Here is a 56,643-nt window from a genome sequence, read left to right as displayed (position 1 = left end):
CACTGCACCATCTGCCACAAATGCCTGGCGCCCTGTCCGGTCGATATTGATTTCGGTGAAGTGTCTGTGCGCATGCGCAGCATTCTTCGCGAGCAGGGCAAGAAACGTTTCAACGCGGCCAGTTGGGCCGCCATGGCGTTCCTCAATATTACCGATCCGACCACCATCAAGCTGATGCGCAAGGGTATGATCGAGTGGGGTTACAAGGGGCAGCGGCTGGCGCGCCGCGCGCTGCAAACCCTGACCGGGAAGCATCGTTCCGCGTTACCGCCGGCTACCACCGGCAAGCCGAAAATGGTCGAGCAGGTCGTACATTTTATGAACAAGCCCATGCCGGGCGGTTTGCCGACCCGGACCACGCGCGCCATGCTGGGCATCGAGGATGGCAGTGTTGTGCCTATCCTGCGCGACCCCGGAAAGGTCGATGATCGCTCGGATGCGGTGTTCTATTTTCCGGGTTGCGGTTCGGAGCGGTTGTTCAGTGAAGTGGGTCTCGCCACACTGGCCATGCTGTATGAAACAGGTGCGCAGACCGTTTTGCCGCCGGGTTACCTGTGTTGCGGTTACCCGCAAACCTCGTCCGGTGATCTCGATAAAGGCAAGCAGATTTCCACTGACAACCGTGTGCTGTTCCATCGCCTCGCCAATACACTCAACTACATGGACATCAAAACTGTCATCCTGTCCTGTGGCACCTGCATGGACCAGTTGCAGCAATACCAGTTCGAGCAGATCTTCCCGGGATGTCGTTTGCTCGACATCCACGAGTACCTGATGGAGAAGGGCGTCTCACTGGAGGGTGTGGAAGGGCAGCAATACCTGTATCACGAGCCCTGTCATACGCCAATGAAAACGCACAACTCACTGAAAGTGGCGGGCCAGTTACTGGGTGCAGACGTCAAGCTGTCGGATCGTTGTTGTGGTGAGGCAGGAACACTGGCCGTATCGCGCCCGGATATTGCCACCCAGATACGCTTCCGCAAACAGGAAGAACTTGAAAACGATTTGCGCGGTCTGACCGGCAAGGACAGGGTGACAGATGGCTCGGTCAAGTTGCTGACATCCTGCCCGGCCTGCCAGCAGGGGTTGTCGCGTTACGCGGAAGACACCGGCCTGGAAACCCGCTATATCGTCAGTGAGCTGGCGGATCGTCACCTGGGTAAAGACTGGCAGAAACGCTTTATCGAACAGGCGCGGGACGGTGGTATCGAGCGCGTGCTGCTTTAGGAAAGTGCAGGCTGGCAGCCAGTAGTTAAGGAAGTTCTGATTAATCAGAGGTTCCTTAATCTTCCGCCAGCGCGACAGTCGCTTCACCACTCTTTTTGTTTATATCAAACATCACTTCACAATATTCAGTTTGTGCCTCGACCGGCGTTGGGTCATCCGCACAGCTGCAACCGGCAATAATTCCCGAGTAAAAGATACCGGCGCGTACCTGAATATGGCTTTCTGTTTCCGTGGTGCCGATAACCATAACCCGGAATGGCTCATCGCTGACGTAGCTGCTTTGTGACAGTCCTGCCTGGAGAGGCAGTTGCGAAGCATCCACCTGTTCAATTTCTTTTTTTAGCTGCTCATCAAAGCAGGCGCTTCCCCAGCCCATGTGTGCTTTTTTTAAACGGATCATTTGCAAATCTTCAAGCCTATGCCTTCCTGTTTCTTGAGATACGCAATTATTTCAAAGAGGTTTCTGGCCTGGGGGTTTCCTTTTGGACTGAACATGCGCATCAGGCTTTTCGGCTGTTTATGGGTTTTCTCCCCAAGCTTCTTAAAGCCAATGGTTGCATTGATATAATCGCGCATAATGGCTTTTCCCGTATCCATATCGCCATCCAGCATACACTGGACAGATTCACGCAAAAGTGCCCGTCTGAAATCGGGATCTGTGTTCACCCGTTCCAGAATCGTTTCCTTGAAGTCACGTGTCAATGCCATTGCTAGTTCTTAAGCCTCTTGCGGCGTTTATAGTCTTTCCAACGTTCCTGTGCGGCGTGTATGTCGCGTTGTTGTTTTTTCTTCGTGCCACCGCCAAGCAGGATGATGATTTTCTCGCCATCCTTGCCGAAATAGATACGGTAACCGGGCCCAATATTGATGCGAAGTTCCTGCACACCGGCGCCGACGCTTTTATGATCGCCCGAATATCCTTGCTCAAGTTTTGATAGTGCGACAGTGACTCTCGCGGCTGCCTGGGCATTCAGGCGCCTGAACCACTTTTCAACGGGGCATACTCCCCGTGCGTCGATGTATTCCCTTACTTCGACCATAACTAAAGGTAACTTAAGTGTTACTTAATAGCAAGGGGTTTATTCCTGAATTTATGCCTGATGTCCGTGTACAGGCATCCTTGGCATTGCGGGGTTTCCTGGCTCAACTCACCAGCTGCGGCCAGTTGTCATTATTAGCCTTCAGGTAATCGCGCAGATTTTTGGGCCGGTATTTTGGATCCAGGTCCCAGCGTATTTTCACAGACTTGTGTATCAGTATTTCACCCTTGCCATGATCGATGGGGCGATAGTAGGGCCGTTTTGAACGGTAGATAAACTTGCGGGACTTGTGCAGTGTGGCATCCGGTTCGGGCTTCAGGCTTCTGCCCAGGTGGCGCTCCAGGGTCAGGTTGAGCTTCCTGGCTTCACGCATCATCCAGTCCATGGCGTAGTCTGATGCCAGGCCGCCATCCTTGTCGGGCGCGTAGCTGCCGCCGACATCACTGTGTACGCCGGCGAACCAGGCCTGTTTGAGGTCGATGCCCGGGCGCGGTTCCCAGATAGTCGGCTCGAAATCACTGCGCAATTCATCGATGGCCATGGCGTGTCGCGCAACCTTGATAATGGGCCCCATCTTGTTATCGTAAAACTCGTCCTTGCGGTCCAGCAGGCCAAGAAAAGAGAACGGGATGCCGAGTGCGCCAACCGTGTCCCAGACGCCGACAAAGGCGATATCGCGGCCCCGGTGTGAGTGCTTGCGGCGAAATGCGACAGATTTTTCACCCCTCGGGTGCCAGGCCTTGCCAGGTTTTTTATAGTGATTGAAAGCCTGCTGGATGAGCCGGGCATCGGGGCGTTTGAGTATACCGATGTTGTTGATCATCCCGCACAGGGAGCGAACGGTGTAGGCGCCGCGGCTGAAGCCGAAAAAGAATAACTCATCGCCGGGTGCATAGTTCTGGACGATATACCGGTAGTCGTCCATGATATTTTTATTGATGCCCTTGCCGGTAATGCCGCCGCTGAGTTTTGCATAGTACGATCCTATGCCCCAGTCATAAAATACCTGTTGCGGGACTTTATCGCTGCCGATCGGTTTAATCGCACGTGCGAGTTTCAGGACATTAGTGGGGAAATCCTTGTCGAGATCTTTCTCGGGACGGTTCCAGGTGCCGTCGGCACAGATGATAATCCGTTTTTTCACTATCAGCTTCCCTCTGATTTGCCCGTCATTGCGAGCGTAGCGTGGCAATCTCTTTGGGCGGGTGCCAGGCTGTGGGAGATTGCTTCGCTGTGCCCATAGAATCCCTACGGGCTTCATTACGGGTACCTTACCCTTGCGGGTCAAGGCATCGCAATGACGGTGGTGACTGAGCTCTTCAGGCCGTAAGCGTTTTTACCCCGTTGGCCGTGCCAAGTAACAGCACATCAGCAGGCCGGTTGGCAAATATGCCCACGGTGACGATACCCGGGATATTATTCAGCGCAGACTCCAGCGTACAAGGTTCCATAATTTCCATGCCCTTGACGTCGAGGATGATATTGCCATTGTCCGTCGTAAAACCCTGGCGTAGCTCCGGCATGCCGCCGTGTTTGACCAGCTCACGTGCAACAAAGCTCTGCGCCATGGGGATAACCTCGATGGGCAGCGGGAAGGCGCCGAGCATTTTCACCAGCTTGCTCTCGTCGCAGATACAAACGAATTTGCGGCTGGCACCGGCGACGATTTTTTCACGTGTCAACGCGCCACCACCGCCCTTGATCAGGTGCAGCTGCTCGTTGGTCTCATCGGCACCGTCTACATATACCGACAGTTCACCGACCTCGTTCAGGTCCAGTACCGGGATGCCGTGTCCCTTCAGCCGTTCGGCGCTGGCAATCGAACTGGCGACGGTGCCGTCGATCTTGCCCTTTATTTTTGCCAGTGCGTCGATGAAAAAGTTGGCTGTCGAGCCGGTGCCGACGCCGATGACGGTGCCTGCTTCAACATACTCGATGGCCGCTTCGGCGACCTGTTTCTTGAGTTCGTCCTGGTCCATAGTGCGCTCCTGAAAATCAATTCTCCCGATAATACCGGACAATCAAATTGACTCCTACCCTGTTCCGTTTATTATCCGTCTATGCCAGACAAATACCTGAAAATGATCCTCAATTCGCGGGTCTACGACGTTGCCACTGAAACCCGCCTGGATTTTGCGCAAGGCCTGTCCGTGCGGCTGGGCAATGATGTGTGGTTGAAGCGCGAGGACCTGCAGCCAGTATTTTCCTTCAAGCTGCGTGGCGCCTATAACAAGATTGCCAGCCTCGATGCGGCGAGTTGCGAAAAAGGCATTATTACCGCATCAGCGGGTAATCATGCGCAGGGCGTAGCACTGGCGGCGAAACATCGCGGCATAAAATCCCTGATTGTAATGCCGCGCACCACACCGGGGATCAAGGTCAGCTCGGTGCGTGCGCTGGGCGGCAAACCGTTGCTGCACGGTGATACCTACGATGAAGCCTGCGAGCATGCGCACAAGCTGGCGAAAGAACGCGGCATGATATTTATCCACCCCTATGATGACCCCGAAGTGATTGCCGGGCAGGGCACGGTGGCGATGGAAGTGCTGCAACAGCAGCGTGACCCGATACATGCCGTGTTTGTTCCGGTTGGCGGTGGTGGGTTGATTGCCGGCATGGCGGCCTACATCAAGGCCTTGCGCCCGGATATCCGCGTCATTGGTGTAGAGCCCGAAGATGCGCCGTGCATGTACGAGGCGCTGAAACGCAAACGGCGCGTGGTGCTCGACCAGGTCGGTATTTTTGCTGACGGTGTTGCGGTGCGACAGGCCGGCAAGGAACCTTACCGGTTGGCGCGCAAGTTTGTGGATGAGATTATGCTGGTCAGCACGGATGAAATCTGTGCTGCCACCAAGGATATCTTCGATGATACCCGTGCCATGGTGGAACCGGCCGGAGCGTTGGCCGTGGCCGGCATAAAAAAATATGTCGAGCGCGAGGGTTGCACTGATGAATCCCTGATTGCGATTAACAGTGGTGCCAATATCAATTTTGATCGCCTGCGCCACGTGGCCGAGCGCGCTGAAATTGGCGAACGCCGCGAAGCCCTGCTGGCTGTCACCATCCCCGAGCAACCCGGCAGCTTCCTGAAATTCTGTCGCACACTGGGCAAGCGGGGGATTACCGAGTTTAATTATCGTTATGCCGATGCGCACGATGCACAGGTTTTCGCCGGTGTGCAGTTGAGCGGTGGTGACGAAGAACGTGAGGAGCTGCTCGATACACTGCGCAAGCAGGGTTATGCTGTGGTCGACATGACCGACAACGAAATGGCCAAGACCCACATCCGTTTCATGGTGGGGGGGCACGCCTCGGGCATCGACGATGAAGTACTGTACCGCTTCGAGTTTCCCGAACGCCCCGGCGCACTGCTGAAGTTCCTTGCCAGCATGGGCAAGCGCTGGAATATCAGCCTGTTTCATTACCGTAATCACGGTGCGGCCTACGGCCGGGTGCTGGTCGGGGTGCAGGTGCCGCCAGCGGAGCGAAAAGGCTTCCGCGCCTCGCTGGATGATCTGGGTTATACCTGGTTCGAGGAACTGGATAACCCGGCTTACACACTGTTTCTTGGCTGACCGGCTTTACTGTTTGCCGGGTTGCGTTTTCTTCACCGGGCCAGCCCCTGAAAGTGCCGCAGTCCCGTCAGGTGCCAGGTAAGGCAGCAGTGCGGGAACCAGCAATGATGCACCGAATCTCGACAGGTGGTCGCCATCGGCATAGACCAGTTTCCCGTCGATCAGCAGCGGGCAGGACGTGTCGCTGCACAGCCAGGGTCTTATTTTCAGCAGTTCTGTGTTGCCCGGGAGTTCGGAGAGCACTTCGGAAAAGATCTTTTCGTATTTGTCGGTAGTCAGTTTGTATTCAAATTGTGCCGTGTGTTCAGTCCCGAGCCAGGCCTGGCGAATAAAATGGTTGGCCACGGATTTCCCGAACTGCGAACCAACCTCCGGGATGTCTTCGACAATAACAACCTTGCGGTTTTTCAGTCTCTCCAGTGTGCGGTGCAGGCCACGCTCGAATACCAGGCGGTTTTCAGCCGGCGAGGTGGTACCTGTTTTCTCGTCCATGATGAGAAAGTTGCTGTTGTCATACCCCTGGCTGGTCAGCGGAATGCGCCAGTAACCGGCAAGGAATACTTGCCGGATAGAGGGTGTTTCTTCAATCAGCTTCAATGCGGCGTCGTTGAACTTCAGGCACTTTTCCTTGTGTTTCCGGTACACGCCGAGTAGTGGACGACAGCCCCCCAGTGTGACTGAGTAGCCGCTTTTGCCGGTTTGCAGGGCAGCCAGATGCAGTGCGTGGGAAAGCGACTGTGCGTGTGAGTCACCCCAGATGATAAAGTCGGGTACTCCACCCTGTTTTCCCAATTGGCAGAGTTTCCCTTTTTCGTCTTCTTCTCCCAACCTGTTTTCAGTGAAGGTTCGGCACTTTTCCGGTTCGGCGTCACCATGAGTTGTCAAGGCAACGTGCATTACTGCGTCCGGTATTCTCTGTGCGAGGCCTTGTCCGGAAATAATAAACACAGCACCGGCGGCGGAGAGTGCGCCGATCGTTCCGAGTTCGCCGGTGATGCGACGGGCGGGCAGGCGCTCACTGGGTTTGCGGTAACGGCTTTCGACATAGCGGTAGGAAAGTGCGGAAAGTGCGATAGACAGCGCGACGATAAACAGCCGGCTGTTGCTGGAATCGGTCAGCATGCCGGTATAGACCGTTACCGGCCAGTGCCACAGGTATAGCGAGTAGGAAATCAGTCCGATCCAGACCAGTGGCTGGCGGCTGAGCAGCCAGCTGACAGCGGTGGAAACATGTGTGTTGCCATGCAGCACCATTACCGTACCCAGCACGGGATAAACGGCATTGATTCCCGGGAATACCGCGTTTTCACCCAGCAGCAGCATGGTGCCGATGATGAGTGCCAGCCCGATGCTGGAGACAATATTGGCGGCCAGTTGTCCGCGCACCTGGGGAATAAGGCCAATAGCCAGCATGACACCGGCCAGCAGCTCCCAGGCGCGGGTCGGGATCATATAAAAGGTAAACGTGGTGAAATCCGCTGCCAGCAGAATGTTGGCGGCGAGCGATACCGCCAGTATGGCCACCAGGGCCAGTTTCATTATTTTTTTGTCGAAGTACTTGTATAGCAACAGCAGAAGGCCGGGGAACAGGATATAGAACTGTTCCTCGATACCCAGTGACCAGGTGTGCAGCAGCGGCTGGGTTGCGATGTCCAGGCCAAAGTAGGTGCTGGCGGTATTTTCAAAATAAATGTTGGGCACGAACGCCAGGGCGGCCAGGGTGGCTTCCGACAGGATGGCGTATTCATCCGGAAGCAGAAAGAAGTAACCGGCAAGCAGGGTGGTGAACAGCACGACCAGCAGGGCGGGGAGAATGCGCCGTGCCCGGCGTTCATAAAAGCGCAGGAAAGAAAAGCGCTGCTGTTTCATTTCCCTGAGGATGATGGAGCAGATCAGGTAGCCGGAGATGACGAAAAAGACATCGACCCCGACAAAACCACCGGGCAGCCAGGAGTAGCCGGCGTGAAAGAGAATAACCGGCAGTACGGCAATCGCACGTAACCCGTCGATGTCAGTACGGTGCTTCATCTGTCAGCCGGGTTTTTTATCCTCAAGCTTCAGAATAAAATCCCACTGTTTTTTTGTAAGCGGCATAATCGACAGGCGGTTGCCCTTGCGCACCAGCGGGCAGTCTTCCAGCGCCTTGTAGCCTTTCAGCTCCTGCAGGCTGATCAGGCGTTTCGTCATACGTTTGTAGCGCACATCGACCATATACCAGCATGGTTTGTCGGGGTCGCTTTTAGGGTCGTAGTATTTTTGTTCCGGATCAAAGGCGGTAAAGTCCGGGTAGCCTTCGCGGACCACTTCCATAATGCCGACAATGCCAGGCTCGGTGCAGTTGGAGTGGTAGAAAAATACCATGTCTCCTTTTTTCATTTCATCGCGCATCATGTTGCGGGCCTGGTAGTTGCGCACGCCATCCCAGTGCTCGGTTTTCTTCGGCATTTTCTTCAGGTGTTCGATGCCGAAGACATCGGGTTCGGATTTCATCAGCCAGTAGTTCAAGGTCTGCTCCAGTAGTGCTCTCGTTAACGGAATTCGGTAATCTGGGTGTCGGTGGCGACAGCGGTCAGTGGTACATCCCAGGGTTGTGCGGGCAGGTGTTCAACCTGCTGGAAGCCGTATGCCAGACCCACAAGGCGCGGTTTCAGCCAGTGCCGGCGACGTAGCAGGTGGGCAAAGCTGCGGTCATAGAACCCGCCACCCATGCCCAGCCGGTTGCCTTTCAGGTCAAAGCCGACCAGCGGCGCCAGCACCAGGTCCAGCGCAAAGGCTTCAACGCGTTTGTTATGGTCAATTTCCGGCTCGGCAATACCATAGCGATTCTTCACCAGTGGTGTACCCGGTTCATAGCGGGCAAACCAGAGTCGGTTATCACCGAAAGGGCGCAACACGGGCAGGTAAACCTGCTTGTTCATGGCCCAGGCGCGTTCAATCAGGGGGTGGGGATCGACTTCGCCATCTGCCGACAGGTAGGCGGCGATACGCTGACTGTTGCGAAACAGGTGGTGTTTCGCCAGTTGCCGGCACAGCAGGCGTGAACGCTGCAGGCGTTCCGCCGGTTCGAGTGCGCAACGCCGGTCGCGCAGTTGTTTACGCTGGTTGGAACGGTTGGGCATGGTGTCCAGACAATAAAAGGCATCTTCCGCGAATACCGTTGCAGCTATTGCCCTTGAACCAGAGGTTCAGGTGGGGATGAGTGCAGAACCTAAGGCTTTCCACCGCAGTGGACATGCTCACTGGCCCGGCAAGCCGATCCCCTGGACAATTATTAGGCTCAAGGAGATCTTAGCCGCTAACGTGTACCGCAGAAGATGCGGAGTATCAGTATAACGCAAATGCCGATATGGCGAACCATGGGCAATCCCTGTCACTGCGAGGGGCAATCCCCGTCATTGCGAGCGCAGCGAAGCAATCTCTTTGGCCTGGTGCTGGGGGGTGAGAGATTGCTTCGCTGCGCTCGCAATGACGGGGGATTCGGGTCGGGCAGGTGTCATTCAGCTCAGAGTTCGAGCTGCCTGCCCTGGTTGAGCGCAACATCTATCTTGTCCTGCAGGGCACGAATGCGCTTGCTGACGTCAAACTGGTAATCATCCTTGCTGCTGCGGTGTCCCAGCAGCTCGTGGGCCATATTGAGGGCGGCCATCACGGCGATCCGGTCGGCGCCGACAACCTTGCCGTTATCGCGGATTTCTTTCATTTTTTCGGTCAGGAACTCGGCAGAGGCGAACAGCGCCTCGCGTTCTTCATCCGGACACGCCACAAGGTATTCCTTACCGAGGATCTGGATGCGCATGGGCTCGGCCTTGCTCATGCCCCCTGCTCCATGGCTTTCAGGCGGTTGATCATGGCTTCGACCCGGGTGCGGGCCATTTCGCTTTTTTCGATCAGGCTGGCGCGTTCGGTGACCATGGACTCCTGCTGGTTACGCAGGGAGCGGTTTTCCTCTTTGAGGCGGGTAATGGTGTCGACCAGTTCTTCAAGACGGACTTCCAGTTTCTGGAGTTCTTGTTCGGTGACGGACTGCGGGCTTGTCTGTGTCATGCGCACACTATAGAGAAGGGTCAAAAATGCGTCAATGTCGGCGCTGTGCAATAATCAGGCAATGTCAGAAAATCAAGGTCTTGAGTACTACGATGTACAGGATGTGCTGGATCTCGCCAACCCCGGCGCAGACCCGGCGGACAGCCACGGGCTGTTGTGCGGGTTAATTTGCGCAGCGGGCTTTGCCGACCCCCAGCGCTGGTTGCCGGAGGTGTTCGACGACTTTGATCCACGCAACAGCGCCCAGGCCAGGGCCTACCAGTGCCTGCAGGAGGTCTACGAGCAAACGCTGGCCAGCCTGCACAGCGAGGAACTGGATTTTGAATTATTGTTGCCGGATGACGATGCGCCACTGGCCGAGCGCACCGAATCACTGGGTGCCTGGTGCAGCGGTTTTCTGTCGGGACTGGGGCTTGGCGGGCTACCGGAACGGGACAAATTATCGGAGGAGCTCGCCGAACTGCTTGATGATGTGGCGCAGATCGCAAAGGTCGACTTTGACCTGGAAAGCCCTGATGAGAACGAAAACGTTGCGTTTGAGGAGGTCGTGGAGTACTTGCGTATTGGCGTCCTGTTCGTCCACGATGAACTGCAACCGGCCGCCGCGCCGCAACAGATCCAGTAACTGTTATGGAACAGAAAGAATTTGCCCGCCGCCGCAAGCAGCTGATGCGCATGATGGGGTCGGACAGTATTGCTATCCTGCCCACCAACCCGGAGCAGTCACGAAACCGCGATGTGGATTTCCCGTTTCGTCCGGACAGTGATTTCTACTATTTGACCGGTTTTGCCGAACCCGAAGCCGTAGCGGTGCTGATGCCCGGACGCAAGCACGGCGAGTTCCTGCTGTTCTGCCGTGATCGTGACCCGGAGATGGAAACCTGGCACGGGCGTCGCGCCGGTCCGGAGGGTGCGGTCGAACGTTTTGGTGCTGACGACGCGTTCCCGATCGGTGACATCGACGATATTCTGCCCGGCCTGCTGGAAGGTCGTGACCGCGTGTTTTACACCATGGGCACGGCACCCGAATTCGACCAGCGCGTCATTGGTTGGGTGAACCGCATTCGCAGCCAGTCGCGTGCCGGCAAACATACGCCCGAGGAATTTGTGTCCCTGGAGCATTTTGTTCATGACATGCGCCTGTACAAGAGTCGTGCCGAGATCAAGACCATGCGCCAGGCTGCCAATATTGCCGCGCGTGCGCACAAGCGTGCCATGCAGGTGTGTGAGCCTGGCATGATGGAGTATGAGCTGGAGGCCGAGTTTCTCTACGCGTTTCGCAAAGCGGGTGGCGAACCCGCCTACCCGTCGATTGTCGGTGGGGGTGAAAACGCCTGTATCCTGCATTACACCGAAAACAACGCGCCGCTTAACAAGGGTGAGGTGGTGCTGATCGACGCCGGTGTGGAACACGATTACTACGCGTCCGACATCACGCGCTGCTTTCCGGTCAGTGGCCGCTTCAACCCGTCGCAACGCGCAATTTACGAGCTGGTGCTCGATGCGCAACTGGCGGCTATCGAGGAAGTCTACCCGGGTAATCACTGGAATGCGCCGCATGCGGCGGCGGTCAAGGTGCTGACGCGCGGGCTGGTCAAGCTCGGTCTGCTCAAGGGGAGAACGGCTACCCTGATCAAGGAGCAGGCCTACCGGCGTTTTTACATGCATCGAACCGGGCATTGGCTGGGTATGGATGTGCATGATGTGGGTGACTACAAGGTCGGTGAAGCCTGGCGTGAACTGGAGCCGGGTATGGTGTTGACCGTTGAGCCGGGTCTGTATATCCCTGCGCACAGCAAAGGCGTGGCACGCAAATGGTGGAATATCGGTATCCGTATCGAGGATGACGTGCTGGTCACGCGTGATGGTTACGATGTGCTGAGTAAGGCTGCGCCGAAGACTGTCGATGAAATCGAAGGCCTGATGGGCTGATCGTGATGAGCCATGAGCCCCGTCAGTCAGATGTGCTTGTTGTCGGTGGCGGCCTGGTTGGCGCCAGCCTGGCGCTCGCGCTGGGACGCGCGGGGCTTGACGTCGCTATTGTCGAAGCACATCCCTTTCGTATTAATGAGCAGCCCAATTATGACGAACGCAGCATTGCACTGGCGCAGGGCTCGCAGCGTATTTTTACCGGCATGGGAATTTGGGATGCGCTGCAGAAAGAGGTGTGCCCTATTCATACGATACACGTATCCGATCGGGGTCATTTTGGTTTCACGCGACTGAAACGTGAACAGGAGGGTGTGGAGGCGCTGGGTTATGTCGCCAGTGCGCGCTTGCTCGGCAATACGCTGATACGTGCCCTTGAACAGACGTCTGTGCAACTGCTTGCACCTGCCCGACTCGAGTCTTTCCAGACTGACGGGGACCGTGTGCAAGCTGTGCTGAACCATGAAGGGAAGTCTGTAGAACATACGGCACGTCTGCTGGTTGCAGCCGATGGCGTGCAATCCCGGGTGCGCGAACAACTGGCTATCGATACGCATCAATGGGACTACGGGCAGACAGCCGTGATTGCCAACGTTACACCCGATCAACCCCATAAACAGGTTGCCTACGAGCGTTTTACGGATACCGGGCCGATGGCCCTGTTACCGCTTAATGACAACCATTGTTCACTGGTCTGGACACTCCGGGCTGACCAGGTCGATGAAGTGATGGGGCTCGAAGACACAGAATTTCTGTCGCGTCTGCAGGCGCGCTTTGGTTATCGGCTGGGCCGGTTCACCAGGGTCGGTACGCGTCACGCCTATCCACTTCAGTTACTGCGCGCCAAACAGTCAACGGCGCAGCGGCTGGCATTGATCGGCAATGCGGTGCATACACTGCATCCGATTGCCGGTCAGGGTTTCAATCTTGGCTTGCGGGATGTTGCGGCACTGGCGGAAGTTGTCATCGATGCGCAGCGCAGGGGGGGCGATATCGGTGATGTTGATGTATTACGGCGCTATGCAGATTGGCGACAGACCGATCAGCGCCGCGTGGTCGCCTTTACCGACACGATGGTGCGCCTGTTCGGGCAGTCACTGACACCGGTTGTCGGCCTGCGCGATGCCGGCATGCTGGCGCTGGACCTGTGCCCGCCCGCCAAGCACTGGTTTGGCCGCCTGACCATGGGGCGTGCCGGGCGGCTGCCAAGACTTGCGCGAGGGCTGGCGTTGTAGCTATGGATCACCAGCCGACAGATTTCGATAGTGTTATCAGCGGTGCCGGTCTCGTGGGCCTGGCGCTGGCGGCAGCACTCGGGCGCGAGGGTTTCAGCGTTGCCATACTTGAAGCCCGCGAACCCGTGCACGACTGGCCGGCGGACAGTATCGACCTGCGTGTCTACGCCATTTCCCGCGCTTCACAGCGGTTGCTCGAGTCTCTCGGTGCCTGGCCAGCCATCGCACCGCTGGCACAGCCCTACCGCGAAATGCAGGTGTGGGACGCCGGCAGTGAAGGCGAGATTCACTTTGACAGCGCTGAACTCGGTGAGCCTGATCTTGGGCACATTATCGAGTCACGTGTCATCGAGCGTGCCTTGCTCGATGTGGTGGAGGGTACGGGCACTGTCACGCGTTTCTGTCCGGCCCGTCTGCAGACCCTTGAATATAGCGGTAACCGGCAACACATCGGGCTGGATGACGGCAAGTCACTTACCGCACGGTTACTGGTCGGCGCCGACGGTAAACATTCCCGCGTGCGCGACCTGGCCGGTATTCACGTCCAGGTATCCGATTACGGTCAACAGGCGTTGGTGGCCGTGGTGGAGACTGAAAAGCCTCACCAGGAAACGGCATGGCAGCGCTTCCTGCCCAGCGGTCCGCTGGCTTTTCTGCCACTGCACGACGGGCGCTGTTCGATTGTCTGGTCTGCCACCAGCAGCAAGGCACAGGCATTGCTGGCGCTGGATGACCAGGCATTCTGCCGTGCCCTTGGTGAAGCCTTCGAGTACCGGCTTGGTGAGATCCGGGCCGTTGGTGACAGGGTGCTGTTCCCTTTACAGGCACAGTCGGCCGAGGCTTATGTCAAACCCGGACTTGCACTGGTTGGCGATGCCGCCCATGTCGTTCACCCGCTTGCCGGGCAGGGCGTCAACCTTGGCCTGAAGGATGTGCAGGCGTTGGCCGACGAGCTGCATGCTGCCCGTGCATCGGGTCGCAACCCCGGCGCCTTTACCGTGCTGCGCCGCTACGAACGTGCCCGGCGTGGCGATAACCAGCTGACCCTGGCGGCGATGAGCGCCTTCAAGCAGTTATTCGGCAGCACGCTGACGCCGGTGCGCCTTGCGCGCGGCCTGGGCCTGAAGCTGTTTGATCGTGCAACACCGGTCAAGGCGCAGATCATTCGTTCGGCCATGGGGCTATGAAACTCACCGAAATCAATATCTATCCCGTCAAGTCCACGCGTCGTATCGCGCTGAACGAGAGCGAAGTGTTGCCGCGTGGTCTGCCGTGGGACCGGCGCTGGATGCTGGTCGATGCACAGGGCAAGTTTATTACCGCGCGACAGCACCCGGCACTGGCCGTGGTGGATACGCGCCTGGATGATACAAGTTTGCATGTCAGTGTTGCCGGCCGGCCGGAACTTGTCCTGCCCTTGAAGGCAGACAACACCGATCTCACGAAAGTCACGATCTGGCGTGACCAGTGCGATGCAATTTCTGCAGGGCCTGAAGCCGATGCCTGGTTTTCCGAATACCTCGGGATCGAGTGCCGCCTGGTACGGATGACCGATGACCTGGTGCGTGGCGTTGACCCGGACTATGGCCGGCCTGGTGACCAGGTCAGTTTTGCTGACGGTTTCCCGCTGCTGCTGATTACCGAAGCATCCCTGAATGATCTCAATACCCGGCTCGAACAGCCCGTATCCATGCGCCGTTTCCGGCCCAACCTGGTGGTGGATGGCGAGTTGCCCTATGCAGAGGATAACTGGCACCGGATCCGCATTGGTGAAGTCGAGTTTGAAGGGGTGAAGAACTGTTCACGCTGTATCTTTACCACCATTGATCCAGATACAGGGATTAAAAGTACCAAAACGGAACCATTGCGCACACTCAGCCAGTACCGGAAACGGCCGGAGGGTGGTGTGTATTTCGGGCAGAACCTGATACCTCGTAGTGGCGGGGTGGTGCATGTAGGCGATGTTGTTGAGGTTGTTTCCGAAAGCAGGCTGGTGTGATCCGTGCTCTTTGAATAAAGCGAGTATTTTAACCTTGTCCAGGTGCGCTGTGTTTGCACCTGCTTGTAAAGTCAATACCGTAAATCTTCATTCTTATGAACGCACAAATTCTTGTAACGGTACGTAATCATGATTATCGGCCGCCCGGAGCGCGGCAATGTAGGCTTTCCGTGTCTCACTGGCATCGACAAGATTGACCTGGCCCCAGGTGAATGGATGGCATCCCACTGCTGCTAGCAGAAGGTCGGTTGTCAGACGGGCATGGCGACCATTGCCATTCGGGAAGGGATGGATCAATACCAGTCGGTGATGGAACCGTGTCGCGATTTCATCCGGTTCATAGGTTCCATTTTCTATCCAGTAATGACAATCATCGATAAGTTGTCGAAGCTCGGTTGGGATGCGATAGGCCTCTACGCCGATATTGCGTTCGGACTGACGAAACTTGCCAGCCCACCGCCAGACCCGGCCAAACATTCTCTTGTGAAGGTCTTTAAGGAACTTCTCATTGAGCACATCGCGGTTGCGCGTGACTGCCCATTCCTCTGCTTCCAGAATATTAGCCTGCTCAGCCTCGTTCAGTTCCGGGCGAAGCGTGATGTAGGAGGGGATCAATGCTGCTTTCTCTTCTTCCGTCAAGGGTGTGGCGGCATCGTCCTGTTCATCCAGGGGATCGGTCATAGATCCTCATCCCAAAGCTCGGAACCTGCCTTATCGAGCAGACTCTGGATCATGCGTTTGAGTTGCTCCTGCTCATCCGCTGTATCAACTTCCTGGTCTTCGAGGGCCATGCTGTGACTCGTTGATTTCAGTCGTTTCTTCGCAAGGCGTTCAGCCCGTTCGGTGACCTGTTCATCGAGTGGTTTTCGTGGCACCAATGCATAGACAAGGCGGCAATCCAGGGCATTTGCAGCCCGCTCAAGACTATCAAGGGTGATTGAACCTTTGGTTTCGGCATGCTCGATTTTAACGACGCGCGGTTGGCTGACGCCAAGGCGCTTGCCAAGCTGGGCTGTTGTCATGCCCAGTGCTTCTCGGATGGCTTTAATCCAGCCGCGTGGAGGGCGTGCAAAAGCGTCTGAATATCGCAATGAGTTCAGTCGCTTATCGAGTTGTTGGCGCGCTACTGCGCGATCTTTTGCTCTCATAAAAATAACCAAAAAGTTATTTATAATTCAGTATAAAATAATATATAAGTTATAATAATTAGTCAATAATAATATAAAGATTATTTAATGGTCTATAAATAATAACATATAGATTATTATCAAGTGTTGGTTGTCACTGTCGCTGAAGCCTGCACGGTCTTGGTGAGAGGGGGTAGGGGCGATTGATCGTCGTCCAGCTCGCCGTTTCGGAGCCGGGTGGCGGTATGTAACAGGGTTATCCCTGACTCCAGGGAGCAGTCCTCCGGGCGCATGTTTTTTCTTTCAAGAAGAAAGTCGAGCACGCTGCGATTGTTTTGCTGGATCGCGGCCATCATTGCCCAGTCGGCTGTCTCGCTGTGCGGGTTGTCGATAGCCTTGTCCAGGGCGGTAAGATTGCCGTGTTTTACCAGGTCGATAATGACGCGCTGTTGTCTGGATAGTCAGAAGACTAAATCATCGTTTTGCAGGGTTAAAGCTGTTTTCCCGATCGTGTAACGATTGCACGCTTGGCTGGCCTGCGCGGGCAGGGTATAGTCCGCCTTCGATCTCGCGCTGCTGCGGGAGAGAGCCGGCCCAGCCGGCCGCCGAAGGCGCAACCCGCCCGGAATCGCTCAGGCAAAAGGACCGCGGCAGCAGGCATTATTCAGCCGGATTGACTCTGGAGAGCGGCCATATCGGCCCACCGAAGGGGAAGGCGGCCAAATGGTCGCTCACACTCTCAGGTTACCGGACAGAGGGGCGACGGATATTCAGCCGTCGTTCCGGATGTTTTCGGGCGGCATGACAGCCAACGCTTTCAGAATGACAGAGTCAGTTATGGGAAACAGAACCCCCCTGTACGAATCACACAAGGCCATGGGCGCCAAGCTGGTGGATTTTGCCGGCTGGGACATGCCGATCCACTATGGCTCGCAGCTCGAAGAGCATCACGCAGTACGCCGCGATGCCGGAATGTTCGACGTGTCGCACATGACGGTCGTCGACCTGCACGGTGACAAGACGCGCGACTTCCTGCGCTATCTGCTGGCCAACAATATCGACAAGTTGCAGAATCCCGGCAAGGCATTGTACAGCTGCATGCTTAACGAGCAGGGGCGTGTGCTGGATGATCTCATCGTTTATTTCCTGACCGAGAACAATTTCCGCCTGGTGGTGAATTCCGCTACGCGGGAGAAAGACCTGGCGTGGATTATCAAACAGGCCGCTGCTTTCGATGTGCAGGTGATCGAGCAGCCACAACTGGCCATGATTGCGATCCAGGGGCCGAACGCACGCGAAAAAACCCTGTCACTTTTCAATGCGGAACAGCGCAAGGTCGTCGAGGGGCTGGATCTTTTCTTTGGCGCGGAAGTCGATGACTGGTTTGTCGCGCGCACCGGTTACACCGGCGAAGATGGCTTTGAAATCATGTTGCCGGATGTCGAGGCGCCGGCCTTCTGGCAGGCACTGGCCGACGCCGGTGTACAGCCTTGTGGTCTGGGTTGCCGCGATACGCTGCGTCTGGAAGCCGGGATGAACCTGTACGGTGCCGATATGGATGAAAGCGTCAGTCCACTGGTGTCCGGTCTGGGCTGGACGATTGGCTGGAAGCCGGAAGCGCGTGATTTTATCGGCCGCAAGGCGCTGGAAGCCGAACGTGAAGCCGGCCCCGAACAGAAGTTTGTCGGTTTGCTGCTGGAAGGCCGGGGTGTGTTGCGCGGGCACCAGAAAGTCGTGGTCGGTGACCAGACCGGCGAAACCACCAGTGGCGGCTTTTCGCCAACACTGCAGCGTTCCATTGCACTGGCGCGGGTACCGGCTAGTATCGGTGCCAGGTGCCAGGTCGAAATTCGCGGCAAGTTGCTGGACTGCAAGGTCGTCAAGCCACCGTTTGTGCGTAACGGCAAGGCGCAAATTGAACTGTGAAAACGATACGTCATTGCGAGCGCAGCGCGGCAATCTCTTTCAGTCTGGCACCAGGACAAAGAGATTGCCGCGCTGCGCTCGCAATGACGGGGGTCTGCCACCAGTTGATCTCTGGAGAGTTGAAACAATTGAAAAAGAGGAACATACAATGAGTGAAGTGCCGGGTGATCTGAGATACAGCACGAGTCACGAGTGGGTGCGGGTGAACGAGGATGGCACGGTTACAACCGGCATCAGCGACCATGCACAGGAGCAGCTGGGCGACCTGGTGTTTGTCGAGCTGCCGGAGATTGATCACGAGATGGAGGCTGAAGAAGCCTGTGCCGTGGTCGAATCGGTCAAGGCGGCCTCGGATTTTTATGCGCCTATTGCCGGAACCGTGGTCGAGGTCAACGAGGATCTGGCCGGTGCGCCGGAGGCCGTCAACCAGGATCCCTATGGCGCCGGCTGGTTGATGCGCATTCAGCCATCCAGTGTGGATGACGTGGATCGCCTCATGAGCCCCGAAGAGTACCGGGAATTTATAGAGTCAGAGTAAAACCAGATGCCGTTTGTCCCCCATACTGAAGACGATATCCGTGACATGTTGAAAACCATCGGCGTGCAGGATATCGAAGACCTGTTCGATGAAATTCCGCAGCAATTGCGTTGTGGCACGCTGGAAGGCATTCCGCAGGGCATGACCGAACAGGACGTCAGCCGGCTGATGCACGAGCGTGCTTCAAAAGACGGGCAGCCGCTGTGTTTTATCGGTGCCGGCGCCTACGAGCACCATATTCCTGCAGCGGTGTGGGAACTGGTTACGCGCGGCGAGTTTTACAGTGCCTATACGCCTTACCAGGCAGAAGCCAGCCAGGGCACACTGCAACTGGTCTATGAGTTCCAGAGCATGATGACGGAGCTGATGGCGATGGATGTGTCCAATGCATCGCTTTACGATGGCGCTTCGGCGCTGGCCGAAGCCGTGCTGATGGCGATTCGTGCCAACCGGAAGTCAAAGTCGCGACGCATTCTTATGCCGACCAATGTACACCCGGCCTACCGGGCCACCACGCGTACCATTGTCACCAACCAGGGTATCGAGCTGGTCGAGGTGCCGTTTGATAACGAAGGTGGTCACCTCAATCTGGACAGCCTGGAGGCATACAGCGGCGAAGACATCGCCGCGCTGGTTATCGCGCAGCCCAACTTCTTCGGCGTGCTGGAAGACGTCGATGCACTGACCGACTGGGCGCACGCCAACGGTGCCATGGTTATTGCCGTTGCCAACCCGGTGGCTGCTGCACTGCTCAAACCGCCGGGCCAATGGGGTGAGACCGGTGCGGACATTGCGATCGGTGAAGGACAGCCGCTGGGTGTGCCCCTGTCATCGGGTGGCCCCTACTTCGGTTTTATGTGTGCGCGCCAGAACTTCGTGCGGCAGATGCCGGGGCGTATTGTCGGGCGCACGGTCGACCGCGACGGACGGGAAGGCTTTACGCTGACCCTGCAGGCGCGTGAGCAGCATATTCGTCGTTCCAGGGCGACCTCGAATATCTGCACGAATCAGGGTCTGCTGGTAACGGCAGCCACGATTCACATGAGCCTGCTGGGCGCCGAAGGTCTGCGACGTGTGGCGTTGGCGAGTCATGCCAATACCCGCAAGCTGGTGGACAAGCTTGCCAACGACCACATCAGGTTGCGTTTCAACCGCCCGTACTTCCATGAGGCGGTTTTGACCACTGAGCTATCCCTGGATGGCCTGGTCCGCCCGCTGTATGCGCACAATCTGCAGCCCGGATATATGCTGAACGACGACTACCCGGAGCTGGGTGAGTCGCTGCTGGTGTGCGCCACCGAGACAAAAAGCGACGCAGACCTGGATCGCTTTGCCGACCACATGGCCCGCGCCATTGAAAAACAAACTACCGCCGGACATCCGGTGCAGCCAAAAATGGCTTGACTGACGAGGAGAGGAAATATGGCGACGATTACGCTGCAAGGAAACGAAATACACACCAATGGAGAACTCCCTGCTGTTGGCAGTGATGCCCCGGATTTTCACCTGGTCGACGCAGAGCTGAATGACAAGCGGCTCGCTGATTATGCGGGCAAGAAGATTCTTATGAATATCGTGCCGAGTCTTGATACCCCGGTATGCGCAACTTCGACAAAGAAATTTAACGAAGTGGCGGCCGGCAAGGACAATGTAGTGATGCTGGTGATAGCCGCAGATCTGCCGTTTGCCATGAGCCGCTTCTGTGGTGTGGAGAATGTCGACAAGGTGGTTCCATTATCGATGATGCGTTCACGCAATTTCGCCAAGGACTATGGCGTGCTGATCGAGGATGGTCCGCTGGCGGGTATTACCGCGCGCGCCATTGTCGTCATCGACGAGAACGGCAAGGTGGTATATACCGAGCTGGTACCGGAAATTGCCCAGGAACCGGATTACGACAAGGCGCTGGCTGCGCTTTGATACACCGGCAAATACCGGTTAAACCGTCATTCCGGCATTTGCCGGAATGACGTCGAGACATCTGGATCAGAGTATCCACCAGGTATAACGAGTAACCACATGCTGATTTTCGAACACTCCCGCCCCGGCCGTCGTGCTGCGGTACAGGCCCCCGATCTCGATGGCGTGGAAAATGACCTGCCCGCCGAACTGTTGCGCGAGGACCCGCCAGCCCTGCCGGAAGTGTCCGAGATGCAGGTGGTGCGGCACTACACAAAACTGTCGCAGAAAAACTTTTCCATCGATACACAGTTCTACCCGCTGGGTTCCTGCACCATGAAATATAACCCGCGCGCCTGCAATACGCTGGCGATGTTGCCGGGCATACTGGCAAGGCATCCGCTGGCGCCGGCCAGTGAAGGGCAGGGCGCACTGGCCTGCCTGTACGAGTTACAGGAAATGCTCAAGGAAGTGACCGGCATGAAAACCGTGTCGCTGACACCGGCGGCCGGTGCGCAGGGTGAGTTTGCCGGTGTGGCGATGATTCGTGCCTATCACGATTCACGTAACGACACGGCACGCGATGAAATCCTGGTGCCGGATGCGGCGCATGGCACCAACCCGGCCACAGCGACCATGTGCGGATACAAGGTGCGTGAGATTCCTACGCTGGATAATGGTGACGTCGATGTGGATGCATTGCGTGGAGCCGTTGGAGAACATACTGCCGGCATCATGTTGACCAATCCCTCCACGCTGGGTGTATTCGAGCGGCGCATCAAGGATATTGCCGATATTGTGCACCAGGCCGGTGGTCTGCTGTACTACGACGGTGCCAACCTCAACGCCATTCTCGGCAAGGTGCGGCCGGGCGACATGGGTTTCGATGTGATCCACATGAACCTGCACAAAACGTTCTCAACGCCGCACGGCGGTGGCGGCCCGGGGGCGGGTCCGGTGGGCGTCGGCGAGCGGCTGGAGCCTTTCCTGCCGGTACCGATGGTTGGCTACGATGGTGACGAGTACTTCTGGCTTACCGAAAAGGAAGTGCCGCAAACCATCGGTCGACTTTCAACTTTCATGGGTAACGCCGGTGTCTTGTTCCGTGCCTATATTTATGCCCGGCTGCTGGGACGCGAAGGTATGCACCGCGTGGCCGAGTTTGCCACGCTCAATGCCAACTACCTGATGAAGCGTCTGGAGGCAGCAGGTTTCGACCTGGCCTTCCCGGAGCGTCGTGCGACCCACGAATTTATCGTGACGCTGAAAAGGCAGATGAAAGAACAGCACGCCAGCGCCATGGACTTTGCCAAGCGACTGCTCGACTACGGCTACCATGCGCCAACAACCTATTTTCCCCTGCTGGTACCCGAGTGCCTGCTCATCGAGCCAACCGAAACGGAGAGCCGTGAGGAAATCGATGGTTTTGTCGATGCGATGGCGAAGATACTTGAAGAGGCGGCTGAAGATGTTGAGTTACTGCACGAAGCACCGCATACCTTGCCGGTGCGACGTCTGGACGAAGTGCGCGCGGCGCGCGAACTCGACCTGCGCTGGAAGGCGCAGGGCTGATGGGCAAGGCGGGTAATACGGGTTTAAGCCGTATTATCCGTGCCGCCGGCTTTTCCCGGAAGGGCTTTGTTTCCGTGTTTAAAAACGAAGCGGCCTTCCGCCAGGAACTGGCGCTGACCCTGCTGCTGATTCCGCTGGCGTTCTGGCTCACACAAGACGCTGTCGAACGGGCGCTGATGGTGGGGTTCTGGTTGCTGGTACTGCTGACGGAGATGTTCAACTCGGCCATAGAAGCCGTTGTCGACCGCATCAGTGACGAATACCACCCGCTGGCCGGTGTGGCAAAAGATGTGGGCTCTGCCGCGGTGGTGTACGCCATGCTGGTGGCAGCTGCCGTGTGGGGTATCCTGCTGTTTACCTGATGCCGTTTCCCGGTATGCATTATGTCGGGTTATGATGCCGGCCTATAAATTTACGTTTTCGGAGAAGAAATACATGTCGGCACTGATTTGCGGTTCCTTTGCGTTTGACACCATCATGGTGTTCCAGGACAAGTTCAAGAATCACATCCTCCCGGACAAGGTGCATATTCTGAACGTTGCTTTCCATGTGCCGGAGATGCGCCGTGAGTTCGGCGGTTGTGCGGCGAATATTGCATTTAACCTGAAACTGCTGGGTGGTAATCCACTCCCGATGGGGACGGTAGGCAAGGACTTTGCTCCTTACGCCTCGTGGATGAAGCAGCACGAAATCCCGGTGACACATATCAGGGAAATCGGTGAGGCCTACACCGCGCAGGCATTTATCACTACAGACCAGGATGATAACCAGATCACTGCTTTTCACCCCGGTGCAATGGATTATGCCCATGAGGTTAAAGTCGCTGACGCGAAGGGGGTAAAGCTCGGTATCGTGTCGCCGGATGGCCGCCAGGGGATGATCGATCATGCCTGCCAGTTTGTCGAAGCCGGTATACCTTTTATATTCGATCCCGGACAGGCCATGCCGTTGTTCGACGGCGATGATTTCAGGAAGTTCATCGAGCAGGCAACCTGGATTTGCGTCAATGACTATGAGTCGCAGCTGTTGCAGGATCGTACTGGCTGGTCACTGGAAGAAATTGCGTCGCATGTCGATGCGCTTGTGGTGACCCGTGGCGGAGAAGGTTCGCAGATCTTTACCGATGGCGGCTGCATCGAAGTCCCGACAGCGAAGGTGAGTGGTGTGACAGATCCGACGGGTTGCGGTGATGCTTACCGCGGCGGTCTGCTATATGGCTTGATGAACGGGCTTGACTGGGAAGTTACCGGTCGTATTGCTGCCCTGATGGGCGCAATAAAGATCGAGCAGCATGGCACCCAGAATCATGCTTTTACGCTGGACGATTTCCGTGCTCGTTACAAGGACAGTTTTGCAGCTGACCTGACGGTTCTTCAAGAGGGCTGACAGGTGTTCCGTTCGGCGAAATCACAGGATATTGATGTTATTCACCAGCTGATTATCAGCGAAGCTGCACAGGGTCGCTTTGATCCGCGGTTGGCGGAAGAGACACACCAGGCAGGTTTACGAAAGAACCTGAACACCATTCGTAAACGGGGGCGCCGGCTTGATGAGGATGTCGAGGCGCAGTTGCTGGTATGGGAAACCGTGAGTGGTGAAATGGCCGGTTGCCTGATCAACAGCGCCATTCTTCCGGGTATGGGTAATGAACTCTGGATGGTTGCTGTTTTGCCCGACCTCCGTGGTACGGGTGAAGGTTCGCGTATGCAGGACAAGGCACTGGCCTTCCTGCATCCCCGCGTCGATGTATTCTCGCGTTGTGCGGCAGAAGCCCAGGTTCTGTACCAGATGAATTTACGGCGCGGGTTTTTACCGCTGGATGTCACGGAAAATGGCGTGCGTGTCATGAAGCTTCCGAAGATGGGGGCATCGCTGGCCGGGCAGGATGCTGCTCAACAGGAGCTTGGACCTTTCATCGAGATGCCGCTGGATTAACGACAGTGTTTTTCGAGGTACGCCCTGGCGTCGTTTTTCCTGGAGTCTATTTCCTGGTCTGATAAAAACCGGCGTTGCCCGTTTTCGTCCAGGCGATAGCGGCGCCCGCCTCTTTCCAGGTCGGTCAGCCTGTTTCTTTTCCGGTGGCATTTCTCCTCTTGCTTGACCCGTTTGGCGTCCTGTTCAGCTTTCCTGCGTTTTTCAGTCTCACGTTCTTTTTGTCGGGCATCAGTCCATTTGCGTATGTTTTCAAGACGCTGCTTTGCACTCGGGGCGGGCGTTGCAGGCGCTTTGTTTTGCCGTGGAACGATGACGCTGCCAGAGGAGCCCTCGCCGGGATTTTCATCGTAATGGACCTGGCCTTCTTCGTCGGTCCATTTATAGATTTCCGCAGATGCCGGTCCCGTGACGAACAGAAAGAGTATCAAGGTTAATATTTTCATGGCCGGTGTGAATTCATCAATGCTGTTTTCTCAGTGTGACCAGGTTTCCCTTCCGCTCAAGTTCAAGCTGTGACAGAAAAGACATACCCAGCAGGACCTCTTGCGGGAAAGCGCCTTCCAGTACTGTCGCCTGGATATTTTTGAGTTCAATATCACCGACCCTGACAGCATCGAGTTTCACATGGTAGGCAGGCGAAAGGCCCGACGCGGTAGAGACGGTACCGGGCGTACCGGTGTAGCGGAAGTCGATGCCCAGCTTGTCGGCCACGAGCTCGTTCATGGCCACTGTGGTTGCACCGGTATCAACCAGAAAATTGACAAGGTGACCATTGATGCTTCCCGGTGTCTGGAAGCTTCCTGATGCATCAGCCCAGATTCTGACCTCGGTGCTGGACCTGGCCTTGTAGGTTTTACCTGCCGCGGCAAAGCGCAACGATTGCTTTTTCCCGTGGTAGAGAACAACAGCATGGTTTGCGTTAACAGAAAGCAGTTTGACACCTTCACGGCTCGTTTCGCCCACCTTGAGCGTGCGCTGATTTCCGTCTATATGAATGACAGCTTTATCACCGAACTGGCCGATGAAATACAATGCGGTGTCCGCATGTAGTGAAGACGTCAGAAATACCAGTGCCAGTGCGCAGTATGTAACGATTCCCGGGCTGGCAGTTAGTGGGGCTGCTGTCCGAAAGTTGACCGGTTTTCCGGAGTAGTGCATGCGGCTGGAAACTCTTTATCGCAAGTAATGCGTTGATTGTGTCAGTTGTCCCCGGTAGTGTCGAGTTGTTCCCCCAGCTGCGCGGGGTCGTTGATGGGGGGCAGGCACTGTGTGCCCTGGCACAGCCAGGCCACACCTTTGTCCTGTGGCTTGCGCTCTGCGAGCAGGCCGGGAAGCCCGGTTGCCTCATCAGGAATAATAAAGCACATGCGCCGCGGTGCGTAGTTATTGCCGACAGCCTGCTGCCATATGATCTTGTCGTTGCCGGGTCGTATCACCAGTGTCTCCGGCGGGTTCAGGTATTCTTCGACTGCAACCAGTAGACCGGTGTGTCCGTACGGTCCTTGCTGGATGTGATTCCATGCGGCTTTCAGCGTGCCTTGTGCAGCATCTGTGTAGCGCGTATCACCAAGCAGGTGGCCGAGTCGGCCGAAGACTTTTGCGGCGATCGCATTTCCTGATGGCATGGCATCGTCGCCCAGTGGTTTAGGGCGCTGGATCAGCGCTTCGTGATCGTCGGCGGTAAACCAGAAGCCGCCTTCCGGGTCGGCGAAGTGTTCCAGTACGACATCGGCGAGCTGCAGGGCAAAGGCCATTTCGTCGCTGTCCCAGTGCACCTGCAGGCGCTCCAGAATGGCGTCGATAAGAAAAACATAATCGTCCAGGTAGGCTGAAAGGTGGGCGCGGCCATCCATGCACGTGGCGAGTAGTCTGCCCTCTGACCACAGGGTGGTGCGAATAAAGTCCAGTGCGCGTTGTGATGATGCGAAGTAACCGGGTTCATCGAAAACCCGCGCCGCCTGCGCCATACCTTTTATCATCAGCGCATTCCAGGATACCAGGACCTTGTCATCGCGGCCGGGTCGAATACGCTGCTCGCGTGCGTTAAACAGTTTGTTGCGTGCGCTTGAAAGAAGCGCCTGCACACGCGCCGTATCGTTACCGGTTTTTTGTGCCACAGATTCAAGGGATTCATAGACGTGCGGGTTCCAGTGACCCTCGAAGTTGGGCTTACGGTCAAAACCATAACGCGCGGCGGCCACGGCATACTCATCCTCTTCGAGCAGTGCGTGCAACTCATCCTGCGACCAGACATAAAACTTGCCTTCCTCTCCTTCGCTGTCGGCATCCAGGCTGGAGTAATAACCGCCTTCCGGTGCCTGCATTTCGCGCTGTACCCAGCCGGCGGTCTCTGCAACGATGCGTTGGTAAAGCGGGTTGCCGGTTGCTGCCCAGGCTTCGCTGTATAACGACAGCAGCGGGCCGTTGTCGTAGAGCATTTTTTCAAAATGCGGAATCATCCACTGGTCATCGACCGAGTAGCGACAAAAACCGCCGCCTGCCTGGTCATACATGCCACCCAGTGCCATGCGATCCAGGGTGAACAGCGTCATGTCCAGTGCTTCTGTATCCTTGCCGCCGGTTGCAGACCAGTGGCGCAGCAGGCGTTCCAGACTGGTCGGGTGGGGGAATTTGGGTGCTTTGCCAAATCCGCCAAAGGTTTTGTCGAACTGGCCACCGAGTTGCTGGCGTGCAACATCCAGCGGCATACTGTCGATTGCATCCGCTGAGGGGGATTCGCTGCGATGCATATTGCGCATGAACTCGATCAGTGACTGGTTCTGTTGTTCCAGGTCACTGCGCTTGTCGCGGTAGAAGGCGGTGATCTGTTCACACAGGTCAGTAAAAGCGGGCAGGCCGTGGCGGGGTTGTGGCGGGAAGTAGGTGCCGCCAAAAAACGGGATCCGGTTTTCCGGGTCGAGGAACATGGTCAGCGGCCAGCCACCGTTGCGCTGCGTGAGCAGTGAGTGTGCCGTCTGGTAGATTTTATCCAGGTCCGGCCGCTCCTCGCGATCGACCTTGATATTAACGAACAGCCGGTTCATAACCTCGGCAGTGGCCGGATCCTCGAAGGATTCATGCGCCATGACGTGGCACCAGTGGCAGGCGGAGTAGCCTATGGACAGCAGAATGGGCTTGTTCTCGCGGCGCGCCCTGTCCAGCGCTTCTTCCCCCCAGGGGTACCAGTCGACCGGGTTGTTGACGTGCTGCAGCAGGTAGGGGCTGGTTTCGTTTGCAAGATGGTTGGTATATTGCGTGTCACGGGTCATGGTTGGGATCCGGTATAATTCCTGACTGGAACAGTCAACTATACAGAGGCGGTCTTGCCGCGCACAAGCGAGCGGAAAACCTTTTCAAGCTTATGGATCTTTCCCTCGTAATTCCCGTGTTTAATGAACAGGACAATGTGCAGCCGTTGCTCGATGAAGTGTGCTCGGTACTGGACGGCCGCTTCGACTACGAGGTGATCTTTGTCGATGACGGCAGCGTCGATGCCACGGCCGGGCGGTTGGCGGCGCTGCGAGCAGCGTGCCCCCGCTTGCGGGTGCTTCGCCATGCCAGGAACGCTGGCCAGAGTGCGGCATTGATGACGGGACTGCTGGCCGCACGCGCGCCCTGGGTTGCCACACTGGATGGTGATGGCCAGAATGATCCCTCGGATATTTCCGTCCTGTACGAGGCAGCACAGGCCGATGACACCTTGTGGCTGGTGACAGGCTGGCGTCAACAGCGTCGTGACAGCTGGATAAAACGCCTGTCGTCACGCGTCGCCAATACGGTGCGCGCGGCCTTGCTTGGGGATGCAACGCCGGATACCGGTTGTGGCCTCAAGCTGGTGCGCCGCGAAGCCTGTCTGCAATTACCGCGCTTTGACCACATGCACCGTTTCCTGCCTGCACTGGTTTTGCGTGCCGGCGGCGGGGTGTGTTCAGTACCCGTCAATCACCGTCCGCGCCAGCGTGGTGTCAGCAAGTACGGTCTGCATAACCGTCTCTGGGCCGGCATAGTCGACCTGTTGGGTGTGATGTGGCTGCGCCGCCGACCGCTACGGCCGGATGCCCGCGAGGACGACTGAGTTTTGCACCCGTATCGTCGCCTGTGGAAAGGTCTGTTACTGGCTGCCGTGCTGGTCGCAGTCGGCTGGCTGTTGCAGTCCGGAGCTTTTGGTGTGTTGCCGGACAAGAGCTGGATAGATAGTGAAATCCGCAACGAGGGCCTCGCCGGCAGATTGTGGTTTGTCGGTGTGGCTGCACTGTTTGCTTCGCTGGGGCTACCGCGACAGGTGGTGGCGTTTCTCTCGGGCTACGCCTTCGGGTTCGCGGAAGGCACCGTGCTGGCCATGTTGGCGGTGCTGGCCGCCTGTGTAATGACCTTTACCTATGGACGTGTGGCCCGGCGCTTCCTCGGTGTGTCCGGGGTACCGGAACGGTTCAGGCGTATGGCCGCGTTTGTGCATGAGCACACCTTCACTACTACCCTGGTGATTCGTCTTTTGCCGGCCGGCAGTAACCTGTTGTTGAACCTTGCTGCCGGACTTGGCGGGATACGGGCGATACCCTTTTTCTCCGGCTCGGCGCTGGGCTATATGCCGCAGATGTTGATATTTTCCCTTCTCGGCAGCGGTGTTCATGTTGACCCTGTCATGCGTATCGGTATCGGCGTTGTGCTGTTCCTGATCTCCGGCGTGCTGGGTGTGCAGCTTTACCAGCGCTACCGGCGCCGTTTGCCGGTCGTGCCGGGAGAAGTGCTGTGAAGGGTCGGGAGGTAGTGCATTGGCTGGAGTTGTTGCTGGCAGCGGCTGCACTGTCTGCTATCCAGCTATGGTTGCGCCCGTTGCTACCCGTCGACGAGACGCGCTACCTGAGCGTGGCATGGGAGATGTGGCTGCGCGATGATTTTCTGGTGCCCTACCTGAATGGCGAGCCATACAGCCACAAACCCCCCTTGCTGTTCTGGTTGATTCATGCGTTGTGGTCACTGACGGGTGTGTCGGCCCTGTCCGCGCGTTTGCTGATGGCAGGTCTGGGTCTGCTGGCGTTAGGACTGTCCACGCTGCTGGCGCGTCGCCTGTGGCCGCAGCGGGCAGATAGTGTTGCTGGCCTGGTGCCCTGGTTGCTACTGGGGAGTCTGTTCTGGCAGAACTTCTATACCCTGGTGCAGTTCGACATGCTGCTGGTGATTGCGGCGCTGGTGGCCTGGCTGGGGCTGCTCGATGTGCCACAGCGGCCACTGCGCGGCTGGTTTCTGGTCGCTGTGGCGCTGGGTTTCGGCGTACTGGCGAAGGGACCGGTGATATTCCTGCCGGTATTGCCTGTCGCACTCCTGGCGCCCTGGTGGCTTGCCGATCGGCCACAACACTGGTGGCGATGGTATTCAGGGCTGGCGGGCGCCGTGCTGCTGGCGGCGGTGATTGCACTGGCGTGGGCCATACCGGCCGGACTGGCGGGTGGAGAAGATTATCGCGAGGCGATTTTCTGGGGACAATCGGCCGGGCGGGTGGTGGACTCCTTTGCGCATCGCAGCCCATGGTGGACTTACCTGTGGTTGCTGCCGGTCATGTGGTTGCCGTGGCTGCTCTGGCCGGTTTTGTGGAAGGCCGTTCGGTTACTCGGCAAGCCGGAGAAGTGGGATTCGGGGGTGCGCTTTTGTCTGGCGGTACTGGTGCCGGCATTACTGCTGTTCAGCCTGGTGAGCGGCAAGCAGGGCAAGTACCTGCTGCCGCTGTTCCCGCTGGTGGCTGCATTGCTGGCGCGGGCGTTGATCGAGTGGCAGCAGGTCCGCCCGGAGCAGCGATTCAGCCTGTTGTTTGTGGCGGTGCTGCTGGCGGGAGCGGGACTGCTTTTACTGGTATTGCCCTGGTGGCCGCAGGGCCCGGCGTGGCTCGCCTATATTCAGTTGATGTGGGGCCCGGCACTGCTGCTATGGTCTTTTGTGCTGATGCGATTGAGCCTTCCCCTGCCGGCAGCCGTGCGCGTGGCGGCGCTGACGACTATGTTTATGACAGCGGTGGTGTATGCCGGGGTTTTGTCACTGGCGACCACGCCGTTTGACCTGCGGCCGGCAAGTCACCGGATTGCGCAATTACAGGAACAGGGTCGACCGGTCGCCTGGCTGGGCAAGTACCACGGTCAGTTCAATTTTATCGGGCGCCTGCGACAGCGCATCGAGCCGTTGCGGGACAGGGTTGCGCTGCAACACTGGCAGAAGGCCCACCCGGACGGTTACCTGCTGGTCAATCACAAGGTGTTGCCGGCGCATTTGCCTGTCGATGTGGAGGTCTGGCCTTACCGTGGCGGCAGCCTGGTTTTGTGGCCGGTATCGCGCCTGCCGTCAGCCCCGGATTGGCTCGACGCGATGGCGGCGAGCGCGTAAGCTTGCCGGCTTTGAATGAATCGGTATCAAGGACTGCGTTGTGAGTGAAACCCTGCCCCCGTTACGGTTGAAGAAGAATGAGGAGCGCCGCATTCGCGCCGGACATGTGTGGGTGTACAGCAACGAGGTAGACAATACCGCCACACCGCTCAAGGCGTTCACCCCGGGTCAGGCAGTCCAGGTCCAGGCCCATAACGGTAAATCGCTTGGCAATGGCTATGTGAATCCCGCTTCGTTGATCTGTGCGCGGCTGGTGAGTCGCGATCCGAACTATGTGCTGGATCGATCGCTGATTGTGCACCGCCTCAAGGTGGCCTTGTCGCTGCGCGAATTTTTGTTCGACCGGCCTTTCTACCGGCTGGTGTACGGTGAATCCGATCAACTGCCGGGACTGGTCATCGACCGCTACGACGATATCTGTGTGGTTCAGTTGACCACGGCGGGTATGGAAGCCGTACGCGAGCAGGTGCTGGAGGCGCTGGACAAGGTGATACACCCGAAAGGTGTGGTGTTGCGTTGTGACAGTTCAATTCGTAAATTCGAGGGGCTGGACAGTTATACCGAAACACTGGGAGACGTCCCGGAGCACATCAAGGTAGAAGAGGCCGGGCTGGGGTTTGATGTCTCGTTGCAGCAGGGGCAAAAGACCGGCTGGTTCTATGACCAGCGCATGAACCGGATTCGCCTGCGCGCCTATGCAAAAGAAAAACGCGTGCTGGATGTATTCAGTTATGTTGGCGGCTGGGGCTTGCAGGCCGCCGCGGGTGGCGCCAGCGAGGTATTTTGCGTTGATGCCTCGGAGCAGGCGCTGGATCGCGTCCATGCCAATGCACAAGCCAACGGTTTTGGAGACAAGGTTGCCAGTATCCAGGGAGATGCTTTTGAAGTGTTGTCACAATTGCGTGTCGACCAGGAGCGCTTCGACGTTGTGGTGCTTGACCCGCCAGCCTTTATAAAACGCCGCAAGGACAACAAGGCCGGTGAACAGGCCTACCATCGCATCAATCAACTGGGCATGCAGGTGCTGAAAAAAGACGGGATACTGGTTTCGGCGTCCTGTTCGCATCACCTGGGCGAGGAGCAGTTCCAGAAGATTTTGCTGCAGTCCTCTCGTCACCTGGATCGCAGCCTGCAGATCCTGGAGCGTGGCCACCAGGCGCCGGACCATCCATTACACCCGGCCATCCCTGAAACCGCTTACCTGAAAGCACTGTTCTGCCGCGTATTGCCGAGCTGATTATGTTGACCTATCCGAATATTGATCCGGTGGTTGTTTCGTTCGGGCCGTTTGCCATTCACTGGTACGGACTGATGTATCTGATCGGTTTTATCGCGGTCTGGTGGCTGGGTACTATCCGTGCACGCAAACCCGGCTCCGGGTGGACGCCGGAAGAGATCAGTGACCTGCTGTTTTACGGTGCCCTTGGCGTTATTCTTGGCGGGCGCATCGGTTATATCCTGTTTTATAACTTCGGTCTGTTTCTCGACGATCCCCTGGTGCTGTTTCGCATCTGGCAGGGCGGGATGTCATTTCACGGTGGCATGCTCGGCGTATTCTTTGCCATGTGGCTCTATGGGCGCAAGACCGGGCGTACCTTTTACGAAGTGACCGATGTGATCGCGCCCTATGTGCCTGTCGGTCTGGGCGCCGGGCGGATCGGCAATTTTATTAACGGCGAGCTTTGGGGGAAACCGACAGACCTGCCCTGGGGTATGGTGTTCCCGTTCGTCGACAATCAGCCGCGTCACCCGTCCATGCTCTACGAGGCCTTTCTTGAAGGGTTGGTGCTGTTCATTATTCTGTGGTTTTATTCGGCGAAGCCGCGACCACGCCGTGCAGTGTCCGGCATGTTTATGCTGTGTTATGGCATTTTCCGTTTTGCAGTGGAGTTTGTGCGTACGCCCGATGCACACATTGGTTACCTGGTATTTGGCTGGGTGACCATGGGGCATGTGCTGTCTGCGCCGATGATCCTGTTTGGACTTTATTTGTTGTGGTGGGCCTACTCGGGGAGAGGGAAGCGTGAAGCAGTATCGTGACCTGATGCAGCACGTGCTGGATAACGGCGTGCGCAAGGAGGACCGTACCGGGACCGGAACGCTGAGTGTTTTCGGTCACCAGATGCGTTTCGACCTGGGGGAAGGGTTTCCCGCCGTCACCACCAAGAAGCTGCACCTGCGTTCGATTATTCACGAGTTGTTATGGTTCCTGCAGGGCGATACCAATATCCGCTACCTGAAAGACAACGGTGTCAGCATCTGGGACGAATGGGCCGATGAGAACGGTGAACTCGGTCCGGTATACGGCTCCCAGTGGCGTAGCTGGCCGGCTGCGGACGGCCGCAAGATCGACCAGATCAGCCAGGTCATCGACCAGATCAAAAACAACCCGGACTCCCGGCGCATTATCGTCAGTGCCTGGAATGTCGGTGAAATCGACAACATGGCGTTACCGCCCTGTCATGCCTTCTTCCAGTTCTATGTGGCCGAGGGCAAGTTGTCCTGCCAGTTATACCAGCGCAGTGCGGACATCTTCCTGGGTGTCCCGTTCAATATCGCCTCCTATGCCCTGCTGACCATGATGATGGCGCAGGTGACCGGCCTGCAGCCGGGCGATTTCGTACACACGCTGGGTGATGCCCACCTGTATTCCAACCATCTCGAACAGGCCCGTACCCAGTTACAGCGCGAACCGCGCAAACTGCCGACCATGCAGATCAACCCGGATGTAAAAGACCTGTTCAGTTTCACCTTTGAAGACTTCGAACTGGTCGACTACGACCCGCACCCGCACATCAAGGCACCGGTTGCCGTGTGATGAAAATCTCCCTCATTGTCGCCATGGCGCAGAACCATGTGATCGGCCGTGACAACCAGCTGCCCTGGCGCCTGCCTGCTGACCTGCAGCATTTCAAGGCGCTGACGATGGGCAAACCCGTCATCATGGGTCGCAAGACCTGGGAATCACTCGGGCGCCCGTTACCGGGACGAACCAACATTGTGATTACCCGCGATGTTGGATATCAGGCCGAGGGCTGTGTCGTTGTGCATTCTGTCGAACAGGCACTGGAAGTGGCCGCCGGCAGCGACGAAGCCATGGTCATCGGCGGCGCAAATCTCTACCGGCAACTGCTCGACCGGGCTGACCGTCTGTATCTCACGCTGGTCAAGGCAGATGTCGAGGGCGACACCTGGTTTCCCGAATTCAATCTGACGCAGTGGCATGAAGTTGAACGCGAAGCACATACACGCGATGACAAAAATGAATTCGATTTCGAGTTTGTCACACTGGAGCGCATTACCTGAACGCTGCCACTAAATCTACCCATACCAGCCGCTATTTTTCCTCACGCGGCGACATCGCCCCCGGACAGGCATACTCCACACGCTCCGGCTCTGCCGTGTCCACCCGCAGCGCCGTCAACGTCCCGCCCCACAGGCAACCCGTATCCAGCGAATGAACGCCATTACCGTCATAAGCCCCCAGCGTCGACCAGTGCCCGAACAGGATATTCATATCGGCACTTTTTCTTGGCCATTCGAACCACGGCCTGAGGTGCCTGGGCTGGGTGCCGGGTGCGCCCTTGTGTTCCAGCGCCAGTCGTCCATTGGCATCACAGTAGCGCAGCCGTGTTAAACAGTTGGTGATGAAGCGCAGGCGATCGTGACCGCGCAGCGACTCGGACCACAGGTTAGGGTGGTTTCCATACATGGTCTCGAGAAAGTCTTTGTAGTCCGGGCCTCGTAACACCTGTTCCACTTCAGCGGCACACTGTTGTGCAATTTGCAGGTTCCATTGTGGGGGCAGCCCGGCATGGATCATGGTGTAACCGGTGTGGCCATCATGGTGAAGCAGAGGCTGGTGACGCAGCCAGTCGAGCAATTGTGGTCCGTCATCGGCATCTATGATCTGATGCAGGGTGTCCCTGTGCTTGCGGTATTTCGGGATGTGCGCCGAGGCAAGCAGGTGAAGATCGTGGTTACCGAGTACCGTGACGGCATTCAGGTGGTGGAGAAAGCGAAGGGTCTCCAGTGACTTTGGTCCGCGGTTGACGAGGTCGCCTGCAAACCACAGCGTATCCTTGTGCGTATCGAAGTTTATCTGTTCCAGTAGTGCCTGAAGTTCGTCGTAGCAGCCCTGGATGTCGCCGATCGCCCAGATTGCCACCGGTCAGTGCAGGATGCGCGGAATCGACAGGCTGAAGGGCGGTATATCGGCATCGAATTCGACACCATCATCGGCGACCATCTGGTAGCTGCCTTTCATGCTGCCGACAGGCGTTTCCAGCATGGTGCCACTGGTGTAACGAAAATTTTCACCGGGCTTGAGGTGTGGTTGTTCTCCAATGACACCTTCGCCCTTGACTTCCTGCACGCGGTTGTTGGAATCGGTAATCACCCAGTGGCGACGTAGCAACTGGGCAGGTACATTACCGCAGTTCTCGATCGTGATGGTATAGGCAAACACATAGCGGCCCTGTTCGGGAAGTGATTGCTCTTCGATGTAGTGGGTTTCCACATCGATTTTGATATCGTAACTGTCTGTTGTCATGAATAACGACTCCTGAATACCACGAAAGGATACGTGCTTTACGACAGTGCGTACAGATTACCCCTTCTCATTCCGTGGGAGGCGCAAAGCCGTAAACGGGTCTATATTTATATCGAATACTTTGATGCGCAGGAGAGCGTTATGTTCCTGAAAGACAAGAGTACGGGTGACCTGGTGGAAGTTCTGGATATGGCTGCGATGATAGATCCTTGCAGTGTCGAACTTGAGGGGCGCTACCACGCCGGAGAGGAGTTGCAGGATCCGGCACGTTTTGTAAAAAAACAGCTGGCATTTCCTTCCGGGGAAGAATTGCCACGCTGCTGGATAGACGTTGGTTATCGGAGCGTCCGGCATTAGGGGTGCGCAGCCTACTGAAGGTTCAGTGTTTTTTAAGCGGGAGGGATGGCCCTGCTGTATGCGTTTTCCGTCATTTCGGCATATACTGAAACGACAAATTCGTGAGGGAGTTTCTGGATAATCCCTCATACCGGCTTAATCCATCATACCCGCGCAGGCCGGTATCCCTCTCATTGAAACCGCTGGATTCTGGCATACACCAGAATGACGGAATATGAATTGATCAGAGTTTCTCTGGATTTGTATAGCTATATCAATAACCTGAATATTCAATGGGTTTCTGATCTTGCCCTGTCATAGTCCAGTGCCCGATCTTTTATGCTGCCCTGTGCAAGTGCCAGAAATGTGAACGGGTTCACAGAAAGTTGCCTTGATATCATAAATGATGTCAGCGTCCCCCCGGAATATTGGGAAACGCACTGGCGGTGTTGCTATGAACACAATAAAATCAAGGCGTTATCGAAAGCCGGATCTGATGGTTGTCTTGACCTGCAGTGTTGCACTCGGAGTCGTTTTGAGTAGCGTTGCGCAAGCAGGTGAGGTGTCCGAAGGTAAAGGAAATCCGACGGGCCCGCTGCAGCAAATAAGGGCGGAAATAGTATCCGCAGAGTGGTTACAGTCTTTTTCGAATTTCGATCTGTCTGCCCGGCTGAAAAACTGGCGACCGAAAATTGAAGTGGATAATGGCGGGGATGGCTTGCGAATTGTGCACCCTTTCGGAGGTCATGGGCCGGCGCTCAAATTTTCCACCAGCGTTCCAGGCCATGTGAAACGTTGCCTGCGCGCCGGTGGCGATACCCAGATAGGCAGTCTGAACGACAATCCCGACGGATATCTTTTTTTACAGCGCCGCTGGTAGCGCCGGTGCTGGTCTCAGTGTTCCCGGGTTTTCATTCGCGAAAGCTGGTTGGCCAGTTTGATATATTGCTCCAGGCTGATGGTTTCCGGTCGTACTCCGGGGTCCACGTCCGCCGCTTCGATTTGCTCAGCAGGCAGCAGTTTTTTTAGCGTATTGCGCAGGGTTTTACGACGCTGGGAGAAAGCCGTGCGTACCAGCAGCGACAGGCTGGCAAGGTCATCAAGCCGGGCGGGAGGTTGTTGCCACGGCGTCAGCCTTACGATCGCAGACTCAACTTTGGGCGCAGGGTTAAAGGCACCGGGTTTGACCCGGAACAGCGGGTCGACCTTGCAGTGGTACTGGATCATCACCGACAGCCTGCCATAGTCACTGTTGCCCGGTGCAGCCGCCATTCTGTCCACAACCTCTTTTTGCAGCATGAAATGCATGTCTTGTATGGCCGGTGACTGGTCAATCAGGTGGAACAGCAGGGGTGTGGAAATATTGTAGGGCAGGTTTCCCACGACGCGCAGGCGGTCATCCCCGGCCAGTGTTCCGAAATCGAATTTCAGGACGTCCTGCTGGTGGATAATCAGCTCTCCGATTCCGGCGGCCCTGTCGGCAAGGGGCTGTATCAGGTCACGGTCCAGCTCCACAACCTCGAGTTTCCCGCAAGCTTCCAGTAATGGCAGCGTAATCGCACCCTGGCCAGGCCCGATTTCCACAATTCTCTGGCCGGGTTGCGGACTGACTGCCTGCACGATGCGCTGGATTATGCCGGCATCATGGAGGAAGTTTTGTCCAAAGCGTTTCCTTGGACGGTGACTCAAGGAGCTACCCATATCTTTATCAAGATTTACAGTCCGTTAGTAAACTAGACATTAAAACGTTTTCAACTCTGAAAACGCACTGGTACGAATAAGATGAATGGTTTTTTCTGCCTGTTCTGGTTCTACGCCACACATAACCAGTAATTCATAGGCGTACATCAGGCTGCTTTCCAGTCGGTCATCAAAGACCTGTACATTCAGACCCAGCTCGTCAGCCGTTTTCCAGCCGTGGCGGCTGCGTACCAGCACCGGGAGGTCGGGGTTAAGGCGATGCACATGTGCCAGTACCAATCGTGCTTTCTCTTCATCATCAAAAGCTATTGCCAGTGCCCGTGCCTGGTGGATTTTTGCCAGCTCCAGAATAATGGCATTTGCAGCATCACCAAACAGCAGTGATGGCTCCTGTTTGCGCAGTAACCGAACCCTTTCCGGGTCATTATCAATCGCCACCACATCAAAATCCTGCTCGTTCAGTATGTGCGCAATACCCTGTCCCAACCTGCCATAGCCACAAATAATGACATGGCCATGTAGGTCAGCGGTTTCCTCTGCCACATTTTCCAGTGTGTCGCTTTTCAGGCGCAAGGGATGGCGGCCATGCAATAACTGGGATATTGGGTAATTGAATCGTACAATTACCGGCGCCAGCAACATACTGATGATAAGGCCCGCCAGTACGGGCTGTAAAAAGGCTGCCTCCGCAAGCCCAAGTGAAAGTGCCTGTGCGACCAGTAGCAGGCCGAATTCTCCTCCTTGAGAAAGCGACACCGCACCACGTGCCGCATCCATGGCGTTGTAGGAAAACAGTCGAATCAACGCATACATCATCAGACCTTTTATCAGTGTAAGGCCAAGCAACACAGCCAGAACCATCAACGGTGCTGTAATCAAAACCTGGGGGTTAAGCTGCATGCCGATGCTGATAAAAAAGATGCCCAGCATCAAATCCCTAAACGGTCGAATATCAGCTTCGACCTGATGCCGGAAATGGGTTTCACCCAGTAGCATACCTGCCATGAAAGCGCCCAGCGTGGAAGACAGGCCTGCTAGCAGGGTTAATGCGGCTGCACTTAAAGCCGTCGCCAGCACTGTCAGCATAAATAATTCCAGTGAATGAGTGCGTGCAACAGTGTGCAATATTTGCGGCAACAGGTTGCGCCCGAACGCCACCAGCGCAATGAATACAGCCACTGCTTTGATAAAAGTTACCCATATTTCCCCTGATGTCGCGGTATTGTCCGGGGCAAGAAAAGGCAGCAGGACCAGAAAAGGAATGGCGGCGATATCCTGAAACAGCAATATAGCGGTCGTAATTTTCCCATGCACCATGCCCAGTTCACCCTGCTCGGCAAGCTGTTTCAGTGCTATCGCGGTAGAAGACATGGCAAATGCACCACCCAGCACGAATGCCAGCCCGGGCTGCATGCCTGCCCACATTAAAAACAGTGTAAATACCAGCGTGATCAGTAATACCTGGGCCCCACCCAAGCCCAGTACCAGACGGCGTGAGGCCAGCAGCCTCGGCAGAGAGAATTCGAGTCCGATAGTAAACATCAGCAGCACTACGCCGGTTTCTGCCAGCATATGAATCCATTCTGACTCATGCAAAATACCACTGACATACGGGCCGAACAGTAAGCCCGCAGTCAGATAGCCAATGATCGGCGACAGGCCAATGCGATAGCACAGTGCAACCAGCGAGGTCGTTCCTGCCATCAGTAACAACAGATTCAGAACCAGGCTGTGTTCCATCTTATACCCCGCGCATCAGCCAGCCATCTCGATTGCGCAGTGTATGGCGGCTACCAGGCTTCCAGGGTCTGCGCGGTGAGTCCCGGCAATTTCCAGGGCGGTGCCGTGATCAACCGAAGTACGGATAACCGGCAGCCCCAGCGTAATATTAATCGCCTGACCAAAGCCCATATGCTTGAGGACCGGCAGCCCCTGGTCGTGATACATGCACAGCACGGCATCGGTTTTGGCAAGCCACGGTGGTGTGAACAGTGTGTCGGCCGGCAAGGGTCCGGTGAGACTCATACCTTCGGCCGACAGCTGCTCGATGACAGGACGGATGATGGTGTCATCCTCGTATCCGAGGTGGCCACCCTCACCGGCGTGCGGGTTCAGTCCGGCCACCAGCACACGTGGCGATTTGATATGAAAATGTAGCTGCAGGTCCCGGTACAGGCAGCGGAGGACAGCTTCGAGGTTGTCTGCGGTAATCGCCGCAGGTACTTCGGATAGTGGCAGGTGTGTTGTCGCCAGGGCGACACGCAGGCCGGGTGTTGCCAGCATCATGACGACCTGTGTACTCGCGGTTTTTTCTGCCAGGTATTCGGTGTGGCCGGTAAAAGGGATGCCGGCATCATTGATCACAGCCTTGTGTACCGGTGCGGTCACCATGGCCTGGAAGGTTTTATCGAGACAGCCTTCAATCGCGGTATCCAGCGTCTGCAGGACATAGCCGGCGTTGTCAGGGTTGAGCGTTCCGGCATGTGACGGTGTATTGAGGTTAACCGGTGCTATGCACAGCCGGCCTTTTTGTGCCGAGCTGGCGGGGTTGAACAGCGGCAAGTCTGTTAGCGTTTTACCGGCTACCGTGCGGTTACCCAGAAGCTCCGGGTCACCGATCAGTACCAGCTCTGCGTCAAACAGACTGGCATCCAGTGTTGCGCACAGTTCCGGTCCGATGCCTGCCGGTTCGCCTGTGGTAATGGCAATACGCAGGGTCACGATCCGTTATCGATATACTCGACGTATGCTTCGTCGCGCAGTCGGCGCAACCAGATTTCCAGTTCTTCGTCAGTTTTGCGCTGGCGGATCGATTCGCGAACACGCGCACGGCGGTAGGCTTCCGTATCATCGTGGTCGCGACGGTCCAGTACCTTGATCAGGTGCCAGCCAAAACGGCTCTTGACCGGTTTGCTGACTTCACCGACATCAAGTTCGTTCATGGCTTTCTCGAACTCAGGTACCATCTTGCCGGGGCTGACCCAGCCAAGGCTTCCTCCCTGGCTGGCGGAGCCGGGGTCCTGTGAATGGGCGCGCGCCAGCTCGGCAAAATCGTCACCTGCCATAATGCGGTCGTAAAGCTGGGTGATACGTGTTTTGACTTCATTTTCCGATACCAGCGCATCAGGCCTCAGCAGGATGTGGCTGGCCTGCGTCTGATGGACGGTATGTTGTTCGTCACCGCGAATATCCTCGATTTTTACGATATGGAAGCCGCTCGGGGTGCGGATCAGATCGCTGATCTGGCCAGCTTTCAGCTGCCCGACCACATCGGAGAAGAAGGAGGGGAGCTGCCCGGTCTTGCGCCAGCCAAGATCACCACCATCAAGAGCGGTCTGACTATCTGATTCTGCGATGGCAAGCTGTTTAAAGTCCGCACCGGCCTTGAGGCGGGCGAGGATGTCTTCGGCACGTTTTTTTGCTGCCTGGATTTGTTCCGGGCTGGCGGCTTCCGGCAGGGAAATCAGGATGTGCAGCAGGTGATATTCACGTGACTGGTCATTGAACTCTGCGGCACTGGCCAGCAGATTGTCGACTTCCTGTTCACTGACCTGCACGCGGTTATCCACCATCTGCTGGCGTATCTTGTTCATGATGATCTGGTTACGGAATTCCTCGCGGAAAGCGACATAATCAAAGCCGTCTTTTTCCAGGACTTCGCGGAATTCAGTCAATGTCATCCCGTTCTGTTTGGCCATGCTGCGCAGGTTGGCGTTGAGTGTTTCATCGTCAACGCGTATACCGGAGCGTTCGGCAATCTGTAACTGGAGGTTTTCCAGTATCAGGCGGTCCAGTACCTGTTTGCGCATGACATCCTGTGGCGGGAGCTGTGCATCCTGTTTCTGTAATTGTTCGATGACAAGGCGTTCCCGGTTGTCCAGTTCGCTTTGCAGGATGACGTCATTGTTGACTACGGCCACAATGTGGTTCAGCGGCACATTGGCGAGCAATTGTCCGGGCAGTATAAATACCAGAGTCAGCAGGAGGGATATCAGTTTCATTCAGGTCTCAGTTTTCAGGTCGGTCGGTGTAGCCAAGGATACCATCTTCCAGTACTGACTCGATGTCATTGCCAATACGTGCCAGTCCCTTGAGGACAAACTGGAACATAATGGAGCGTCGGGGTTTATCCTCGTCAGCAACAATATATTCACGGGCAATCAGCCGGACACCCCAGCAGCAGCTGTCATATTCGATACCCGCCATGGTCTCAAGTTCCGAGGATTCATTAAGGTCATAGTACCAGCGTCCGAGTACATGCCACGATGGTGTCAATGGCCACAGGATAGAAGCGTCTATCTGACTCTGGGATTGCCGCAGGAACCGGTAGGACAGGTTAGCGACCTTGCGGTATCCCGGTCGGTACTGAAGTCTCAGGTTGCCGCGCTCAGTCTGCCCGTCGTAAGGATCCCACACCATATCTGCCTTGCCCAGCCAGGAGCGTGACAGTGCCAGTTCCATTTCACCGGCGACGCTGGAGCGGCTGCGCGTCCTGGGTGCGCTGTTGTCGATTGTGACATTTCGATTGGCGAAGTAGAACAGTTCCCCCACCGAGGCACGGAAAAGCTGGGCGCCGGTGTCTGCATCAAGTACGCGCGTCGACACCGCCAGTGCCGCCTGGTTGGCGTCACCCATGCGGTCGGCACCGTTGAAACGGTTTTCGGTGAACAACTCCCGGTAGGTGAAAGTTGGCTCACTGGTATCAAACAGTGGAATGTCTTCCTGGTTTTCACCCTTTACATACAGGTACCAGAGGCGTGGCTCGAGGGTGTGGGTGTAGCGCTTGTCCCCGAAGTTCAGCGGGCGTTCAAGGAAAAGAGTCCCGTCCAGGCTGGCAAGGGGTGTAGTGCGGCGTTGTTGCTTGTTGATGCCGGCATTCTGGTTGTCAAGCTTGTAGGCCGTATGGCGGACGCCAATCCGTGGTGTCAGTTCAAAAGCATTGCGGCGCAGTGGCCAGCTGATTTCAGGTTGTGCGTCGAAGCGGTCTGCGGTAACACGTGCATCCTGGTCAAAGTTGACCAGCGTAGCATCCAGTTTGCTGTCGATACCCAGTGGACGCCACGGACTGCTGGCATTCAGCCTCAGTGCAGGCAGACGTTCGTAGGGCCGGTCCTCGGGGGCGATGGTACGGTCGATGGTCTGGTAGTCGTCAACCTGTATTCCGGCCTGCCACCAGCGGGTCCGGTAATCTGCCTGGGCTGATCGCCTCAGGTGAGTGGCGCTGGCCAGGCTCAGTGAGTCACCCAGGTCGTTCAGGTAATCCTTGTCTGAAACCCGGTCATAGTCGATACGCGTGGTCAGGTGCTGTCCGAAGCGGTTGGTATCCCGGAAGGTAAAGCGGTTGCGGTTTTCTCCCGTGAGGTCGTCGTTGGGCAGGATTTCGTAGTTGATAATGCCATCCTGGCGGCGGAACTTGTAGCGAAATTCGGTGCTCAGCTGTGCGCCACGATTTTCCAGGTAACGTGGCGTCATGGTGGCATCATAGTTCGGGGCCAGATTGAAATAGTAAGGCAGCGAAATCTCCAGGCCCGACTGATTGGAGGAACCGAAGCCTGGTATCAGGAAGCCGCTTTTCCGCCTTTCGTCGATCGGGAATGACAAGTAGGGGGTGTAGATTACCGGTACGCCCTTGATGTTGAGCCGGGCATGACGTGCAACACCCTGACCTTCATCCTGGTACAGGGTTACCTCGCTGGCACGCAGCATCCAGGCGTTGCTGTTGTCGGCGCAGGTGGTGTAGGTGGTTTTGTCAAACTGCGTGATACCGGGTTCCAGCAGCCGGGAGGTTTCGGCGCTGCCGCGTGCATGGCGGCTATAGAGCCGGAACTGTGTATCGTAAAAGATGCCATGATTCTGTTTCAGCCAGAAGCTGCCATGATCGGCAGTCATGGTCATATCCGGCTGGTCAATACGCACCTTGCCTTCAGCCCGCACTTCTTCACTGTCTTCGGTATAGGTGACTTGCTCCGCCTTCAGGCGCTTGTCTGCACGGGTAATTTCGGCGTTGCCGGTTAGCGTCAGCTTGCCACCGGTTTCCCGGATAGCCGTATTCCCGATCAGCATGGTCGGGGCCTTGTCAGGATCACCATTGAAGGCCGGTTGAAAATCCTGCAAAGGTTGCGGTGGGCAGACGGCCCAGGCAGAAGAGGGTTGGTAGGGGTCTTCATGGATGTAGTAGGGGTAGTTCTTGTCGTTCGATTTTTTGTCTTTGCTACCGATATCCTGTGCCAGTTCCAGACCGCTGCACGCCCAGCCAGGCAGGGAACCGGAGCAGTCGGAAGAGGCCGCAGTGTACGGTGCGGGAAGCAGGCCGAGCGCCATGATCAGGAGAAAGATTCGGATGTTCACAAACAGGAATTCGGCTCGGCTGGTTCAGTCGGGATGCGCCAAAATCGCGCAAGGCGTCAGTATATTCAATTGTTCAGGCAAAATCGCCTCTGATTCTGCTGTCCAGCGGGTAACCGGGCCGGTTATTTGTCATGCCATATCGTTATAATGCACCTTATAACCTCAAAGCTTACTATGGAATATGCATGACAGACCGGCTTGACCTGCTTCGGCAATGGACACTCAGTCAACTCGCCTGGCCGGCTGCAGAGCTTGCCCCGGCCTCATCAGATGCCAGTTTCCGCCGTTATTTTCGCGTTTCCGATGGAAATGAAAGCTATATCCTCATGGATGCGCCGCCCGGGCAGGAAGATTGCCGCCCGTTCATCCACGTCAGTGAATTGATGCTGCAACTGGGCCTGCATGTGCCGGAGGTGATCGCCAGCGACCTTGAGCGGGGTTTCCTGTTGCTATCGGATCTCGGCAGTCAGAGTTACCTGGATGCGCTGGACGATACCACCGCAGACCGTCTTTACGGTGATGCCATGGGCGCATTGCTGGCACTGCAAGGCTGTGTGACGCCGGATTGCGGTTTACCGAACTATGACAGGAACCTGCTAGTGGCTGAAATGGGGCTGTTTCGTGACTGGCTGCTGGACAGGCACCTCGGGATTGAGCTGGACAGTGCGCAGGCGGCAGAACTGGAAGCCTGTTTTATCCGGCTGGCAGAAGCTGCGCTGGTACAGCCGCAGGTCTGTGTACACCGCGATTATCACTCACGTAATCTCATGGTTTGCGAACGGCACAACCCCGGCATTCTGGACTTCCAGGATGCCGTCATCGGGCCGGTGACCTATGACCTGGTTTCATTGTTGCGTGATTGTTATATCAGCTGGCCGCGCGAGCGGATCGAGGGCTGGGTTAGTGGTTACTACGATCTCGCCCTGCAAAGCGGCATTTTTCGCAAGGAGCAGGGGAGTGAAGCAGACTTTCTGCGCTGGTTTGATTTGATGGGGGTGCAGCGACACCTGAAGGCGGCCGGGATTTTTGCCCGCCTCAACCACCGCGATGGCAAACCCGGCTACCTTGCGGACATTCCACGCACGCTGGGGTACGTCCGCGAAGTCAGCGCCGACTACCCCGAGCTGGCACTTTTGGGCGATCTGGCAGGGGACGTCATCAAAACCTTATGAAAGCCATGATCCTTGCAGCTGGTCGTGGCGAGCGTATGCGTCCACTGACGGACCGGCTACCCAAACCACTGCTGGAGGTGGCCGGTAAACCACTTATCGAATACCACGTCGAGGCGTTGCGTGATGCGGGATTTTTCGAACTGGTCATTAATCACGCCTGGCTGGGCGAGCAGATTATGCAACATCTTGGCGATGGTGCGCGCTTCGGTGTAAAGATCCGCTATTCCCCCGAACCGGAAGGTGCGCTGGAAACCGGTGGAGGCATTTACAATGCCTTGCCGCTGCTGGGCGATGAAGCATTCCTGGTGGTCAACGGCGATATCTACACAGACTTTCCCTACGCCACCCTTCGCCATACACCCCGGCAGCTTGCACACCTGGTACTTGTCGACAACCCGGAACATCACCCGCAAGGTGATTTCAGCCTCGAAAATGGCATCGTCACCGGTACAGGTAAGGGTGCACTGACATTCAGCGGTATCGGTTTGTATCGCCCCGAGCTGTTCAGGGATCAGCCGGCCGGCGCCTTTCCGCTTGCTCCATTACTGCGCGAAGCGATACGCTGCAAAAAAGTGACCGGCGAATACTATCGTGGTTACTGGGCTGATGTCGGTACCCCCCGTCGACTGGCGGAACTGAACGAACAATCCGGGAGAGAGGTTCCGCATGGGTGATGAGATCAGTCACAGCCAGTTTGAGCAAGCAGACTTCGACGCCTTTCGTGAGCGCCTGGCATCTGAGACGGCCTTGCTCGGCCAGTGGTTTGAAGAACAGGCTTTCTCCACCCGGGTGCCGGTCAGTGGCCTGGAGCTGGAAGCCTGGTTGATCGATAGCCAGGCACGGCCGGCATCGGTCAACCAGGATTTCCTTGACGCGATGGGTGACCCGCTGGTTGTACCCGAGCTGGCACAGTTCAATGTCGAGCTGAATGTGCACCCGCAGCCGCTCAGGGATCATGCACTGTCACGTTTACACCGGCAGCTTGATGAGACCTGGCACGAGAGTGAGCATGTGGCTGCCGGTATCGGCGGCACGCGCCTGGTAATGGTCGGCATTCTCCCCAGCGTGCGCCAGCAGGACCTGACACTGGATAATATGTCGAAGCTGGAACGTTACCGGGCCCTCAATGAGCAGGTGTTGCGGTTACGTGAAGGCAAGCCGCTGATGCTGGATATACATGGCCGTGAGCACCTCAATATTGTGCACAAGGATGTCATGCTGGAATCTGCCACTACCTCATTGCAATTGCACCTGAAGGTGAGCCAAAAGCTGGCCGTCCGTTACTACAATGCGGCACAGATCCTGTCAGCCCCGCTGGTTGCGGCAAGTGCCAACTCGCCCTGTCTGTTTGGCAAGCAATTGTGGGAAGAAACCCGTATCCCGTTGTTTGAACAGTCAGTGGAAGTGGGCGGTTTTGCCGGTGCCAGTCGCGGTCCGGTGAGACGCGTCAGTTTCGGAACCGGGTACGCGAAGGAATCCCTGTTCGAGTGTTTTGTCGAGAACGAGCAGCATTTCCCGGTATTATTACCCATGCAATACGGGGATCCCGAAGCCGAATTGCGGCATCTTCGATTGCACAATGGCACGATCTGGCGCTGGAATCGCCCACTCATCGGATTCGATGACGATGGTACACCGCACCTTCGTATCGAGCAGCGTGTTATGCCCGCCGGGCCAACGGTCATTGACAGTATTGCCAATGCAGCTTTCTATTTCGGGTTGGTGGAAGCGCTGGTACAGGGCGAGATACCCGCGGAGAACCAGTTACCCTTCGCGACAGCGCGGGATAACTTTTATGCCGCCGCCCGTGATGGGCTGGACGCACAGATTACCTGGCTGGATGGTCGCAAGGGACCTGCACAGAGCCTGCTACTGGACAAACTGGTGCCGCTGGCGGGATATGGGTTGGGTCTGCTGGGAATCGACGAGACAGATCGTGAGAATTATCTTTCCGTTATCAGGCAGCGGGTCAGTAATGCCTGTACCGGCGCCAGCTGGCAGCGTGCCTGGCTGGCGCGTCACGGGAACGATATGCAGGCATTGACCAATGCCTATTATGACCGCCAGAGAAGCGGTGAACCGGTTCATGGGTGGGATACCTGATGGGTAGCATATTGCATAAGGTGGACACCTTGCCTGAGTCTTTTATCGATGCACAACCGGAACAGCTCGCAGACTTGCTTGGCGGCCCGACGCTTGTACACCTGCAGGGGCGGCGTGAGCGCCCTCTGTTTGTATCTGTGCTATTGCATGGCAACGAAACGACTGGCCTGTTGGCGGTACAGGCCTTGTTACAGCGTTATTATGATCGTGAACTGCCACGCACACTGAGCCTGTTTATCGGGAATGTAGATGCGGCCCGTGACGGGCTACGCCGTCTTGCCGGCCAACCCGACTACAACCGGGTGTGGCCCGGCAGCGAGTGCCAGGACACACCGGAGAAGCGCATGATGAGCGAAGTGTTCGACATTATGCGTGAGCGCCGGCCGTTCGCCAGTGTCGATGTCCACAACAATACCGGCATCAATCCCCACTACGCCTGTATCAATCGCGTTGATCATCGTTATGTACAACTGGCCAGTCTGTTCAGCCGTACACTGGTGTATTTTACACGGCCAAAAGGCGTGCAGTCACTGGCGTTTTCCGAAACATGTCCGGCCGTGACGGTCGAGTGCGGCAAGGTCGGGCAGGCGGCAGGTGAGCAGCACGCGCTGGAATTCCTCGACGCCTGTCTGCACCTTAACGCGTTACCCGATCAACCGGTCGCCGACCATGACGTGGACGTGTTTCATACCGTGGCGATTGTGCGGGTGCCACGCAGTTTCAGTTTCGGTTTTGGTGATGTGTCGGCGGACATCAATTTTATCGAGGACCTCGACCATCTGAATTTCCGGGAGTTGCCGGCCGGTAGTACGCTGGCATATCTCAATGATGTGACATCTTTGCCACTGGAAGCATCCGATGAACAGGGGAATGAAGTGGCCGCACGTTACTTCACCATGAAAGACGGTTTGTTACAGACAGCTCGACCGCTGATGCCATCAATGTTTACGCTTGACGAAAGGGTGATTCGCCAGGACTGCCTGGGGTACCTGATGGAGCGATACCCGCTGCCGGCTCAGTAACCGCTTGCTGCCAGGTCGATATGACCGGGGATGTGTTCAAGGCGCGTTATACCGGTCTGCAACTTCCCGTCGGGATGCAGTTCCAGCCAGCGGTAACCGGGCGGTATTTCATCCACGGCAAAGTCCTCGCTGGCGGGCAGGAACTGCAGGCAGGTTGACGGGGAGGACAGCAGGCGCACATCGTTACGCCGTTGATCGAATGCCTGGTGTACGTGTCCCCAGGCAATCGCGCGTACCTGAGAGTGACGGTCAATGACAGCGAAAAAGTCATCCGGGTTATCCACGGCCATGGTGTCCAGCCAACGGCTTCCCATGAGCACGGGCTGGTGATGCAACCAGACCAGGGTTGGCAGGCCGGGGTGTGCGTTGAGCGCCTGTGACAGCGCGTCGAGCTCGCCTTCCGCCAGGTGTCCACCATCCTCACCTTCGACGGTGGAGTCGAGAAAGACCTGTTGCCAGCCACCGGCCAGGTGGCTGCGTACGCAGTGGAAGCCTCCGGCGTCCAGGTATTCACGTATCGCGCCGGCTTCGTCATGGTTGCCTGGCAGGCAGTAGGCAGGGATACCGAGTTGCCCGACCTGTTCCCGCAGACCCAGGTAGGCACTCATGCTGCCATCGTGTGCAAGGTCTCCACTGGCGACCACCAGGTCGAAGGTGGTGTCCTTTCGGACAAGGCGCAAGACCTGTTCAAGGCAATCACGTGTGTTGAGGCCCAGCAATCGACCGTCCGGAGTCGCGTAGAGGTGTGTATCGGTGATCTGGGCTATACGCAATGGTTTCCTGCCCTTCCGCTTTTGCTGCACCTGGCTCCGCCTTTTCTGTTTCCCCGGGTTGATTAAATCAGGACAGCCTCTTGCCGGGCGTCTCAAGTGTTTTTATCAGTACCCTGGCGTTGCGCTGGTAGTTATACAGGCTCCGCCTTTTCACGGGAAGGTCGGCAAGTGCCGCGCTTCGGAAGCCTCGTTCACGGAACCAGTGGGCCGTTCGCGTCGTCAGGATAAACAGTCGTTTGACACCCTCCCGTGCGGCGCGTTGCTCAATCGCCTGGAGTAGCTGGTCGCCACGCCCCTGTTTTTGATAATCCGGGTGTACGGCAAGGCAGGAAAGTTCGGCAACTCCGCCGCTGTAAGGGTAGAGTGCTGCACAGGCGACGATCATGCCGTCACGCTCGACAACCATGAAGTGGTGAATTTCCATTTCCAGCATCTCGCGAGAACGCCGCACCAGCACACCACTGGCTTCCAGCGGCGTGATCAGTTGCAGGATACCACCGACATCATCAATGCCGGCGATGCGCATGCCTTCGTAGGTTTCTGCGCTAATCAGGGTGCCGACACCGTCCCGCGTGAACAGCTCTTTGAGTAGTCCGCCGTTTTCATGCCGGTCCACCAGGTGTGTTCTGTGTACACCGCGCTGACAGCTGTCGATGGCATGACGTATGTGCCGTTCCCGGTCGGGATCCAGCTTGCGCCGGGAATGCAGGAGTTTTTCAGCTTCCTGCAGGGATAACTGCCGGATCGGGCGCCGCCTGCCGTCGCGCAGGTTGCCGCTGTCGGTCAACAGAATCAGTTTGTCCGCGTGAAGCGCAATGGCGGCGGCTGTGGCGACTTCCTCGGCACTCAGGTTGAATACCTCTCCGGTCGGTGAGTACCCGAGCGGTGACAGCAGCACGATTCGGCCAGCCTCCAGTTGCTGGCGTAGACCATCCGTATCCAGACGCCGGACTTCGCCGGTATGGCAGTAATCCACGCCATCATGAATGCCCAGCGGTTTGGCAATTACAAAATTTCCACTGGCGACGCCGATGCGGGCATTGGCTGTAGGGGTGTTGACAAGACTCATCGAAAGTTGCGCCTCGATTTCAACGCGCAGGCTGCCGACTGCATCCTTGACACAGGCCAGTGCCTCGTCATCAGTCACACGCAAGTCATTTACATAATGCATTTTCGCCTTGCGCAGTTTCAGGCGTTGTTCGATTTGCGGGCGTGCGCCATGCACCAGCACCAGCCGTATATCGAAGGTGTGTAGCAGCGCGATATCGTGTACCAGACGGTCAAAATGCTCATCCACGGCCTCGCCGCTGAACATCAGCACAAAGGTCGAGCCGCGGTGCGCCTGGATATAGGGTGCGGCCTGGCGGATATTTTCAACGAAGCTGTCCGCTTTCTTATGGAGTTGTTTGTCGGGCATGCGGGACAGATTACCGGTTTCGTGCCGCGAAAAACAGCTGCAGCATGTTCAGGTCCGGCTCCCGGGTGCGAGACAGAAGCGTGTGATGAGTTGCCTGAGCAGTTCAAGCGTCGGCTCAATGCGATCACAAGCCAGGTATTCGTCTGGCTGATGGGCCTGGTCGATATCGCCAGGACCCAGCACCACGGTATCTATGCCCATGCTGTTGAGATAAGGCGCCTCGGTGCCAAAGGCTGCGGAGGTAGCGTCATATCCGGTAAGAACCTCGCTTGTACGCACAATTTCCGAAGCCGCATCTGTCTCCATGGCCGGCGTACCTTCGAATAATGGATGGCAGTCCAGCTCCAGTCCGCTACCTTCGATAACACCGGCAAGGCGGGTTTGCAGGGTATGGCGCAAGGCCTCGATTTCCATGCCGGGCAAGGGGCGGAGATCAATATGCAGTTCGCAGTCAGCGCAAATCCGGTTGGGATTGTCACCGCCGTGGATATGCCCGAGGTTGAGCGTCGGTGTCGGTACATCGAACAGCGGGTTGTGATGCCCGGCTTGCAGTTCGGTGCGCCAGCGTATCAGTTCACCGATGACCTTGTGCATACCCTCGAGCGCATTGTTGCCAAGCGAGGGGTCGCTGGAATGCCCGGAACGTCCGCGCAGGTGTATGGCCTCCATGAGGATACCCTTGTGCATGCGTATCGGGCGCAATCCGGTCGGCTCGCCAATCACCGCGTATCGGGCCTGCGGGCGCCTGGCATCCACCAGAGCGCGGGCACCTGCCATGGAGCTTTCTTCATCAGCCGTGGCGATGAGGATCAGCGGCTCGCGGAACTGGCTGGCATCAAACCGGCTTGCGGCTTCGATGGCCAGCGCAAGAAAGGCCTTCATATCCGAAGTACCAAGGCCGTACAGGCGATTGTCCTTTTGCGTGAGGCTGAACGGATCAACATTCCAGCGACCCTCGTCCCAGGGTACGGTGTCCGTGTGCCCCGCCAGTACCAGTCCTCCGGGGCCGCTGCCTAGCGTGGCAATCAGGTTGGCCTTGTCCGGTTGCCCCGCCAGCGGCATGATTTCGACCTGGTAGCCGAGTGGGTCCAGCCAGTTGGCCAGCCGTTCGATTACCTGGCGATTGCCCTGATCAAATGCGGCGTTGACACTGCTCACCGAAGGTGCAGAGATCAGGCCATCGATCATTTCCAACAGGTCGGGTGTGTTGTGCATGTGTGCAGCCTAACGCGTATCGGAAAACGGGAAAAGCCTGTCACAACCCCGCAGGGATAATCCGCAAGACTACACTTTCATGGAAACACATGCTGTCGCCCGATTCAGGCAGAGCGGCCAATTGACTGCAAGCCATATTGTTTCAGTTTACGGTACAGCGTCCGTTCACTGATCCCCAGAATTTGCGCAACCTTGGCGCGCTTGCCCTGGTGTTCGGCCAGTAGTTCGGCAATGTACTGTGATTCCAGGCCCTTGATGGAAGGTTCCGGGCCATCCGGGTTCGCTATCGGGTGTGTGGTTTCGGCATACCCTGATTCGATGGGCACATCAAGGTAGATTTCTGCGGGTGTGATAATGCCATTGGTGCTGAGTGCTGTGGCGCGCAGCAGAATATTGCGCAGCTCGCGCACGTTACCCGGGTATTCATGGGTCTTCAGTACCTGTATGGCTTCGTTGGTAAGGTGGTATGCCGCAGTATTTTCAGGTCCCATTCTTTGTAACAGGGCTTCGGCCAGTTCAGGGATGTCTTCACGACGATTGCGTAGTGGCGGAATTTCACACAGGATCCCGGCAATCCGGTAGTAAAGGTCAGCCCGGAATTCGTTGTTTGCGACCCGGTGTCGCAGGTTCTTGCTGGTTGCGCAGATAATTCTGGCGTTTGCACTGAGCAGTTCCCGTCCCCCTACGCGCCTGAACTGCCCGGTCTCCATGGCGCGTAACAAGCGACCTTGCAGCGATTGCGGCAGGTCGCCTATTTCGTTAAAAAACAGGGTGCCGCCATCTGCTTGCTCGAACATCCCGTAGCGGCGTCCGATACAGCCTGTGAAGGCCCCACGCTCGTGACCGAACAACTCGCTTTCAAACACCGACTCGGAGATAGCGCTGCAGTCCACCATGGTAAAGGAATGCCCGTTGCGGTCAGAGCGACGATGGATGTATTCCGCCGCCAGATCCTTGCCAACGCCGCTTTCCCCGAATATCAGAACCGGTGCGCTGGTTGCTGCTGCCCGTGTCAGGTGTTCAATGCATTCGAGGAATGCCCTGGACTGCCCTGACAAACGTTGCTGTTCACAGTCGAGATCTTCGCTGTGGGCGAGAGGAAATACCGCTTCACCAAGAAATAATGAACCGTCCAGGCCATAAATGGGTGAGCCCTTGATACGCACATGCTCAGGTTGTGCGTTGGTGTCATAGTGAATGTGTAATACCTGGTGTGGAGCGCGGGTTTCGAAGACGGCCTTGTGTGGGCAGTCTTCGCCATTCATGTGGCATGGCACGTCGGAGCGGTGCGATACCTGGTGACATTTGTGACCAAGGATATCCTGGGTTTCTACACTGTAGGCCTGTTTGTAGGCAATATTTGCAGCGACTATATTATAGTTTTCATCGATCAGGACAAAAGGATGATCCTGTGCATCGATGAGTGACTGAACCTCGACCGAGATCTTGTCTTTACTCATATATCCTCCTGAACCCGAAAACTTCTGTCATTCTGGCAGGCCCGTATAACGCTGTATTGAGTGTAGACCAGAATGGTGCAATGTACATATGTCAGAGGATATAAGTATTTGATTATCTTTTGGATGTGGCGATATCATGGGGTAATTTATGTATTGTAAGTTACTGACATATTGGCATAAAACTAATTTTTCATGCCTTGGAATTAAAAAAACCGGGGGCTGAATAAGCCCCCGGTTCAGGTTTGCAGAGTAGAAAATCAGAAGCCGAAGAAGCCTCCAAAACCGCCACCACCACACAGGAAGGCGAATGCGCCACAATCTTCAGCGCCACCATTATCTCCAGTTGGTGTACCGACGCCTTCCAGCGGCTGAATGAACTCGGTTTCAGGCCAGCGAGGCGTATTGTTGCTATCCGTGATGTTGGCCCGTGCGCCATTGAAAAGGTTGGCTGCAAGTGCCTGCTGGAACAGTTCGACTGCCTGGATAGGCAACAGGTCGAACGGTCCCGGGCCACCACCGATAACCGGGTCGATGTTGGTGAAGCCGTCGTAGGCGCAGAGAATATCGTCGCCTTCTTCAATGGGTGTACGTCGGCAGCCGGTGATGCTGATATTGTCGCTGTCAGATATTGCCACGCCGGTGTCGCTGTAACTCATGGCCTGAATGCGTTGACCATCAGGGGCGGCCAGGTCAACTGTCAGATCCACACCAGCGAAGCCGTAGGTCCAGCCGCCGCGCTGTTTAAAGACATCGGGAGAGAAGGTACGGGTCAATACGTCCTCGACGATCTCGCGGAAGCGGACGCCAGTGACCTGCCCGGTGGAGATAGAGTAGGCCATCGGGAAGAAACGGTAGGCGTCCTCAATGGTGATTGCGCCGTCGGCCACTGCACCATCTTCATACACCGTACCGGTTGCGCCAATGGTGGCACCCATACGGAAACCGGGTGTCATGGCCATCTGGGTACCGGTCGTCTGGCGTAACAGGTCTGACCAGCCGTTATTGAAACTGCTTTCCAGTGAATCCTTGCGGTCGATCAGGCTGTCGGCATGACCTACCACCGTGTCGATGGACTGGGTCAGCGTCTGCATGACAAACGGGGGCGCCTCCAGGAACACGTTGTCGCCAAGGTAGGGCGCACGGGCTTCGTTAACCAGGGCAACCATGTCCGGGTCTTCTGCCACGCTGTCATCAAGTTCAATCAGGGTCCAGTTTTTACTTTTCACCGTAACGGTGGTGCTGCGCCAGCGCTTGCGAACATCGACTACGATATCCATACGTCCAAGGTAACCGTCGTTGCCGGCTTCCACGACCAGTGCACCACTCTCGGAAGTGATAGGTGTATAGGTAGCTTCGTGGGTATGGGCAGCAAAGAACACGTCAACGGAACCCGGGTCGACCAGGTCGGCCAGGCGCTTTGTCTTGTGAATCCCCAGTTCACTCATAACAACAACCAGGTTTGCACCGTTGTTACGCAGCTTGTCGGCATAACGCTGAACGATATCGAGATGTTCTGATTCGCCCTGGGCAAAGTTAAAGCCGGTGGCGAGCATGCTGTGCATGTCGGCGACAATGTCAGATGTCAGCCCGATAAAGCCAACATTTACACCGGCGATGGTCTTGTTCCATGTCGCGGGCATAAAGTCAGGAAGAATCGGGAAGAAATCCGTGAAATCAGAGACGTTCGCACCAAGATTGGGATAATTCGGCTGAATGATACCAATCAAATTGTCCATGCCGGGGATCGGAACCTGGATGATGCCGCCAAGGCTGGTATCGAATCGCCCATAGCGTGCCCGTGTTACGCCAGGAGTGTAGTAAAAGTCCCAGTTACCGGCAACGCCTACATCGACGCCGAGCGAATTCAGCGGACCCATGATCGCGTTACCCATCGAGAACAGCGCTTCAACGCCACCATGCGTGGTATCGCCGATATTCATCAGAATATTGTTGGGATTATCAGCGCGGATCTGCTTCACCGCAGTTGCGATGCGCGTCAGGCCGCCGCGAGTGGCGATTGTGGTACCACCATTGCCATCAGATACCAGGTCCTTGTGCGGAATCAGGTGCGCGTGCAGATCGTTGAGTTCGATCAATGTAATTGTTTTTGTTGCAGCCTGCAGTGATCCATGGGCCAGAATCAGTGCAGCCAGAGTCAGGTATCGGGTGAGCTTCATTCATGTTCTCCTTCGCGGTATTTCCATCCGTGGCAAAAGATTTATAAGCCATTTATAAATCTGACGGCCTTGCTGACAAGGCCTGTCGTGGGACCTAAAGTCGCATTTTTTCAGGGTGTTGGGGAAGTGGCTTGGCGCCTATTTTAAATAGGGCAATTTACTGTACAAATGTATATCTCTGCAGGAAGGATACGAAGGGCAGCCAGGACAAGACATGGATATACGTTCAGTATGTCTTGTGGTTGGCCGGATCCTGTTGAAATGAAGTGCATTCCGGCGATTAAAAAGTCTTAAAAAAGCCCGGCGTCATGCCGGGCTAAAAGACAGGGTATATGAACAGCCTGATTATCCGCTGGCGTGCAATTTTTTCTGCAGGCCATTACGCAACAGCATGGAAAGATCTTCTACCGGGCTGATCTCGTCGAAGGCGGCCAGTATCAGCTGATTCCTGTTGCTGACCCTGAACTTCTTGAACAGCTTGGCGAGGTGCATTTTCACGCCCTGGTGTGACAGGTGCACTTCCTCGGCGATCTGCTTGATGGCCAGGCCTTTCATGACTTCGCAGAGAATTTCTGTTTCGCGTTTGGTCAGATTGTCGCACAACTGGCTGATTTTCTCGTAGAACTGTGTTTCCAGTACATCATCAAGTTCCTGCTGGGTCTTGATGAAGCGCTCCATGATGTGGCGTTCAATCCAGTTGTTGCCCTCGAGAATGGATGCCAGGGCGCGTTCGATATGTTCACCGGTCATGCGCTCGTTGATATAGCCATGCACGCCGGCCCGCACCAGCCGGTACAGGTAGTCACTGTCCATGTCTTTCCCGAATACCAGGATGCGGATATTCGGGTACTCGCCAAGGATGCCATGGATGGTACGTTCCAGGGGTTCCTTGAGGACTTCCTTCTGGATCATCAGCACATCGGGTTCGGTTGCAACTAACTTCGCCATGCAGGCGTCGCCGGGTTCTACACAGGAAACCATGTAGTTGTTGCCCTTGTCTTCAACCATGCGGGCCATGCTATCTATGGAAAAGTCCTTGTGGCCCAGGATGAATATTTTTATCTTGCCATCCTGTGGCGCTGTTTTGTAGCGGATGCTGGTGACATCCGGTGACGATGCATATAGATTGTTCATGTCATACCCTGCCCTGCATGTAATATTAAAAGTATCTCGCCGCGGTGAAGCGGAACGAGTTGTCTCTTCTGGACTGATAGAGGAAGTCGCCGGGTTCGACGTGAAATACCCCACGGGCTTCCAGCGAAAGCTTCCAGCTTTCGCCAAAACGGCGTTCGGCTTCCAGGTTGTAACTGTGACCGGCACCCTCCATATCCACAATCACTCCGGCCAGTACCTGTGTGCTCTGTACATCATTGAAGGTCAGTCGGGTGCCGACCAGCATGTCATTCTGGAACCGGGAAGGTGTTTTCTCGTCCCGTTCATCCCACGAATATTCCATCAGCGCCCCGATCTCCATACCGTTCTCCAGTACAAAGGTGTATTCAAAACCGCCGACAGCGGCGAAGAAGGGGCTGTGGTCGAAGCCGGTGTTGTGAATGGCTTCCAGTTTCCACAACCATGCGCCGAAAATACCCTGCACTTCCAGCCCGGTCTGGTCGATCTGGGGATAAAACGGCGTCAGAACCGGGGGGGTAAACGGGCCGGTGGGAGTAATGATCATTTCAGGTGTGCGTGCTGTGCCATGGAAATGGGAAAGCCCGACTTCCCAGTCACCGATGTACTGGTACCAGCGTGCTGCAAAGTCGATATGGCGGTCTTCGCTGTTGTTCTCATACAGCGGGTTTTGCCGGTCCACTACCAGCCCGAAGCGCGGCCGCCCGTCTTCATCGAGGAAGGTCCTTTCACGAAAGCCGGGCAGAACAAACAGGTCGAGTGTTCCGAGGTCACCACCGACCAGTGTCAGGTCAAGCATGGGTTGTCCCAGCTTGTCT

At 56.5% G+C, this 56,643-nt stretch carries 57 protein-coding genes, 1 other RNA gene and 2 riboswitches (2 of these 60 only partly in view); of the genes, 28 read left to right on the top strand and 30 right to left on the bottom strand.

Annotated features, from left to right (window positions below):
* Positions 1–1,227, top strand: the end of a protein-coding gene (locus DFR30_RS13145; protein WP_132973975.1) for a DUF3683 domain-containing protein. 2,616 nt of this gene lie to the left of the window's left edge; the window shows 1,227 of its 3,843 coding nt (coding positions 2,617–3,843); its start codon lies off the left edge, out of view; its stop codon occupies positions 1,225–1,227.
* 55 nt (positions 1,228–1,282) lie between these two features.
* Here the strand turns inward: DFR30_RS13145 and DFR30_RS13140 are convergent, their stop codons facing one another.
* The 5 genes from DFR30_RS13140 to rpiA form a co-directional block, all read right to left on the bottom strand.
* The gene (locus tag DFR30_RS13140; RefSeq protein WP_132973974.1) at positions 1,283–1,627 is read right to left on the bottom strand and encodes a hypothetical protein; all 345 of its coding nucleotides are present in this window, start codon (positions 1,625–1,627) and stop codon (positions 1,283–1,285) included.
* On the bottom strand, positions 1,624–1,935 hold the full coding sequence (locus DFR30_RS13135; protein ID WP_132973973.1) for a helix-turn-helix domain-containing transcriptional regulator: 312 nt from the start codon (positions 1,933–1,935) through the stop codon (positions 1,624–1,626). The genes DFR30_RS13140 and DFR30_RS13135 overlap by 4 nt, the downstream gene beginning before the upstream one ends.
* Before the next feature lie 2 nt (positions 1,936–1,937).
* A complete protein-coding gene (locus DFR30_RS13130) occupies positions 1,938–2,267 on the bottom strand; it encodes a type II toxin-antitoxin system RelE/ParE family toxin (protein WP_132973971.1) in 330 nt (109 codons plus the stop codon).
* A gap of 103 nt (positions 2,268–2,370) precedes the next feature.
* Positions 2,371–3,411, bottom strand: coding sequence for a DUF2235 domain-containing protein (locus DFR30_RS13125; RefSeq protein ID WP_132973968.1), 1,041 nt, complete (start codon positions 3,409–3,411; stop codon positions 2,371–2,373).
* 175 nt (positions 3,412–3,586) lie between these two features.
* Complete coding sequence (rpiA, locus tag DFR30_RS13120) at positions 3,587–4,246, bottom strand: ribose-5-phosphate isomerase RpiA (RefSeq protein WP_132973966.1); 660 nt, start codon at positions 4,244–4,246, stop codon at positions 3,587–3,589.
* Between the two features lie 81 nt (positions 4,247–4,327).
* Here rpiA and ilvA point away from each other — a divergent pair, with 81 nt between their 5' ends.
* Complete coding sequence (gene ilvA / locus DFR30_RS13115; RefSeq protein WP_132973964.1) at positions 4,328–5,842, top strand: threonine ammonia-lyase, biosynthetic; 1,515 nt, start codon at positions 4,328–4,330, stop codon at positions 5,840–5,842.
* Positions 5,843–5,848: 6 nt separating this feature from the next.
* On the opposite strand, the gene DFR30_RS13110 is transcribed toward ilvA, so the two are convergent.
* The 6 genes from DFR30_RS13110 to DFR30_RS13085 form a co-directional block, all read right to left on the bottom strand.
* The gene (locus tag DFR30_RS13110) at positions 5,849–7,870 is read right to left on the bottom strand and encodes an acyltransferase family protein (RefSeq protein WP_132973962.1); all 2,022 of its coding nucleotides are present in this window, start codon (positions 7,868–7,870) and stop codon (positions 5,849–5,851) included.
* Between the two features lie 3 nt (positions 7,871–7,873).
* A complete protein-coding gene (locus DFR30_RS13105; RefSeq protein WP_132973960.1) occupies positions 7,874–8,347 on the bottom strand; it encodes an EVE domain-containing protein in 474 nt (157 codons plus the stop codon).
* A 23-nt stretch (positions 8,348–8,370) separates the two neighbouring features.
* The gene (locus DFR30_RS13100; RefSeq protein ID WP_132973958.1) at positions 8,371–8,961 is read right to left on the bottom strand and encodes a 5-formyltetrahydrofolate cyclo-ligase; all 591 of its coding nucleotides are present in this window, start codon (positions 8,959–8,961) and stop codon (positions 8,371–8,373) included.
* 19 nt (positions 8,962–8,980) lie between these two features.
* A non-coding RNA gene (ssrS, locus tag DFR30_RS13095) (6S RNA) lies at positions 8,981–9,159 on the bottom strand.
* A 185-nt stretch (positions 9,160–9,344) separates the two neighbouring features.
* Positions 9,345–9,656, bottom strand: coding sequence for a cell division protein ZapA (locus DFR30_RS13090; RefSeq protein WP_132973955.1), 312 nt, complete (start codon positions 9,654–9,656; stop codon positions 9,345–9,347).
* Positions 9,653–9,886 (bottom strand): TIGR02449 family protein, encoded by a 234-nt coding sequence (locus DFR30_RS13085; RefSeq protein ID WP_132973953.1) that lies wholly within the window; start codon positions 9,884–9,886, stop codon positions 9,653–9,655. Before DFR30_RS13085 ends, DFR30_RS13090 begins: the two co-directional genes overlap by 4 nt.
* A gap of 61 nt (positions 9,887–9,947) precedes the next feature.
* Here DFR30_RS13085 and DFR30_RS13080 point away from each other — a divergent pair, with 61 nt between their 5' ends.
* The 5 genes from DFR30_RS13080 to DFR30_RS13060 are packed head-to-tail and all read left to right on the top strand — an operon-like array spanning position 9,948 to position 15,049.
* Complete coding sequence (locus DFR30_RS13080) at positions 9,948–10,511, top strand: UPF0149 family protein (protein ID WP_165869211.1); 564 nt, start codon at positions 9,948–9,950, stop codon at positions 10,509–10,511.
* A gap of 5 nt (positions 10,512–10,516) precedes the next feature.
* Positions 10,517–11,818, top strand: a complete 1,302-nt coding sequence (gene pepP, locus DFR30_RS13075) for a Xaa-Pro aminopeptidase (protein ID WP_132973949.1) — start codon at positions 10,517–10,519, stop codon at positions 11,816–11,818.
* Positions 11,819–11,823: 5 nt separating this feature from the next.
* Entirely contained in the window at positions 11,824–13,050 is a 1,227-nt protein-coding gene (gene ubiH, locus DFR30_RS13070) for a 2-octaprenyl-6-methoxyphenyl hydroxylase (protein ID WP_132973947.1), read from the top strand.
* Positions 13,051–13,052: 2 nt separating this feature from the next.
* Positions 13,053–14,237, top strand: coding sequence for a UbiH/UbiF/VisC/COQ6 family ubiquinone biosynthesis hydroxylase (locus DFR30_RS13065; RefSeq protein WP_132973945.1), 1,185 nt, complete (start codon positions 13,053–13,055; stop codon positions 14,235–14,237).
* Positions 14,234–15,049, top strand: a complete 816-nt coding sequence (locus DFR30_RS13060; RefSeq protein WP_132973943.1) for an MOSC domain-containing protein — start codon at positions 14,234–14,236, stop codon at positions 15,047–15,049. The genes DFR30_RS13065 and DFR30_RS13060 overlap by 4 nt, the downstream gene beginning before the upstream one ends.
* Positions 15,050–15,142: 93 nt before the next feature.
* Here the strand turns inward: DFR30_RS13060 and DFR30_RS13055 are convergent, their stop codons facing one another.
* The gene (locus DFR30_RS13055) at positions 15,143–15,730 is read right to left on the bottom strand and encodes a mobile mystery protein B (protein WP_132973941.1); all 588 of its coding nucleotides are present in this window, start codon (positions 15,728–15,730) and stop codon (positions 15,143–15,145) included.
* A complete protein-coding gene (locus tag DFR30_RS13050) occupies positions 15,727–16,197 on the bottom strand; it encodes a mobile mystery protein A (RefSeq protein WP_132973939.1) in 471 nt (156 codons plus the stop codon). The genes DFR30_RS13055 and DFR30_RS13050 overlap by 4 nt, the downstream gene beginning before the upstream one ends.
* Before the next feature lie 548 nt (positions 16,198–16,745).
* A riboswitch (glycine riboswitch) is annotated at positions 16,746–16,834 on the top strand.
* 11 nt (positions 16,835–16,845) lie between these two features.
* Positions 16,846–16,941: riboswitch (glycine riboswitch) on the top strand.
* Between the two features lie 72 nt (positions 16,942–17,013).
* Here DFR30_RS13050 and gcvT point away from each other — a divergent pair.
* From gcvT to DFR30_RS13010, 8 genes are all read left to right on the top strand, one after another.
* Positions 17,014–18,102, top strand: a complete 1,089-nt coding sequence (gcvT, locus tag DFR30_RS13045; protein WP_132973937.1) for a glycine cleavage system aminomethyltransferase GcvT — start codon at positions 17,014–17,016, stop codon at positions 18,100–18,102.
* A 148-nt stretch (positions 18,103–18,250) separates the two neighbouring features.
* The gene (gcvH, locus tag DFR30_RS13040) at positions 18,251–18,640 is read left to right on the top strand and encodes a glycine cleavage system protein GcvH (protein WP_132973935.1); all 390 of its coding nucleotides are present in this window, start codon (positions 18,251–18,253) and stop codon (positions 18,638–18,640) included.
* Positions 18,641–18,646: 6 nt separating this feature from the next.
* Positions 18,647–20,044 carry an aminomethyl-transferring glycine dehydrogenase subunit GcvPA gene (gene gcvPA, locus DFR30_RS13035; protein ID WP_132973933.1) on the top strand — a complete coding sequence of 466 codons (1,398 nt, stop codon included), beginning with the start codon at positions 18,647–18,649 and terminating at the stop codon, positions 20,042–20,044.
* 18 nt (positions 20,045–20,062) lie between these two features.
* Entirely contained in the window at positions 20,063–20,560 is a 498-nt protein-coding gene (tpx, locus tag DFR30_RS13030) for a thiol peroxidase (protein ID WP_132973926.1), read from the top strand.
* 99 nt (positions 20,561–20,659) lie between these two features.
* On the top strand, positions 20,660–22,111 hold the full coding sequence (gcvPB, locus tag DFR30_RS13025) for an aminomethyl-transferring glycine dehydrogenase subunit GcvPB (protein WP_132973924.1): 1,452 nt from the start codon (positions 20,660–20,662) through the stop codon (positions 22,109–22,111).
* Positions 22,111–22,473: a diacylglycerol kinase gene (locus DFR30_RS13020; protein WP_132973922.1), complete on the top strand. Its 363-nt coding sequence runs from the start codon at positions 22,111–22,113 to the stop codon at positions 22,471–22,473. The genes gcvPB and DFR30_RS13020 overlap by 1 nt, the downstream gene beginning before the upstream one ends.
* Before the next feature lie 73 nt (positions 22,474–22,546).
* The gene (locus DFR30_RS13015) at positions 22,547–23,497 is read left to right on the top strand and encodes a carbohydrate kinase family protein (protein WP_132973920.1); all 951 of its coding nucleotides are present in this window, start codon (positions 22,547–22,549) and stop codon (positions 23,495–23,497) included.
* A 3-nt stretch (positions 23,498–23,500) separates the two neighbouring features.
* Positions 23,501–24,046, top strand: coding sequence for a GNAT family N-acetyltransferase (locus tag DFR30_RS13010; protein ID WP_132973918.1), 546 nt, complete (start codon positions 23,501–23,503; stop codon positions 24,044–24,046).
* Here DFR30_RS13010 and DFR30_RS13005 read toward each other — a convergent pair.
* The 3 genes from DFR30_RS13005 to DFR30_RS12995 are packed head-to-tail and all read right to left on the bottom strand — an operon-like array spanning position 24,043 to position 27,315.
* Positions 24,043–24,489 carry a DUF4124 domain-containing protein gene (locus tag DFR30_RS13005; protein ID WP_132973916.1) on the bottom strand — a complete coding sequence of 149 codons (447 nt, stop codon included), beginning with the start codon at positions 24,487–24,489 and terminating at the stop codon, positions 24,043–24,045. The two genes, DFR30_RS13010 and DFR30_RS13005, sit on opposite strands and share 4 nt — an antisense overlap.
* Positions 24,490–24,505: 16 nt before the next feature.
* Complete coding sequence (locus tag DFR30_RS13000; RefSeq protein ID WP_132973914.1) at positions 24,506–25,204, bottom strand: retropepsin-like aspartic protease family protein; 699 nt, start codon at positions 25,202–25,204, stop codon at positions 24,506–24,508.
* 41 nt (positions 25,205–25,245) lie between these two features.
* Positions 25,246–27,315, bottom strand: coding sequence for a thioredoxin domain-containing protein (locus tag DFR30_RS12995; RefSeq protein ID WP_132973912.1), 2,070 nt, complete (start codon positions 27,313–27,315; stop codon positions 25,246–25,248).
* A 92-nt stretch (positions 27,316–27,407) separates the two neighbouring features.
* On the opposite strand from DFR30_RS12995, the gene DFR30_RS12990 reads away from it, so the two are divergent.
* From DFR30_RS12990 to folA, 7 genes are read left to right on the top strand one after another with little or no spacing between them, the layout of a single operon-like run.
* Positions 27,408–28,121, top strand: a complete 714-nt coding sequence (locus tag DFR30_RS12990) for a glycosyltransferase family 2 protein (RefSeq protein ID WP_132973910.1) — start codon at positions 27,408–27,410, stop codon at positions 28,119–28,121.
* 3 nt (positions 28,122–28,124) lie between these two features.
* A complete protein-coding gene (locus DFR30_RS12985) occupies positions 28,125–28,799 on the top strand; it encodes a TVP38/TMEM64 family protein (RefSeq protein ID WP_132973908.1) in 675 nt (224 codons plus the stop codon).
* Entirely contained in the window at positions 28,796–30,418 is a 1,623-nt protein-coding gene (locus tag DFR30_RS12980) for an ArnT family glycosyltransferase (RefSeq protein ID WP_132973905.1), read from the top strand. The genes DFR30_RS12985 and DFR30_RS12980 overlap by 4 nt, the downstream gene beginning before the upstream one ends.
* 40 nt (positions 30,419–30,458) lie before the next feature.
* Entirely contained in the window at positions 30,459–31,655 is a 1,197-nt protein-coding gene (locus DFR30_RS12975) for a class I SAM-dependent rRNA methyltransferase (RefSeq protein WP_132973903.1), read from the top strand.
* A gap of 2 nt (positions 31,656–31,657) precedes the next feature.
* A complete protein-coding gene (gene lgt / locus DFR30_RS12970; protein ID WP_132973901.1) occupies positions 31,658–32,458 on the top strand; it encodes a prolipoprotein diacylglyceryl transferase in 801 nt (266 codons plus the stop codon).
* Entirely contained in the window at positions 32,442–33,236 is a 795-nt protein-coding gene (locus DFR30_RS12965; RefSeq protein ID WP_132973899.1) for a thymidylate synthase, read from the top strand. Before lgt ends, DFR30_RS12965 begins: the two co-directional genes overlap by 17 nt.
* A complete protein-coding gene (gene folA, locus DFR30_RS12960) occupies positions 33,236–33,724 on the top strand; it encodes a type 3 dihydrofolate reductase (RefSeq protein ID WP_132973897.1) in 489 nt (162 codons plus the stop codon). Before DFR30_RS12965 ends, folA begins: the two co-directional genes overlap by 1 nt.
* Positions 33,725–33,755: 31 nt before the next feature.
* Here folA and DFR30_RS12955 read toward each other — a convergent pair whose 3' ends face one another.
* Positions 33,756–34,586, bottom strand: a complete 831-nt coding sequence (locus DFR30_RS12955) for a symmetrical bis(5'-nucleosyl)-tetraphosphatase (protein ID WP_132973895.1) — start codon at positions 34,584–34,586, stop codon at positions 33,756–33,758.
* A 3-nt stretch (positions 34,587–34,589) separates the two neighbouring features.
* Positions 34,590–34,970, bottom strand: coding sequence for a Co2+/Mg2+ efflux protein ApaG (apaG, locus tag DFR30_RS12950; protein ID WP_132973893.1), 381 nt, complete (start codon positions 34,968–34,970; stop codon positions 34,590–34,592).
* Positions 34,971–35,111: 141 nt separating this feature from the next.
* Between apaG and DFR30_RS12945 the strand changes: the two genes are divergently transcribed.
* Positions 35,112–35,327, top strand: coding sequence for an acetyltransferase (locus tag DFR30_RS12945; protein WP_132973891.1), 216 nt, complete (start codon positions 35,112–35,114; stop codon positions 35,325–35,327).
* A 433-nt stretch (positions 35,328–35,760) separates the two neighbouring features.
* The gene (locus DFR30_RS12940) at positions 35,761–36,186 is read left to right on the top strand and encodes a hypothetical protein (protein ID WP_132973889.1); all 426 of its coding nucleotides are present in this window, start codon (positions 35,761–35,763) and stop codon (positions 36,184–36,186) included.
* Between the two features lie 14 nt (positions 36,187–36,200).
* Here DFR30_RS12940 and rsmA read toward each other — a convergent pair whose 3' ends face one another.
* The 5 genes from rsmA to DFR30_RS12915 are packed head-to-tail and all read right to left on the bottom strand — an operon-like array spanning position 36,201 to position 43,355.
* Complete coding sequence (rsmA, locus tag DFR30_RS12935; protein ID WP_132973887.1) at positions 36,201–37,007, bottom strand: 16S rRNA (adenine(1518)-N(6)/adenine(1519)-N(6))-dimethyltransferase RsmA; 807 nt, start codon at positions 37,005–37,007, stop codon at positions 36,201–36,203.
* A gap of 39 nt (positions 37,008–37,046) precedes the next feature.
* Positions 37,047–38,747: a cation:proton antiporter gene (locus tag DFR30_RS12930; RefSeq protein WP_132973885.1), complete on the bottom strand. Its 1,701-nt coding sequence runs from the start codon at positions 38,745–38,747 to the stop codon at positions 37,047–37,049.
* Between the two features lie 15 nt (positions 38,748–38,762).
* Positions 38,763–39,728 (bottom strand): 4-hydroxythreonine-4-phosphate dehydrogenase PdxA, encoded by a 966-nt coding sequence (gene pdxA / locus DFR30_RS12925; protein ID WP_132973883.1) that lies wholly within the window; start codon positions 39,726–39,728, stop codon positions 38,763–38,765.
* Positions 39,725–40,999, bottom strand: a complete 1,275-nt coding sequence (locus tag DFR30_RS12920) for a peptidylprolyl isomerase (protein WP_424565411.1) — start codon at positions 40,997–40,999, stop codon at positions 39,725–39,727. Before DFR30_RS12920 ends, pdxA begins: the two co-directional genes overlap by 4 nt.
* 16 nt (positions 41,000–41,015) lie before the next feature.
* The gene (locus DFR30_RS12915; RefSeq protein WP_132973879.1) at positions 41,016–43,355 is read right to left on the bottom strand and encodes an LPS-assembly protein LptD; all 2,340 of its coding nucleotides are present in this window, start codon (positions 43,353–43,355) and stop codon (positions 41,016–41,018) included.
* Positions 43,356–43,540: 185 nt separating this feature from the next.
* Between DFR30_RS12915 and DFR30_RS12910 the strand changes: the two genes are divergently transcribed.
* Genes DFR30_RS12910 through DFR30_RS12895 form a run of 4 tightly spaced genes read left to right on the top strand, consistent with a single transcriptional unit; the run spans position 43,541 to position 47,652 of the window.
* Positions 43,541–44,527, top strand: coding sequence for an aminoglycoside phosphotransferase family protein (locus tag DFR30_RS12910; RefSeq protein WP_132973877.1), 987 nt, complete (start codon positions 43,541–43,543; stop codon positions 44,525–44,527).
* Complete coding sequence (murU, locus tag DFR30_RS12905) at positions 44,524–45,201, top strand: N-acetylmuramate alpha-1-phosphate uridylyltransferase MurU (RefSeq protein ID WP_132973875.1); 678 nt, start codon at positions 44,524–44,526, stop codon at positions 45,199–45,201. The genes DFR30_RS12910 and murU overlap by 4 nt, the downstream gene beginning before the upstream one ends.
* Positions 45,194–46,630 (top strand): glutamate-cysteine ligase family protein, encoded by a 1,437-nt coding sequence (locus DFR30_RS12900; RefSeq protein ID WP_132973873.1) that lies wholly within the window; start codon positions 45,194–45,196, stop codon positions 46,628–46,630. The genes murU and DFR30_RS12900 overlap by 8 nt, the downstream gene beginning before the upstream one ends.
* Positions 46,631–46,638: 8 nt before the next feature.
* Positions 46,639–47,652, top strand: a complete 1,014-nt coding sequence (locus DFR30_RS12895) for a M14 family metallopeptidase (protein WP_132974481.1) — start codon at positions 46,639–46,641, stop codon at positions 47,650–47,652.
* Here DFR30_RS12895 and cpdA read toward each other — a convergent pair.
* The 7 genes from cpdA to DFR30_RS12860 all read right to left on the bottom strand — a co-directional run.
* Positions 47,646–48,425 carry a 3',5'-cyclic-AMP phosphodiesterase gene (cpdA, locus tag DFR30_RS12890; RefSeq protein ID WP_207891902.1) on the bottom strand — a complete coding sequence of 260 codons (780 nt, stop codon included), beginning with the start codon at positions 48,423–48,425 and terminating at the stop codon, positions 47,646–47,648. The genes DFR30_RS12895 and cpdA overlap by 7 nt on opposite strands.
* Before the next feature lie 67 nt (positions 48,426–48,492).
* Entirely contained in the window at positions 48,493–49,842 is a 1,350-nt protein-coding gene (gene argA, locus DFR30_RS12885) for an amino-acid N-acetyltransferase (RefSeq protein WP_132973869.1), read from the bottom strand.
* 48 nt (positions 49,843–49,890) lie between these two features.
* The gene (gene argE / locus DFR30_RS12880) at positions 49,891–51,057 is read right to left on the bottom strand and encodes an acetylornithine deacetylase (protein WP_132973867.1); all 1,167 of its coding nucleotides are present in this window, start codon (positions 51,055–51,057) and stop codon (positions 49,891–49,893) included.
* Between the two features lie 104 nt (positions 51,058–51,161).
* The gene (locus DFR30_RS12875) at positions 51,162–52,517 is read right to left on the bottom strand and encodes a sigma-54 interaction domain-containing protein (RefSeq protein ID WP_132973865.1); all 1,356 of its coding nucleotides are present in this window, start codon (positions 52,515–52,517) and stop codon (positions 51,162–51,164) included.
* A gap of 257 nt (positions 52,518–52,774) precedes the next feature.
* Positions 52,775–54,694 carry a bifunctional metallophosphatase/5'-nucleotidase gene (locus DFR30_RS12870; RefSeq protein WP_132973863.1) on the bottom strand — a complete coding sequence of 640 codons (1,920 nt, stop codon included), beginning with the start codon at positions 54,692–54,694 and terminating at the stop codon, positions 52,775–52,777.
* Positions 54,695–55,039: 345 nt separating this feature from the next.
* The gene (locus DFR30_RS12865) at positions 55,040–55,828 is read right to left on the bottom strand and encodes a response regulator transcription factor (protein ID WP_132973861.1); all 789 of its coding nucleotides are present in this window, start codon (positions 55,826–55,828) and stop codon (positions 55,040–55,042) included.
* Positions 55,829–55,853: 25 nt separating this feature from the next.
* A protein-coding gene (locus DFR30_RS12860; RefSeq protein ID WP_207891901.1) for a hypothetical protein crosses the window boundary here: on the bottom strand, positions 55,854–56,643 show its 3' portion. 368 nt of this gene lie beyond the right edge of the window; 790 of the gene's 1,158 nt are visible here — the last part of the coding sequence; its start codon lies beyond the right edge, outside the window — the gene reads right to left on this strand; it ends in the stop codon at positions 55,854–55,856.

Source organism: Thiogranum longum (assembly GCF_004339085.1).
In the GTDB taxonomy this organism is placed as follows: domain Bacteria; phylum Pseudomonadota; class Gammaproteobacteria; order DSM-19610; family DSM-19610; genus Thiogranum; species Thiogranum longum.
The sequence above is the reverse complement of the archived record's forward strand: the minus strand, read 5'-3'. Positions and strand labels throughout refer to the sequence as shown.

Excerpts from the sequence above, each read along its gene's own strand:
- DFR30_RS13140 (WP_132973974.1), bottom strand. The coding sequence starts at position 1,627 with ATGATCCGTTTAAAAAAAGCACACATGGGCTGGGGAAGCGCCTGCTTT.
- DFR30_RS13135 (WP_132973973.1), bottom strand. The coding sequence starts at position 1,935 with ATGGCATTGACACGTGACTTCAAGGAAACGATTCTGGAACGGGTGAAC.
- DFR30_RS13130 (WP_132973971.1), bottom strand. The coding sequence starts at position 2,267 with ATGGTCGAAGTAAGGGAATACATCGACGCACGGGGAGTATGCCCCGTT.
- rpiA (WP_132973966.1), bottom strand. The coding sequence starts at position 4,246 with ATGGACCAGGACGAACTCAAGAAACAGGTCGCCGAAGCGGCCATCGAG.
- ilvA (WP_132973964.1), top strand. The coding sequence starts at position 4,328 with ATGCCAGACAAATACCTGAAAATGATCCTCAATTCGCGGGTCTACGAC.
- DFR30_RS13110 (WP_132973962.1), bottom strand. The coding sequence starts at position 7,870 with ATGAAGCACCGTACTGACATCGACGGGTTACGTGCGATTGCCGTACTG.
- DFR30_RS13100 (WP_132973958.1), bottom strand. The coding sequence starts at position 8,961 with ATGCCCAACCGTTCCAACCAGCGTAAACAACTGCGCGACCGGCGTTGC.
- DFR30_RS13090 (WP_132973955.1), bottom strand. The coding sequence starts at position 9,656 with ATGAGCAAGGCCGAGCCCATGCGCATCCAGATCCTCGGTAAGGAATAC.
- DFR30_RS13085 (WP_132973953.1), bottom strand. The coding sequence starts at position 9,886 with ATGACACAGACAAGCCCGCAGTCCGTCACCGAACAAGAACTCCAGAAA.
- DFR30_RS13080 (WP_165869211.1), top strand. The coding sequence starts at position 9,948 with ATGTCAGAAAATCAAGGTCTTGAGTACTACGATGTACAGGATGTGCTG.
- pepP (WP_132973949.1), top strand. The coding sequence starts at position 10,517 with ATGGAACAGAAAGAATTTGCCCGCCGCCGCAAGCAGCTGATGCGCATG.
- ubiH (WP_132973947.1), top strand. The coding sequence starts at position 11,824 with ATGAGCCATGAGCCCCGTCAGTCAGATGTGCTTGTTGTCGGTGGCGGC.
- DFR30_RS13065 (WP_132973945.1), top strand. The coding sequence starts at position 13,053 with ATGGATCACCAGCCGACAGATTTCGATAGTGTTATCAGCGGTGCCGGT.
- DFR30_RS13060 (WP_132973943.1), top strand. The coding sequence starts at position 14,234 with ATGAAACTCACCGAAATCAATATCTATCCCGTCAAGTCCACGCGTCGT.
- DFR30_RS13055 (WP_132973941.1), bottom strand. The coding sequence starts at position 15,730 with ATGACCGATCCCCTGGATGAACAGGACGATGCCGCCACACCCTTGACG.
- DFR30_RS13050 (WP_132973939.1), bottom strand. The coding sequence starts at position 16,197 with ATGAGAGCAAAAGATCGCGCAGTAGCGCGCCAACAACTCGATAAGCGA.
- gcvT (WP_132973937.1), top strand. The coding sequence starts at position 17,014 with ATGGGAAACAGAACCCCCCTGTACGAATCACACAAGGCCATGGGCGCC.
- gcvH (WP_132973935.1), top strand. The coding sequence starts at position 18,251 with ATGAGTGAAGTGCCGGGTGATCTGAGATACAGCACGAGTCACGAGTGG.
- gcvPA (WP_132973933.1), top strand. The coding sequence starts at position 18,647 with ATGCCGTTTGTCCCCCATACTGAAGACGATATCCGTGACATGTTGAAA.
- tpx (WP_132973926.1), top strand. The coding sequence starts at position 20,063 with ATGGCGACGATTACGCTGCAAGGAAACGAAATACACACCAATGGAGAA.
- gcvPB (WP_132973924.1), top strand. The coding sequence starts at position 20,660 with ATGCTGATTTTCGAACACTCCCGCCCCGGCCGTCGTGCTGCGGTACAG.
- DFR30_RS13020 (WP_132973922.1), top strand. The coding sequence starts at position 22,111 with ATGGGCAAGGCGGGTAATACGGGTTTAAGCCGTATTATCCGTGCCGCC.
- DFR30_RS13015 (WP_132973920.1), top strand. The coding sequence starts at position 22,547 with ATGTCGGCACTGATTTGCGGTTCCTTTGCGTTTGACACCATCATGGTG.
- DFR30_RS13005 (WP_132973916.1), bottom strand. The coding sequence starts at position 24,489 with ATGAAAATATTAACCTTGATACTCTTTCTGTTCGTCACGGGACCGGCA.
- DFR30_RS13000 (WP_132973914.1), bottom strand. The coding sequence starts at position 25,204 with ATGCACTACTCCGGAAAACCGGTCAACTTTCGGACAGCAGCCCCACTA.
- DFR30_RS12995 (WP_132973912.1), bottom strand. The coding sequence starts at position 27,315 with ATGACCCGTGACACGCAATATACCAACCATCTTGCAAACGAAACCAGC.
- DFR30_RS12990 (WP_132973910.1), top strand. The coding sequence starts at position 27,408 with ATGGATCTTTCCCTCGTAATTCCCGTGTTTAATGAACAGGACAATGTG.
- lgt (WP_132973901.1), top strand. The coding sequence starts at position 31,658 with ATGTTGACCTATCCGAATATTGATCCGGTGGTTGTTTCGTTCGGGCCG.
- folA (WP_132973897.1), top strand. The coding sequence starts at position 33,236 with ATGAAAATCTCCCTCATTGTCGCCATGGCGCAGAACCATGTGATCGGC.
- apaG (WP_132973893.1), bottom strand. The coding sequence starts at position 34,970 with ATGACAACAGACAGTTACGATATCAAAATCGATGTGGAAACCCACTAC.
- DFR30_RS12945 (WP_132973891.1), top strand. The coding sequence starts at position 35,112 with ATGTTCCTGAAAGACAAGAGTACGGGTGACCTGGTGGAAGTTCTGGAT.
- DFR30_RS12940 (WP_132973889.1), top strand. The coding sequence starts at position 35,761 with ATGAACACAATAAAATCAAGGCGTTATCGAAAGCCGGATCTGATGGTT.
- rsmA (WP_132973887.1), bottom strand. The coding sequence starts at position 37,007 with ATGGGTAGCTCCTTGAGTCACCGTCCAAGGAAACGCTTTGGACAAAAC.
- DFR30_RS12930 (WP_132973885.1), bottom strand. The coding sequence starts at position 38,747 with ATGGAACACAGCCTGGTTCTGAATCTGTTGTTACTGATGGCAGGAACG.
- DFR30_RS12910 (WP_132973877.1), top strand. The coding sequence starts at position 43,541 with ATGACAGACCGGCTTGACCTGCTTCGGCAATGGACACTCAGTCAACTC.
- murU (WP_132973875.1), top strand. The coding sequence starts at position 44,524 with ATGAAAGCCATGATCCTTGCAGCTGGTCGTGGCGAGCGTATGCGTCCA.
- DFR30_RS12900 (WP_132973873.1), top strand. The coding sequence starts at position 45,194 with ATGGGTGATGAGATCAGTCACAGCCAGTTTGAGCAAGCAGACTTCGAC.
- argA (WP_132973869.1), bottom strand. The coding sequence starts at position 49,842 with ATGCCCGACAAACAACTCCATAAGAAAGCGGACAGCTTCGTTGAAAAT.
- argE (WP_132973867.1), bottom strand. The coding sequence starts at position 51,057 with ATGCACAACACACCCGACCTGTTGGAAATGATCGATGGCCTGATCTCT.
- DFR30_RS12875 (WP_132973865.1), bottom strand. The coding sequence starts at position 52,517 with ATGAGTAAAGACAAGATCTCGGTCGAGGTTCAGTCACTCATCGATGCA.
- DFR30_RS12870 (WP_132973863.1), bottom strand. The coding sequence starts at position 54,694 with ATGAAGCTCACCCGATACCTGACTCTGGCTGCACTGATTCTGGCCCAT.
- DFR30_RS12865 (WP_132973861.1), bottom strand. The coding sequence starts at position 55,828 with ATGAACAATCTATATGCATCGTCACCGGATGTCACCAGCATCCGCTAC.